The organism is Bradyrhizobium sp. HKCCYLRH1034 (assembly GCF_051168375.1).
Classification (GTDB): Bacteria; Pseudomonadota; Alphaproteobacteria; order Rhizobiales; family Xanthobacteraceae; genus Bradyrhizobium.
The window spans coordinates 501,175-557,869 of sequence record NZ_JBNPUW010000004.1; the positions used below are offsets into that span (position 1 = coordinate 501,175).

At 65.6% G+C, this 56,695-nt stretch carries 49 protein-coding genes (2 of these 49 running past the window's edge); 26 read left to right on the forward strand and 23 right to left on the reverse strand.

The features are described 5' to 3' along the window. Both ACQR0W_RS12665 and ACQR0W_RS12670 read right to left on the reverse strand, forming a co-directional pair. Window positions 1-2,597 carry the 5' portion of a glycosyltransferase gene (locus tag ACQR0W_RS12665; protein WP_316170502.1) on the reverse strand. It extends 106 nt beyond the left edge of the window, so 2,597 of the gene's 2,703 nt are visible here — the first part of the coding sequence; the start codon lies at window positions 2,595-2,597; the stop codon falls past the left edge of the window. A gap of 355 nt (window positions 2,598-2,952) precedes the next feature. Continuing rightward, window positions 2,953-3,534: a beta-1-3, beta-1-6-glucan biosynthesis protein gene (locus ACQR0W_RS12670; protein ID WP_315712028.1), complete on the reverse strand. Its 582-nt coding sequence runs from the start codon at window positions 3,532-3,534 to the stop codon at window positions 2,953-2,955. A 435-nt stretch (window positions 3,535-3,969) separates the two neighbouring features. Here ACQR0W_RS12670 and ACQR0W_RS12675 point away from each other — a divergent pair, with 435 nt between their 5' ends. Then, window positions 3,970-5,499: a beta-(1-6) glucans synthase gene (locus tag ACQR0W_RS12675; RefSeq protein WP_316170528.1), complete on the forward strand. Its 1,530-nt coding sequence runs from the start codon at window positions 3,970-3,972 to the stop codon at window positions 5,497-5,499. Here ACQR0W_RS12675 and ACQR0W_RS12680 read toward each other — a convergent pair. Continuing rightward, window positions 5,459-5,839, reverse strand: coding sequence for a hypothetical protein (locus tag ACQR0W_RS12680; protein WP_284416120.1), 381 nt, complete (start codon window positions 5,837-5,839; stop codon window positions 5,459-5,461). The two genes, ACQR0W_RS12675 and ACQR0W_RS12680, sit on opposite strands and share 41 nt — an antisense overlap. Before the next feature lie 108 nt (window positions 5,840-5,947). Then, window positions 5,948-7,300: a hypothetical protein gene (locus ACQR0W_RS12685; protein WP_316170503.1), complete on the reverse strand. Its 1,353-nt coding sequence runs from the start codon at window positions 7,298-7,300 to the stop codon at window positions 5,948-5,950. A 135-nt stretch (window positions 7,301-7,435) separates the two neighbouring features. On the opposite strand from ACQR0W_RS12685, the gene glmU reads away from it, so the two are divergent. Further along, window positions 7,436-8,782 carry a bifunctional UDP-N-acetylglucosamine diphosphorylase/glucosamine-1-phosphate N-acetyltransferase GlmU gene (gene glmU / locus ACQR0W_RS12690; RefSeq protein WP_316170504.1) on the forward strand — a complete coding sequence of 449 codons (1,347 nt, stop codon included), beginning with the start codon at window positions 7,436-7,438 and terminating at the stop codon, window positions 8,780-8,782. A 9-nt stretch (window positions 8,783-8,791) separates the two neighbouring features. Here glmU and ACQR0W_RS12695 read toward each other — a convergent pair whose 3' ends face one another. Continuing rightward, window positions 8,792-9,019, reverse strand: a complete 228-nt coding sequence (locus ACQR0W_RS12695) for a hypothetical protein (RefSeq protein ID WP_315712023.1) — start codon at window positions 9,017-9,019, stop codon at window positions 8,792-8,794. Window positions 9,020-9,248: 229 nt separating this feature from the next. On the opposite strand from ACQR0W_RS12695, the gene glmS reads away from it, so the two are divergent. From glmS to ACQR0W_RS12710, 3 genes are all read left to right on the forward strand, one after another. Then, window positions 9,249-11,075: a glutamine--fructose-6-phosphate transaminase (isomerizing) gene (gene glmS / locus ACQR0W_RS12700; protein ID WP_316170505.1), complete on the forward strand. Its 1,827-nt coding sequence runs from the start codon at window positions 9,249-9,251 to the stop codon at window positions 11,073-11,075. Window positions 11,076-11,409: 334 nt separating this feature from the next. Beyond that, window positions 11,410-12,024 carry a LysE family translocator gene (locus ACQR0W_RS12705; RefSeq protein WP_315751608.1) on the forward strand — a complete coding sequence of 205 codons (615 nt, stop codon included), beginning with the start codon at window positions 11,410-11,412 and terminating at the stop codon, window positions 12,022-12,024. Window positions 12,025-12,218: 194 nt separating this feature from the next. Continuing rightward, window positions 12,219-13,016, forward strand: coding sequence for a DUF502 domain-containing protein (locus ACQR0W_RS12710; RefSeq protein WP_316170506.1), 798 nt, complete (start codon window positions 12,219-12,221; stop codon window positions 13,014-13,016). 44 nt (window positions 13,017-13,060) lie between these two features. Here ACQR0W_RS12710 and ACQR0W_RS12715 read toward each other — a convergent pair whose 3' ends face one another. After that, entirely contained in the window at window positions 13,061-13,435 is a 375-nt protein-coding gene (locus tag ACQR0W_RS12715; RefSeq protein ID WP_316170507.1) for a VOC family protein, read from the reverse strand. A gap of 281 nt (window positions 13,436-13,716) precedes the next feature. Here ACQR0W_RS12715 and ACQR0W_RS12720 point away from each other — a divergent pair, with 281 nt between their 5' ends. After that, a complete protein-coding gene (locus tag ACQR0W_RS12720; RefSeq protein ID WP_316170508.1) occupies window positions 13,717-15,594 on the forward strand; it encodes an autotransporter domain-containing protein in 1,878 nt (625 codons plus the stop codon). Window positions 15,595-15,757: 163 nt separating this feature from the next. Then, on the forward strand, window positions 15,758-16,609 hold the full coding sequence (locus ACQR0W_RS12725; protein WP_316170509.1) for an NAD(P)-dependent oxidoreductase: 852 nt from the start codon (window positions 15,758-15,760) through the stop codon (window positions 16,607-16,609). 196 nt (window positions 16,610-16,805) lie between these two features. Here the strand turns inward: ACQR0W_RS12725 and recG are convergent, their stop codons facing one another. After that, complete coding sequence (gene recG / locus ACQR0W_RS12730) at window positions 16,806-18,908, reverse strand: ATP-dependent DNA helicase RecG (RefSeq protein WP_316170510.1); 2,103 nt, start codon at window positions 18,906-18,908, stop codon at window positions 16,806-16,808. A gap of 195 nt (window positions 18,909-19,103) precedes the next feature. Here recG and ACQR0W_RS12735 point away from each other — a divergent pair, with 195 nt between their 5' ends. Further along, window positions 19,104-19,391: a succinate dehydrogenase assembly factor 2 gene (locus ACQR0W_RS12735; protein ID WP_315751602.1), complete on the forward strand. Its 288-nt coding sequence runs from the start codon at window positions 19,104-19,106 to the stop codon at window positions 19,389-19,391. After that, window positions 19,391-22,906, forward strand: a complete 3,516-nt coding sequence (mfd, locus tag ACQR0W_RS12740) for a transcription-repair coupling factor (protein ID WP_434840686.1) — start codon at window positions 19,391-19,393, stop codon at window positions 22,904-22,906. Before ACQR0W_RS12735 ends, mfd begins: the two co-directional genes overlap by 1 nt. 12 nt (window positions 22,907-22,918) lie before the next feature. Here the strand turns inward: mfd and ACQR0W_RS12745 are convergent, their stop codons facing one another. After that, on the reverse strand, window positions 22,919-23,140 hold the full coding sequence (locus tag ACQR0W_RS12745; RefSeq protein WP_315712011.1) for a hypothetical protein: 222 nt from the start codon (window positions 23,138-23,140) through the stop codon (window positions 22,919-22,921). 275 nt (window positions 23,141-23,415) lie between these two features. Between ACQR0W_RS12745 and ACQR0W_RS12750 the strand changes: the two genes are divergently transcribed. Then, window positions 23,416-23,562 (forward strand): DUF2283 domain-containing protein, encoded by a 147-nt coding sequence (locus ACQR0W_RS12750; protein WP_410051202.1) that lies wholly within the window; start codon window positions 23,416-23,418, stop codon window positions 23,560-23,562. A gap of 86 nt (window positions 23,563-23,648) precedes the next feature. Here the strand turns inward: ACQR0W_RS12750 and ACQR0W_RS12755 are convergent, their stop codons facing one another. Next, a complete protein-coding gene (locus tag ACQR0W_RS12755; RefSeq protein WP_315712009.1) occupies window positions 23,649-23,942 on the reverse strand; it encodes a hypothetical protein in 294 nt (97 codons plus the stop codon). Window positions 23,943-24,288: 346 nt separating this feature from the next. Between ACQR0W_RS12755 and ACQR0W_RS12760 the strand changes: the two genes are divergently transcribed. Further along, on the forward strand, window positions 24,289-26,403 hold the full coding sequence (locus ACQR0W_RS12760; RefSeq protein ID WP_316170512.1) for an MASE1 domain-containing protein: 2,115 nt from the start codon (window positions 24,289-24,291) through the stop codon (window positions 26,401-26,403). Here the strand turns inward: ACQR0W_RS12760 and ACQR0W_RS12765 are convergent. Beyond that, window positions 26,398-27,060, reverse strand: coding sequence for a response regulator transcription factor (locus tag ACQR0W_RS12765; RefSeq protein ID WP_315751597.1), 663 nt, complete (start codon window positions 27,058-27,060; stop codon window positions 26,398-26,400). The two genes, ACQR0W_RS12760 and ACQR0W_RS12765, sit on opposite strands and share 6 nt — an antisense overlap. 581 nt (window positions 27,061-27,641) lie before the next feature. On the opposite strand from ACQR0W_RS12765, the gene opgC reads away from it, so the two are divergent. Both opgC and ACQR0W_RS12775 read left to right on the forward strand, forming a co-directional pair. After that, on the forward strand, window positions 27,642-29,015 hold the full coding sequence (gene opgC / locus ACQR0W_RS12770; protein ID WP_316167929.1) for an OpgC domain-containing protein: 1,374 nt from the start codon (window positions 27,642-27,644) through the stop codon (window positions 29,013-29,015). 60 nt (window positions 29,016-29,075) lie between these two features. Continuing rightward, window positions 29,076-29,309: a hypothetical protein gene (locus ACQR0W_RS12775; RefSeq protein WP_315712004.1), complete on the forward strand. Its 234-nt coding sequence runs from the start codon at window positions 29,076-29,078 to the stop codon at window positions 29,307-29,309. 299 nt (window positions 29,310-29,608) lie between these two features. Here the strand turns inward: ACQR0W_RS12775 and ACQR0W_RS12780 are convergent, their stop codons facing one another. The 3 genes from ACQR0W_RS12780 to ACQR0W_RS12790 all read right to left on the reverse strand — a co-directional run bounded on the left by ACQR0W_RS12780 (window position 29,609) and on the right by ACQR0W_RS12790 (window position 34,340). Beyond that, window positions 29,609-30,841, reverse strand: a complete 1,233-nt coding sequence (locus ACQR0W_RS12780; protein ID WP_315828484.1) for a GGDEF domain-containing protein — start codon at window positions 30,839-30,841, stop codon at window positions 29,609-29,611. Window positions 30,842-30,953: 112 nt separating this feature from the next. Next, the gene (locus tag ACQR0W_RS12785) at window positions 30,954-32,462 is read right to left on the reverse strand and encodes a class I adenylate-forming enzyme family protein (protein WP_316167932.1); all 1,509 of its coding nucleotides are present in this window, start codon (window positions 32,460-32,462) and stop codon (window positions 30,954-30,956) included. Window positions 32,463-32,513: 51 nt separating this feature from the next. Beyond that, window positions 32,514-34,340, reverse strand: coding sequence for an extracellular solute-binding protein (locus ACQR0W_RS12790; RefSeq protein WP_315751593.1), 1,827 nt, complete (start codon window positions 34,338-34,340; stop codon window positions 32,514-32,516). A gap of 261 nt (window positions 34,341-34,601) precedes the next feature. On the opposite strand from ACQR0W_RS12790, the gene ACQR0W_RS12795 reads away from it, so the two are divergent. After that, window positions 34,602-35,378 (forward strand): invasion associated locus B family protein, encoded by a 777-nt coding sequence (locus ACQR0W_RS12795; RefSeq protein WP_315751592.1) that lies wholly within the window; start codon window positions 34,602-34,604, stop codon window positions 35,376-35,378. Between the two features lie 149 nt (window positions 35,379-35,527). On the opposite strand, the gene hspQ is transcribed toward ACQR0W_RS12795, so the two are convergent. Continuing rightward, window positions 35,528-35,860 (reverse strand): heat shock protein HspQ, encoded by a 333-nt coding sequence (gene hspQ / locus ACQR0W_RS12800; protein ID WP_315711998.1) that lies wholly within the window; start codon window positions 35,858-35,860, stop codon window positions 35,528-35,530. Between the two features lie 144 nt (window positions 35,861-36,004). Here hspQ and ACQR0W_RS12805 point away from each other — a divergent pair, with 144 nt between their 5' ends. Then, window positions 36,005-36,958 (forward strand): AEC family transporter, encoded by a 954-nt coding sequence (locus ACQR0W_RS12805; RefSeq protein ID WP_316170513.1) that lies wholly within the window; start codon window positions 36,005-36,007, stop codon window positions 36,956-36,958. 6 nt (window positions 36,959-36,964) lie between these two features. On the opposite strand, the gene ACQR0W_RS12810 is transcribed toward ACQR0W_RS12805, so the two are convergent. Then, window positions 36,965-38,164 (reverse strand): UbiH/UbiF family hydroxylase, encoded by a 1,200-nt coding sequence (locus ACQR0W_RS12810; protein ID WP_315828488.1) that lies wholly within the window; start codon window positions 38,162-38,164, stop codon window positions 36,965-36,967. A 118-nt stretch (window positions 38,165-38,282) separates the two neighbouring features. Here ACQR0W_RS12810 and pcsA point away from each other — a divergent pair, with 118 nt between their 5' ends. From pcsA to ACQR0W_RS12825, 3 genes are all read left to right on the forward strand, one after another. Then, window positions 38,283-39,017 (forward strand): phosphatidylcholine synthase, encoded by a 735-nt coding sequence (gene pcsA / locus ACQR0W_RS12815; RefSeq protein ID WP_315711995.1) that lies wholly within the window; start codon window positions 38,283-38,285, stop codon window positions 39,015-39,017. Beyond that, window positions 39,014-39,742, forward strand: a complete 729-nt coding sequence (locus ACQR0W_RS12820) for a TerC family protein (protein WP_315828489.1) — start codon at window positions 39,014-39,016, stop codon at window positions 39,740-39,742. Before pcsA ends, ACQR0W_RS12820 begins: the two co-directional genes overlap by 4 nt. 184 nt (window positions 39,743-39,926) lie before the next feature. Next, window positions 39,927-40,901 carry a quinone oxidoreductase family protein gene (locus ACQR0W_RS12825; RefSeq protein ID WP_315751589.1) on the forward strand — a complete coding sequence of 325 codons (975 nt, stop codon included), beginning with the start codon at window positions 39,927-39,929 and terminating at the stop codon, window positions 40,899-40,901. On the opposite strand, the gene ACQR0W_RS12830 is transcribed toward ACQR0W_RS12825, so the two are convergent. The 3 genes from ACQR0W_RS12830 to ACQR0W_RS12840 all read right to left on the reverse strand — a co-directional run bounded on the left by ACQR0W_RS12830 (window position 40,891) and on the right by ACQR0W_RS12840 (window position 43,576). Next, window positions 40,891-41,679, reverse strand: a complete 789-nt coding sequence (locus ACQR0W_RS12830; protein ID WP_316170514.1) for a YkgJ family cysteine cluster protein — start codon at window positions 41,677-41,679, stop codon at window positions 40,891-40,893. The two genes, ACQR0W_RS12825 and ACQR0W_RS12830, sit on opposite strands and share 11 nt — an antisense overlap. Window positions 41,680-41,801: 122 nt before the next feature. Next, window positions 41,802-42,080: a hypothetical protein gene (locus ACQR0W_RS12835; RefSeq protein ID WP_315711990.1), complete on the reverse strand. Its 279-nt coding sequence runs from the start codon at window positions 42,078-42,080 to the stop codon at window positions 41,802-41,804. 299 nt (window positions 42,081-42,379) lie between these two features. Next, window positions 42,380-43,576: an acetylornithine transaminase gene (locus ACQR0W_RS12840; protein WP_316170515.1), complete on the reverse strand. Its 1,197-nt coding sequence runs from the start codon at window positions 43,574-43,576 to the stop codon at window positions 42,380-42,382. Between the two features lie 420 nt (window positions 43,577-43,996). On the opposite strand from ACQR0W_RS12840, the gene ACQR0W_RS12845 reads away from it, so the two are divergent. After that, window positions 43,997-45,118 (forward strand): DUF2336 domain-containing protein, encoded by a 1,122-nt coding sequence (locus ACQR0W_RS12845; protein ID WP_315828491.1) that lies wholly within the window; start codon window positions 43,997-43,999, stop codon window positions 45,116-45,118. Window positions 45,119-45,209: 91 nt separating this feature from the next. On the opposite strand, the gene rimO is transcribed toward ACQR0W_RS12845, so the two are convergent. Next, window positions 45,210-46,535: a 30S ribosomal protein S12 methylthiotransferase RimO gene (gene rimO / locus ACQR0W_RS12850; protein WP_316170516.1), complete on the reverse strand. Its 1,326-nt coding sequence runs from the start codon at window positions 46,533-46,535 to the stop codon at window positions 45,210-45,212. Window positions 46,536-46,648: 113 nt separating this feature from the next. On the opposite strand from rimO, the gene ACQR0W_RS12855 reads away from it, so the two are divergent. The 5 genes from ACQR0W_RS12855 (at window position 46,649) to ACQR0W_RS12875 (ending at window position 52,437) form a co-directional block, all read left to right on the forward strand. Then, window positions 46,649-47,239 (forward strand): ANTAR domain-containing response regulator, encoded by a 591-nt coding sequence (locus ACQR0W_RS12855; RefSeq protein ID WP_008965342.1) that lies wholly within the window; start codon window positions 46,649-46,651, stop codon window positions 47,237-47,239. After that, window positions 47,236-48,390, forward strand: coding sequence for a CmpA/NrtA family ABC transporter substrate-binding protein (locus ACQR0W_RS12860; protein WP_315751585.1), 1,155 nt, complete (start codon window positions 47,236-47,238; stop codon window positions 48,388-48,390). The genes ACQR0W_RS12855 and ACQR0W_RS12860 overlap by 4 nt, the downstream gene beginning before the upstream one ends. A 346-nt stretch (window positions 48,391-48,736) precedes the next feature. After that, window positions 48,737-50,518, forward strand: a complete 1,782-nt coding sequence (locus tag ACQR0W_RS12865; RefSeq protein WP_316170517.1) for a NirA family protein — start codon at window positions 48,737-48,739, stop codon at window positions 50,516-50,518. 8 nt (window positions 50,519-50,526) lie between these two features. Then, window positions 50,527-52,128, forward strand: coding sequence for a sulfite reductase subunit alpha (locus ACQR0W_RS12870; protein WP_316167947.1), 1,602 nt, complete (start codon window positions 50,527-50,529; stop codon window positions 52,126-52,128). Window positions 52,129-52,287: 159 nt separating this feature from the next. Further along, a complete protein-coding gene (locus ACQR0W_RS12875; protein ID WP_315711980.1) occupies window positions 52,288-52,437 on the forward strand; it encodes a hypothetical protein in 150 nt (49 codons plus the stop codon). A gap of 6 nt (window positions 52,438-52,443) precedes the next feature. Here ACQR0W_RS12875 and ACQR0W_RS12880 read toward each other — a convergent pair whose 3' ends face one another. From ACQR0W_RS12880 to pxpB, 3 genes are read right to left on the reverse strand one after another with little or no spacing between them, the layout of a single operon-like run. Continuing rightward, entirely contained in the window at window positions 52,444-53,211 is a 768-nt protein-coding gene (locus ACQR0W_RS12880; protein ID WP_315711978.1) for a LamB/YcsF family protein, read from the reverse strand. A gap of 50 nt (window positions 53,212-53,261) precedes the next feature. Next, window positions 53,262-54,296, reverse strand: coding sequence for a biotin-dependent carboxyltransferase family protein (locus tag ACQR0W_RS12885; protein ID WP_316170518.1), 1,035 nt, complete (start codon window positions 54,294-54,296; stop codon window positions 53,262-53,264). Beyond that, entirely contained in the window at window positions 54,293-55,024 is a 732-nt protein-coding gene (gene pxpB, locus ACQR0W_RS12890; protein WP_316170519.1) for a 5-oxoprolinase subunit PxpB, read from the reverse strand. Before pxpB ends, ACQR0W_RS12885 begins: the two co-directional genes overlap by 4 nt. Window positions 55,025-55,271: 247 nt before the next feature. On the opposite strand from pxpB, the gene ACQR0W_RS12895 reads away from it, so the two are divergent. Both ACQR0W_RS12895 and ACQR0W_RS12900 read left to right on the forward strand, forming a co-directional pair. Then, on the forward strand, window positions 55,272-55,970 hold the full coding sequence (locus ACQR0W_RS12895) for a ribonuclease activity regulator RraA (protein WP_257164758.1): 699 nt from the start codon (window positions 55,272-55,274) through the stop codon (window positions 55,968-55,970). 48 nt (window positions 55,971-56,018) lie between these two features. Further along, entirely contained in the window at window positions 56,019-56,426 is a 408-nt protein-coding gene (locus tag ACQR0W_RS12900; protein WP_008965351.1) for a (R)-mandelonitrile lyase, read from the forward strand. A gap of 77 nt (window positions 56,427-56,503) precedes the next feature. On the opposite strand, the gene ACQR0W_RS12905 is transcribed toward ACQR0W_RS12900, so the two are convergent. Beyond that, window positions 56,504-56,695, reverse strand: partial view of a DUF2147 domain-containing protein gene (locus ACQR0W_RS12905; RefSeq protein ID WP_316170520.1) — the 3' end only. 663 nt of this gene lie beyond the right edge of the window; only the last 192 of its 855 coding nucleotides appear in the window; its start codon lies off the right edge, out of view; its stop codon occupies window positions 56,504-56,506.

The following is a 56,695-nucleotide window of genomic DNA, read 5'->3' on the forward strand; positions in this document are numbered from 1 at the left end:
GCGGTGCGGACGGTGGCGTGGCGCCAGAACTCGAAGGAGTTGATGCGGGACATCTCCAGCAGCGCGATGGCGACCGCTGAGAGGAACGGCAGGCTCTCCAGGATCAGGACGGCGGCGAAGATGTAGAGCTCGGTGATGGCAAGCGTGTTGGTCACGATCAGAATCGTGGCGCCGATCAGGAGCAGGGCGCCGATCACGGCCTCCCAGAACGCCTGGAACTCGATCGACATCCGCGACAGGCCGCCCTTGGACGTGCGGGCGAACGCCAGGTGCTCGGTGATCAGGCCCTGCGCCACGGCGCGGCTGACCGTCCACTGCACGCTCATCGCCGCGACCATCGCGCCCAGCATCTGCCACGGCTTCACCGCCACCCGCAGCCGGTAGAGAATCAGGAAGTGGGCGAGCGAGACCACGAAGGCGGCGAGGATCGGGATGGTCAGGATCTTGTCGGGAATGGCGATGCCGGCGAAGGCAACGATCGGCGTCCAGATCAGGTTGAGGATCGCCACCACGACGCCGAGGCTCTCGGCGCCGAGCCAGTTGAGCCAGCCGAGCGAGAACTCGCGCTTCTGGTCCGAGGTCAGCCGGCTGTGGCCGGGCAGGAAGCGGCGCCAGTGCTTCTTGACGATCTGGAAGCCGCCATAGGCCCAGCGATGGCGCTGCTTCTTGAACGCCTCGTAGGTGTCGGGCAGGAGGCCCTGGCCGTAGCGGGTGTTGGTGTAGTGGGTCTGCCAGCCGAGCTCCTGGATCGCGAGGCCGAGATCGGTGTCCTCGCAGATCGTGTCGCTCGACCAGCCGCCGGCCATGTCCATCGCCGCGCGCCGGATCAGGCACATCGTGCCGTGCACGATGATCGCGTTCTCCTCGTTGCGCTGAACCATGCCGATGTCGAAGAAGCCGGCGTACTCGCCGTTCATGATGTAGTGCATCAGCGACAGGTGCTCGTCGCGATGCTCCTGCGGCGCCTGCACCAGGCCGACGGCGGGGTCGGCGAAGGCCGGCACGAGGTCGGAGAGCCAGTCCGGCGTCACGACATAGTCGGCGTCGATGATGCCGATGATCTCGGCATCGACAGCGGTGCGCTCCATCGCGATGCGCAGCGCGCCGGCCTTGAAGCCCTTGACCTTCTCGGCGTTGATGAACTTGAAGCGCTCGCCGAGCATGCGGCAGTGATCCTGGATCGGCTGCCAGAACGCCGGGTCGGGCGTGTTATTGATGATGCAGACGACCTCGTAGTTCGGGTAGTCGAGGCGGGCCAGCGCATCGAGCGTCTGCTTCATCATGTCGACCGGCTCGAAATAGGCCGGCACGTGGATCGACACCTTGGGGCAGTAGTCCGGCGCGGCGGCGCGGTCACGCGCGGCCTTGTCGCGGGTCAAGAGGCGCCGCGGCTCGCGGCCGAAGGCGATCGCGGCGATCTCCTCGATGCGGGCCATCGCGATGAGGATCAGGGGAACCAGGAGGATCAGGCCCAGCGTCAGCGCGAAGGTCGAGCCCCAGACGAAATAGTGCACGTTCCAATAGGCGAAGACGTTGGAGACCCAGGCACCGACGCCATGTGCCGTGATGGCGAGCATCATGGCCTGCAGCACGGTCGGCTGGCGCAGCCGCACGATCGGCAGCGACAAGAGCACGCCGACCAGCAGCGCGATGGTTGCGAGCTGCCAATAGTCGGGATTCACGATCGGGCCGGTCCAGGCGAATTTCGCCTCGCGCGCGGCGTTGAGGACGCCCCAGTACGGGCCGACGCCGCCTTCGAAATATTTCCAGGGCTGATCGATCGCCTCGACGATGTTGTATTCCATACCGATCGAGGCGGCCTGGGCCAGAAAATTGCGCAACACCTTCGCCTGCCGGAGCGGGCCCGGCACGGCGGGGCCGCGGCCGTCGCCGCTGCGGCTGTAGCCCTGGCTCGGCCAGCCGAACTCGGCGATCATGATGCGCTTGCCGGGGAACTGCTTCTTCAGGAGCTGATAGCGATCCACCGCCTGATCGACGGCCTGGTCGTCGGTGAAGAATTCCCAATAGGGCAGGACGTGCGCGGCGATGAAGTCGACATTGGCCGCGAGCTCGGGGTTGTCGCGCCAGGTGTTCCAGACGTCGCCGGTGGTGACGGGCACGTTGACCGACTTCTTCACGCGCTTGATCTTCTCGATCAGCTCATCGACCTTCTGGGTCGCCGTGAGGATGGTCTCGTTGCCGACCACGATGCCGATGACGTTGCTGTTGCGGCGGGCGAGGGTGATGGCCGACTGGATCTCGCGCTCGTTGCGGTCCGGATCCTTGTCGATCCAGGCGCCGAGCATCACCTTCAGCCCCGCCTCCGCCGCCAGCGGCGGCACGATCTCGAGGCCGCCGGTAGACGAGTAGAGCCGGATGGCCCGCGTCATCGTGGCGAGCTTCTTCATGTCGGCGCGGATGCGTTCCGGCGAGGCCACGGTGTTGGCGCCGGGAGCCCCGGTTCCTTCATGCGGATCGTAGGAGACGCTCTGCAGCAGGCCGGTGAAACTGGGGGCCTCCTGTTTGTCCTGCAGCAGTCCCCAGAGGGCGGCGTGCACAGCGGTGACGAGGAGCAGGACGGCGACAACGGCACGCATTGGAGGGGCAACCATTCCTAGGATCAAGTCAGCGGTGAAGCGGAGCGGTCGATCGCCGTTCCATCTCGGGTATCCGATGCTACCGGGATCACGTTCGCGGGCGACGTCCGACGACGAGCGGCGAAGGCGATCATTCTCACGCCGTCACAGCCGAAGGCCGCGACATCATATGTCATCCCAACAGAGCCCAATCCTGCTGAACGGTGCCTGAACCGGGGCGAGGCTCAGGCGCGCGTCGACGACCTCGATCGTATCTCGGCCGTATCCTGCCACGTGATCGGAGCGCTGTCATGCCGCAGCCGCGCATGGCGCCTCGTCGTCGGGATCGTGCGTCCTGCCCGCCTTCAGGCGCCGGTCACTTCGCCGGAGGCTGCGCGGGCGAGGGCGAGGCCTGGGGAGCGGGCTGCTGCGTCGGTGCTGGCGAAGCCTGCGCGGCCGGGGTCGAGGCCGGGCCTGGCGCAGGCGCCGCAGCCACCTGCGGCTTGGCGTCCGGATTGATCCAGCAGCCGTGGACGTGGTTGTTCAGCGAGTTCGGCACCTTCGGATCGATCTGCGGGATGAAACGCGTCAGGCAGCGGAAAGCGGCCTGAACGTGGCCGCCGGGGCAACCGAACCGGTCGTAGAGATCGAGGTGGCGGAAGGCGGTATCGAGGTCGTCGTTGTACATCAACTGGACGACGCGGCGGCCGAGCCAGACGCATTCGGGATTGCCGGCCGGGCCGCCACTGAGCGCCTGGGACGCTTCGGTGAATTCGTCGGCCTTGCGCTGGTTCTCCTTCGACACGTCGGCCGGATTGGCCGCCTGCGGCTTTTGGTCCTGGGGATGGTCGCTGCCGCTCTGGGCGAGCGCGCCGGGCGCGCCGATGAGGAGCACGAGGCCCAGAGCCGCCGACAGGCGCGAAACCGAAAACTTGGAGTGGAGCACGCGTCGACCCATAAATTCCCCGATTGTTGCCTTCGTGCCGTCCCCTGACGGACGCAGTGTTGATGCCGATCAAATCAGCCCCGATTGCGGCGGGAGATTGATTCCGACTGTCGCAGAGCGTTCCTAACGGGCGCTTGCGCAGGGGCCCAATCTGGGTTGCGACGTTGCGACGGCCGGGGCCAACCGGGATTCCCAATGACCGGAATCTCGGATTTTGTCCAGCAACGTACCAACTTTCTCGCGTCATCGTAAAAGGGCGATGTGGAGCGGGTACGCCGGGAGCGCCGGAGGGCCCGATCGCCTACTTGGCAGATCGCCGCCGACCGGGTAATCGACACCACCCTGCCTGGAGACACGGAACTGAAATCCCTTCCTACGCCGCTGGCGCTTCTGCTCATATCCTTGGGTGTCATCGCCGCCGCGTGGTGGTGGCTGGCCCAGCCGATCATGCTCGCGCGCGCGCCGATCGAACCAGCTTCGAAGCTGCAGTGCGTGTCCTATGCGCCGTTCCGCGGCCAGCAGAGCCCGCTGGATCCGACCACCCATATCGACGCCGAGCAGATCGAGCAGGATCTGGTGCAGCTCGCCAAGATCTCCGAATGCGTGCGCACCTATTCGATCGAGAACGGTCTCGACCAGGTGCCGGGAATCGCCGCCCGCGTCGGCATCAAGGTGATCCAGGGCATCTGGCTCGGCTCCAACAAGCTGAAGAACCAGCAGCAGATTGGCATCGCGGTCGACCTGATCAAGCGCTACCCGAAGGTGATCACGGCCGTGGTGGTCGGCAACGAGGTGCTGCTGCGCGGCGAGATGACATCAGCCGATCTGGCCGCGACCATCCGCAGCGTCAAGGCGCAGGTCACGATTCCCGTCACCTATGCCGACGTCTGGGAGTTCTGGCTGCGCAACCGCGAGCTCTACGACATCGTCGACTTCGTCACGGTTCATATCCTGCCGTATTGGGAGGACATCCCGGTGCGCGCGAAATTCGCCGCCTCCCATGTCGACGCCATCCGCCAGCAGGTCGGCGTCGCCTTTCCGGGGAAGGAGATCCTGATCGGCGAGACCGGCTGGCCGAGCGAGGGGCGCATGCGCGAGGGCGCGCTGCCGTCGCGGGCCAACCAGGCCCGCGTGGTGTCCGAGATCCTCAGCCTCGCCAAGCGCGAGAACTTCCGCGTCAACCTGATCGAGGCCTATGACCAGCCGTGGAAGCGCAAGCTCGAAGGCACGGTCGGCGGCTATTGGGGCCTGATCAGCGACGATACGCGGGCGCTGAAATATCCGCCGGGCGAGCCGGTCAGCAACTATCCGCTGTGGAAGCTGCAGATGGGCGGCGGCATGATCCTGTCTTTCGTGGTGTTCCTGGCCGGCTGGCTGACGGTGCGGCGCCGGCCCTGGCCGCCGCACCTCTCGGCCTGGGTCGGGGTCGGGATCTCCGCGACGACGGCGGGCGGGCTGTTCGGCATGGCCGCGGACAAGATGTTCTATGAGAGTCTCGGTGCCGGCGGCTGGCTGCATTGGGGGGCGCTGCTCGCGGCCGGCGTCCTGGCGCCGATCCTCAGCGCCAATGCGACGATGGCCGGGCGGCCGTTGCCGACCTTCCTCGACCTGCTCGGACCGAATGACGGCCGCAAGCAGTTGAAGATCACCTACCTGCTGGGCCTGGTCCTCGTCGTGACGGTGCTGATTGCGGCCGAGACGGCGCTCGGCTTCGTGTTCGACCCGCGCTACCGCGATTTCCCGTTCGCCAGCCTGACCATGGCGGTGGTGCCGTTCGCGATGCTGCTCGGCAATCGTCCGGCGCAGGGTCCCCGGCCGATCGCCGAGGCCAGCTTCGCCGGCCTGCTCGCGATCTCCTCGGTCTACGTGATCTACAACGAGGGCCGCGACAACTGGCAGGCGATGTGGACCTGCGCGATGTATCTGCTGCTGGCGTTTACGCTGTGGCGGGCGCGGGCCGCGCAAAGCCGAGGATGAGCAGGCCGATCGCCAGCCCCGACAGCACGATGTTGTAGAGCACGATGCCGAGGCCAGCGGCGATCAGCCCGCCGGTCAGCAGCACGATCGACGGCCGCATCACGTGCAGCACTGCGATCACCAGCGCCGTGGCGCCGAACACCGAATTCTTGAACAGCGTGGTCGCAACCGCCCGGCTCTTGCAGGCCAGCGTCTGCAGGCCGGCGTCGCAGGCGAGCGCGACGCTCGACAGCTCGATCGCCAGATAGCGCAGATAGAGGGCATAGCCGACGGTGACGAAGCCTATGATCAGGAGCCATTGCACCTGATAGGGCGAGAGGCGGAACGGGGTCTTTTTCATGCGCGGGACTATGCTGCGGAAAGGACGTGCGGACAAGCCGCAAAGCCGGTTCGCGGACTGCTTTCACAATCCGTCCCAACCGGCTTTGGCCGCACGTCGATTCGAGCCTCAGGAGCGGCGGAAGAACGACGACAGCGCCGACGGCTGTTCGGGCTTGGGCGCCTCTGCCGGCGGCGGTGCCGGCGCGGCCGCGGCCGGCGGCTCCTCGCGCTTGCCGTGACGCTGCTGCTGGGCCTGTGGCTGATACGTGCGCCGGCGCTGCACCGGCTTCTGGGCGGCAGCCGCGGGCGCGGCCGGCTTGGCCGCCTCCGGCTCCTCGCGGACCGCGAGGCGCTGGCCGTCATAGACGGTGGTCTCGCAAGCGCGCTGGCTCTCGGCGAGGACCGCGCAGATCTTCGCCGCCGTCGCCGCGTCGCCCAATGGGCCGGCGCCGAGCCGCAGTTGCATACCTGGACCGCCCCGGCCTTCCTTCAGGATGATGATCGGCCTGAGCAGGGCGAGATCGGCATGGGTCTTCACGAGATCCCGCCACAGCGCCCGCAGGCCGCCGAGCGAGTTGGCTCCGCCGAGATCGACGGCGAATTCGGTCTTCTGGACCGCCGTGACCGCGGCGTCGGTGCTGTCGCTGCCCTTGGCGCCGGCGGCCTCTGCGGGTTCGGCTTTTGCGAGCCTGTCGGTCTCGGCCGGCTTGCCGGCCGGGTCCGAGGCACCACCCGGCGGCTTGGATCCGGTCGCAGCCGGCGATGCGGACGAGGCTGACGGTGTCGGCGACGGGGCGGAAGAGACGGGCGATGACGAAGCCCCCGATAGCCCGGCCGACATCGGCTTGGCCTGCTCCTGTTTCGTCTTGTCGGCGCTCGCGGCAGCCGGCGGGGTACTCGGCTGAGCCGGACTGGTTCCGGCCGCCCCGTTGGGAACCGGCATGAACGGCGACGCGTTCGCGTATGCGGGCAAGGGGCCGGGTGGCGGGGAACCCGACGGGGCCGCCACCGGGGCCTGGGACTCGACGGCAGCGATCTGTGGCGCGGGGGGCGCCTTGCTGCCGGGGGCGGGATTCGCGGTCGCCTGGGCGCTCTGCTTGGCCAGCGCGCCGGTCACCGAGTCCAATCCCTGCTCGAGCACCGTCACGCGCGCGTACAGCCGGTCGCGATCGGTGTTGAGCGTCTCGATGGCCGCGCCGAGCTGGCGCGCCTCGCCCTGGGTCTCACGGGCCAGCGACTGCAGCAGTTGCGCCTGGCGCGACAGATCGGCCGCGGAAACACGGTCCTGCCGCCATCCCTGTGCGGCCTGATTGGTGAAAACGGCCAGGCCGACGGCGCCGACGGCGCCAGCCCCCCACCAGCCGAGCCGCCACAGCGCGCGGCGATCGAACTCGTTCTCGTCAGCAAACAGTCCGGACAGAGTCGCGCCCGTCTTCTCAGCTCCATTCGTGCCGGCGGATTTGCGGGAGTCCCTAGCCATGAACCTGCCTTAATCGAATCACGAAGCGAACATTAACAGGAAAACCACCAGGGGCTTGAGCCGGTGCGGCTTGCCCCGCGCAGAAAACGCATTATGACAGCGCGACCTATGCGCTCCCTTCATCCCAGGTGTTTCATGACCGCTCGATCCAGTCTGACCATCGTGCTTGCGGCAGGCGAGGGCACCCGGATGCGCACGAGCGTGCCCAAGGTGTTGCATCCCATCGCCGGCGAATCACTGCTCGCGCACGTCCTGGCGGCGGCGCCGCACGGGGATGGCGCCAGCATCGCGGTGGTGGTGGGGCCGGGGCACGACGCGGTCGAGAAGGAAGCCAGGCGCCTGCGCCCGGATGCGGATATCTTCGTCCAGCGCGACCGGCTGGGGACGGCGCATGCGGTGCTGGCGGCGCGGCAGGCGATCGCGCGCGGCGCAGACGATCTGCTGGTCGCATTCGGCGACACGCCGCTGATCACGGCCGAGACGTTCGCGCGGCTGCGGGCGGCGCTGGCGCAGGGCGCAGCGCTCGCCGTGCTCGGCTTTCGCGCCGCCGATCCGACCGGCTACGGACGCCTGCTGCTCGACGGATCGAAGCTGGTCGCGATCCGCGAACAGGCCGATGCGAGCGAAGCGGAGCGGGCGATCACGCTGTGCAACGCCGGCGTGATGGCGATGGACGGTCGTCGCGCGCTCGCGATCCTCGACCGGATCGGCAACGCCAACAGCAAGGGCGAGTATTATCTCGTTGACGCGGTGGCGATCGCGCGCGAGCAGGGGCTCGACGCGGTCGTGATCGAGACGTCTGAAGACGAAGTGCGCGGCATCAACACCAAGGCGCAGCTCGCCGAGGCCGAGGCCGTGATGCAGACCCGGTTGCGCCGCGCGGCGATGGATGCGGGCGTGACGCTGATCGCGCCGGAGACCGTCTATCTCGCCGCGGATACGACGTTCGGCAAGGACGTGACTATCGAGCCGTTCGTCGTGATCGGCCCCGGCGTGTCGATCGGCGACGGCGCCGTGGTGCATTCGTTCTCGCACATCGTGCAATCCAAGCTCGGCCGCAACAGCCTGCTCGGGCCGTTCGCGCGGCTGCGGCCCGGTACGTCGCTCGGCGACGGCGCCAAGATCGGCAATTTCGTCGAGGCCAAGGCCGCAGTGCTGGAGGCGGGCGTGAAGGTCAATCACCTGTCCTATATCGGCGACGCCCATGTCGGCGCCAATTCCAACATCGGTGCCGGCACCATCACCTGCAACTATGACGGCTTCAACAAGCACAAGACGAACATCGGCGAGGGCGCCTTCATCGGCACCAACACCTCGCTGGTGGCGCCGATCAACATCGGCGCCCGCGCCTATATCGGCTCAGGCTCGGTGATCACGCGCGACGTGCCCGACGATGCGCTGGCGCTGGAGCGCAGTCCTCAGACGACGCGCGAAGGCGCCGCGGCGCGCTTTCGGAATGCCAAGCAACGCCACAAGAAGTGAGCTGAAACATCAGCTTTCGTCGTCCTGGAACTCGGCGAACATCGCACGTGTCAAACGCCAGCCGCGGCGGGTGGCGTGCTTGACCGGCTCGTTGGTACGGTGCTTGATAGGCATCGGCTTGAGCTCGTTGCTCAAGGTCGGCGGCGGCCAGTGCGCCAGATGGCTCCCGGACGTCGGATGCGACAGGCTCAGCGGGCTGGTGCCCTTGGGATCAGTTGGGCGGCGGCTATAGGTCATGGCGTCCTCTCCGACGCGACAGTCTCTGCGCAAAAGCGTTGACCTGGCGTTAAGTGCGCTCCGAACTGGACCTCCGCATCGAACCGGAGTTGCCTGCAGGCCCTCGGTTAGGGCTCCCACTTAACCCTGTCGCAATCCGCAATAATTATTGAATCCTGAAAGCGCGCCGTTTTCGTTAAGACAATGCCACGCTTTTGAATCTCTCTCGACGATTTGGGGACTGGCGCTGATGTGCGGAATCATCGGGATCCTGGGACGCGGGCCGGTTGCCGAGCATCTCGTCGATTCCCTGAAACGTCTCGAATATCGCGGCTACGATTCCGCGGGCGTCGCCACGCTCGAGGGCGATCATCTGGACCGGCGGCGCGCCGAGGGCAAGCTGAAGAACCTCGAGAAGCGGCTCGGGCAGCAGCCGCTGAAGGGACACGCCGGCATCGGTCACACCCGCTGGGCCACCCACGGCAAACCGACCGAGAGCAACGCGCATCCGCATGCGACTGACAACGTTGCCGTGGTGCATAACGGCATCATCGAGAATTTTCGCGAACTACGGGCCGAGCTCGAAAAGCAGGGCGCCAAATTCGCATCCGAGACCGACACCGAGACCGTCGTCCATCTGGTCAATTCCTATCTGCTGAAGGGCCACACCCCGCAACAGGCCGTGGCTGCGTCGCTGCCGCAGTTGAAGGGCGCGTTCGCGCTGGCGTTCCTGTTCAAGGGCCACGGCAATCTCCTGATCGGCGCCCGCAAGGGCTCGCCGCTGGCGATGGGCTATGGCGACGGCGAGATGTTCCTGGGCTCGGACGCGATCGCGCTGGCGCCGTTCACCGATACGATCAGCTATCTCGATGACGGCGACTGGGTCGAGATCACCCGCGACGCCGGCATCATCCACGATGCAACGGGCGCGGTGGTGAAGCGCGAGGTGCTGAAATCCGGCGCGTCGTCGTTCCTGGTCGACAAGGCCAACTATCGCCATTTCATGGCCAAGGAAATCCACGAGCAGCCGGAGGTCGTCGGCCACACCTTGGCACGCTACGTCGACATGGGCACCGAGCGCGTGATGCTGCCGGCGCGGCTGCCGTTCGACTTCAAAGATATCCAGCGCATCTCGATCACCGCCTGCGGCACCGCAAGCTACGCCGGCTTCGTCGCCAAATACTGGTTCGAGCGCTTCGCGCGGGTGCCGGTCGAGCTCGACGTCGCCTCGGAGTTCCGCTACCGCGAGGCGCCGCTCCGCCAGGGCGATCTCGCCATCTTCATCTCGCAATCCGGCGAGACCGCCGACACCCTGGCGGCGCTGCGCTACGCCAAGTCGCAAGGCGTGCATACGCTCTCCGTCGTCAACGTGCCGACCTCGACGATCGCGCGCGAGAGCGAGATCGTGATGCCGACGCTTGCGGGCCCCGAGATCGGCGTCGCCTCGACCAAGGCCTTCACCTGCCAGCTGATGGTGCTGGCGGCGCTGGCGATTGCCGCCGGCCGCGGCCGCGGCGAGCTCTCTGAGGCCGACGAGGCCAAGCTGGTGCACGGCCTCGTCGAGGTGCCGCGGCTGATTGCGGCGGCGCTGACGGTCGAGCCGCAGATCGAGAAGCTCGCGCGCGAGATCGCCAAGTCGAAGGACGTGCTGTATCTCGGCCGCGGCACCTCCTATCCGCTGGCGCTGGAAGGCGCGCTGAAGCTGAAGGAGATCTCCTACATCCATGCCGAGGGCTATGCCGCCGGTGAGCTCAAGCATGGCCCGATCGCGCTGATCGACGAGACCATGCCGGTCGTCGTCATTGCGCCCTATGATCGCGTGTTCGAGAAGACGGTGTCGAACATGCAGGAGGTCGCCGCGCGCGGCGGCAAGATCATCCTGATGACCGATGCCAAGGGCGCCGAGGAGGCGACCGTGGACTCGCTGGTCACGATCATCATGCCGGACATGGCCGCGACGTTCACGCCGATCGTCTACGCCATCCCGGTCCAGCTCCTGGCCTATCACACCGCCGTGGTGATGGGGACGGACGTCGACCAGCCGCGCAATCTCGCCAAGTCGGTCACGGTGGAGTAGGCGGCGACGTCGCCTGGGATGCTTCGCTGCTGGAGCCAGCACCTTGTGGGCTCATGCCTCGCTCTCGTCACATCGTCATGGCCGGGCTTGTCCCGGCCATCCAGGTTCTCCGGCGCGCTGAGCACGACGTGGAGGACGGGGCCGTCGCCGCGCCGAAGCGGCTTCGGCCGCGCAGGCGGGACGAGCCGGGGCATGGCCCGGAGGTAATTGCCGGATTTGGCGCAGCCCTGATTTTACCGACGACGCGCTTGTCATCGGATCCACAATCCGACATCAGCATGTCGCGACGACCCCGGCAGCGGATCGGCCGGTCCGCTTCCGGATAGGGATCCCGATGGCCCTCAACACCTGGCTGCTGTTCTTCGTCACGTCGGTGGGCATCTCCCTGACGCCCGGGCCGAACGGTCTGCTCGCCTTGACCCACGGGGCGCTGCATGGCGGCCGCAGGACATTATTCACGATCGCGGGCGGCCTGATCGGCTTCATCCTCGTCATCGCGCTGTGCATGTTCGGCATCGGTGCGCTGGTGCAATCGTCGATCACCTGGCTTGTGGTCCTGAAGTGGGTTGGCGGACTCTATCTCGCCTGGCTCGGGATCAAGCTATGGTTCGCGCCGCCGGTGGGCGTCGATCTGGCCGGCCAGATCGTGGCGGCCCGCTCGCACGTGCTGTTCCGCCAGGGCTTCCTGACCGCGGCGACCAACCCGAAATGCCTGCTGTTCTTCAGCGCCCTGCTGCCACAGTTCATCGACCCCGATCGCAGCCTGGCGGTGCAGTTCGCCGTCGTGGCCGTCACCTATACGGTGACCGAGTTTGTCACCGAATGCGCCATTGCCAGCGCGGCGGCCCAGGTTCGTCCATGGCTCGCCCGGGTCGGGCGGCGCTTCAACCAGGTCTGCGGCGGCATCTTCGTGGCGGTCGGCCTGGCCCTGCCGCTGCGTAGCGCCTAGGGCAGCGCGTTTGCCCTTTTGAGTGGCTCCTCGCCGCAGCAGGGATTGAAATCGACGCCTTGCGCGTTGACTTGGTGCCCGGCTGCCGGGCCACAGGTCAGCGGCAAAGCGCGCATGTGTCGGAAAGAGGGCCTTCGCCCTTCAAAAATCTGCTAAGACCCCTAGGTGAGATTTGATCCGACCCGGAAGTTCGCATGAGTTCCCGCGACGACCTGCCGCCTGAGACCGATCCCTTGGCCGATGCTCCGGCCGAGACGCCCCATCATGGGCTGATGTTCCGGTTTCGCAACTATTTCCTGACCGGCCTCGTCGTCGCCGGTCCCGTCGCCATCACGCTCTACATCACCTGGTGGTTCGTGACCTGGGTGGACGGGCTGGTCCGGCCGTTCGTGCCGCTGGTCTATCGTCCGGAGACCTATCTGCCGTTCGGCGTGCCCGGCTCCGGCCTGATCGTAGCCGTGATCGGGCTGACGCTGCTCGGCTTCCTGACGGCCAACCTGATCGGCCGCACCCTGGTCGACCTCGGCGAGCGGCTGCTCGGCCGCATCCCGGCGGTGCGGGCGATCTATCGCGGCCTCAAGCAGGTGTTCGAGACGCTGTTCTCGGGCAAGGGCTCGAGCCTGCGCCGTGTCGGCCTGGTCGAGTTTCCCTCGCCCGGCATGTGGTCGATCGTCCTGATCTCGCAGCCGCCGAGCGCGGAGATTTCGAGCCGGCTGCCCGGTGACGACGAGCAGATCTCGGTGTTCTTGCCGTGCGCACCGAACCCCACCACCGGCTTCTTCTTCTATCTGCCGCGGAGCAAGATCATCGAGGTCGACATGAGCGCCGAGGACGCGGCGACGCTGATCATGTCCTGCGGCGTGGTGCAGCCGGGATCGGACCAGCAGAAAAAAGTCGCGGCGCTGGCCAACATGGCCAACGCCGCGCGCCTCGCCAACGCACCCGCGCAGCCAGCGCCGCACCGCGAGCCCGAGCCGGCCAAGGCGGACTAGGCTGAAAGGCCGACTGGCGCGAAAGGCCAGCCACTGCGGAAGAGCTAGGCCGCATCCTGCGGAACGAACACGCGCAGGCGATGCCCGTCCGGATCGAGCGCGACGAACGTGGTTCCGAAATCCATCCGTGTCGGCGCCTGCGCGATCGAAAGTCCGCGCGCCTTCCAGTCGTCGTGCAGCCGCTGGACCTCGCCGGCATCGCCGACCGCGAACGCGACCTCGCCGAAGCCTGCGGCGCCCGTCGCTGGCGGCTCGACCGTGTGCCGCGACCACAAGCCCAGCATGACGCCCTCGCGCAGCGGCAGCATGGCAAACGTCGGCGATTGTTCGATCGCGGGCCGGCCGAGCAGATCCGCATAGAAGGCCGCGCTCCTCGGCGGATTGTCGACATAGAGGATCAGGAAATTGAAGTCGGGCATCGTCATCTCTCCGGTGGCGGCGCCGGCTGCGGCGCTTCAGCCACACGACTAGCCGAGCCCTCTGCCAGATTCTGTCAGCAGCCTTCGTGAGCATGGTCGGTGGCGGTCCGGTCCGCCCAGCGGGCGAACGTGCGCATCGCGGCGCTTTGCACTGCATGATGATGCGGGGAAAGCACAGCCACGGATGTCATCGTTCCTACAACCAATGGGCGGTGGTGTTTCGAATGGTCACCATGGAAACATCGGGCAAACAAAAGTAGGGCGTTGGGGAGGCGCGTAGGATGCCTGTGAGTAGGACGACATTGTTGTGCGCGGTCGCGCTGTCTGCGGCGTCCCTGCAACTGACCGCGCCGGCAGCAGCCCAGACCACCTATACGCGCATTCAGGCTTTTGGCGACAGCTACGCCGACACGGGCAATCTCTGGACCTTCACCGGCGGCGCCGGCAAGCTGCCGCTCTATCCCACCGGTCGCTTCAGCGGCGGCACGAATTTCGTCGACACGACCTCGGCGCTGCTCGGCATTCCCCAGCTCAACTACGCGATCGGCGGCGCCATGGCGGGCGATACCAACGTGGTGGCGCCGGGCATTCCCGGCTTCTTCCAGGAATGGAGCGGACTGACGGGCTTCTCCAGCAGGATCTCGTCGACAGACCTGGTCGAGATCTCGGTCGGCGGCAACGATGCGCGGGCCTATTACCGCGCCGGCGGCTCGCTCGCTGGCGCGCCGACGGCCGCGGCCGTCACGGCCCAGCAGGCCATGGCCGGCATCAACGCGCTGGTCGGGGACGGCGCGCGCAGTATCGTGTTCACGGCCGGCGATGTCAGCACCTTGCCGGAGGCCGTTGGCAACGCCAATGCCCCGGCCGGCAAGGCCTACAGCACGACCTATAACAGCCTGATGCAGCAGTCGCTCGCTGGCGTCGCGCGTTCGGGCGTGCGTGTCGAGTACGTCGACACCGGACTGATCGGCACGCTGATCCAGGCCAATCCGTCGCGCTATGGCTTCACCAATGTCGGCGCCTGTCCGATCGCCTGCATCGGCAATCCTGCGCTGCAGAACCAGTATCTGTTCTACGTCGATGGCGTGCACCTGACGTCACACGGCTTCGAGGTGCTGGGGCAGTACATCGTCAACCGCCTCAACGCGCCGCTGACCTTCGCGCCGCAAGGCGAGGTGGGGTCGATCACCGCGATGGGCTTCGCCTCGACCCTGTTCGGCAAGCTCGACATGTTCCGCGAGACCGCGGGCTTTGCTCCGTCGACGATGAACGCCTATGGGGCAATGGGCCGCCCGCCCTACACCAAGGCGCCGCCGCTCGCGCCGGTCAGTCCATGGTCGTTCTACATGCAGGGCAATGGTGGCGTCAGCGACCGCCAGGGCAGCGCCGCCTCGAACGGCTTCAATCTCGACAGCATCGGCGGCACCATTGGCGTCGAGTACCGGCTGTCGGCGAACACCATGATCGGTACCGCCTTCGACTATTCCAATCCAAAGGCGAGGCTGTTCAACAGCGCCGGCACCACGGATGCTAACTCCTATCAGTTCGGCCTCTACGGGGCCTGGGCCAGCAGCAGCCTGTTTGCCGAGGGCCTGGCGACGATCGGCCATCAGGACTATCGCAACACGCGGCCGGGCGTGGTCGACACCATCACCTCCAACCCCGGCGGCACCACCTTCGTCGCGGCCGGCAAAGCCGGTTACCTGTTCGATGCAGGCACGGCGAAGCTCGGCCCGATCGGCGGGCTGACCTATGCTCGCGCCCGTGTCGACGGCTTCACTGAGACCGGCGATCCTGCGCTCACGCTCGCGGTCGGCTCGCAGACCGCCGAGACCCTGATCGGCAGCGTCGGCGTGCAGCTGCGCACCCCGTTCCAGGTGCAGGGCAACGTCATCAATCCGTACCTGAACCTGACGCTCGATGACGACATCATCGGCAACGGCCGCCTGATTCAGTACAGCGCGACCTCGGCGCCCGTCATCGTCAACAACTGGACGGTTCCGAACGGCACCTCGCACAACGTCTACGGCCGGGTGAGCGCCGGCGTCGTGGCGCCGTTCTGGAGCAATGTGGCGCTGACGGTGAACGTGTCGCGCACCATCGGACGCACGGGTGGCGACGATTTCTTCGGCAGCGGGGGATTGAAGATCGCGTTCTGAGGTCTGCCGCGGCGGTCAGCGTTCTCGGGGGCTCTGAGGGGAGCGTTGACGTTGCGGCCAAGGCGAGGGCAGCCCGGAAGGGCTGCCCTTCGTTTTCGTGCCTTCAATTTTGTCATGGGGTGCGCATAGTCTTCGAGACCATCGTTGGAATCGGAGCGTCATCATGCCTCCCAGCATTGCCGTCATCGCGCCCGGCGCCATGGGCAGCGCCATCGCCGCCCGTCTCGTGGAGCACGGCTGCAAGGTTCTGACGTCGCTCGAGGAACGCAGCGCGGCGACGCGGGCGAGGGCGGCCGCATCCGGCATGGTCGGCGCCAGCGACGCCGAGATCGCCAATGCCGACATCATCCTGTCGATCGTGCCGCCGGGCGAGGCTGTGGCGCTGGCGGAGCAGCTCGCGACGGTCATCAACCGGAATTCGAAGAAGCCCATCATCGTCGACTGCAACGCCGTCAACGTCGAGACCATCCGGACCATCGAGGACATCGTGCTGTCGTCGGGCGCGCGCCTGGTCGACGCCGCCATCATCGGCCTGCCGCCGAAGCCCGGCACGAAGGGACCGGCCTTCTATGTGAGCGGCGAGGCGGCAGCCGATGTCGCCGCGTTGGGCGTACTCGGGCTCGATCTGCGCCGGATCGAAGGGCCGATCGGCGCGGCTTCGGCGCTGAAGATGTCCTATGCCGGCATCAACAAGGGACTGACGGGGCTCGGCGCCGCGATGGTGCTGGCCGCCACCCGCGCCGGCGCCGCCGACGCGCTGCGCGACGAGCTGGCGCTGAGCCTGCCGCACGTCCAGGCCCGTCTCGCCAACGCACTGCCGGACATGCTGCCGAAGGCCTATCGCTGGGTCGCCGAAATGCGCGAGATCGCGGGCTTCCTGGGGCCGGATCATCCGGCTGCCCTGATCTACGAGGGCTTTGCGCGGTTGTTCGAGCACATTGCGGCGGACGTGCAGGGCGAGGGCACCGACGCGGCGCAGCTGGTGGCGTTCGCCGAGAGTTGCAAAACGAAGTAGACGATTTCAGCTCGTCGTCCCGTGCGAGCCACGACGCGCGATAGCCCATCGTGGCGCAGACCCGGACCCATACTCCGCGGCGGTTGTGAGGTGCGAAAAAGCCAATCGCCACCCTGCCTCAAACTGATCCCTGGGGTTAAGGGTCCCGGCTCAGGGCCGGGACGACAGGGGAGTTTGTTGATGCACCTTCTGCTGATCAACCCGCCGTCAGCAGCGGGATCGCCTCGTCGCGTTCGTAGAGATACAGCAGGCAGCGCAGCGCATCGCTGCGCGGGCCCTTCAGCTTCGGGTCTTCCTTGAGTATCCGCAGCGCCTCGTCGCGGGCCTGGGTGATCAGTTGGGCATGCACCTCGGGCCGCGCGATGCGGTAGCCGGGCAGGCCGCTCTGGCGGATGCCGAGCACGTCGCCTTCGCCACGCAGCTTGAGATCCTCCTCGGCGATGCGAAACCCGTCTGTGGTCTCTCGGATCACGGCGAGGCGGGCCTTCGACATCGGCCCGAGCGGTTCGTGATAGAGCAGGATGCAGGTCGAGGCTTCCGAGCCGCGGCCGATCCGGCCGCGCAGCTGGTGCAACTGCGCCAGGCCGAAGCGCTCGGCGTTCTCGATCACCATGATGCTGGCGGCCGGCACGTCGACGCCGACCTCGACCACGGTGGTCGCAACCAGCAGGCGCAGCTCATGGGCCGCGAACCGCCCCATGACCTCGTCCTTCTCGCTGCCCTTCATCTTGCCGTGGACGAGGCCGACCTTGTCGCCGAAGCGCTCGCGCAGGCTCTCGTAGCGGTCGGTCGCGTTGGTGAGATGATCGATGCCCTCGGCCTCGGATTCCTCGACCAGCGGGCAGATCCAGTAGACCAGCTTGCCGGCATCGAGCGCGCGGCCGACGGCGTCGACGACCTCGCCGAGTCTGGTGTCGGCCACCGCGCGGGTGTCGATCGGCTGCCGGCCGGCTGGCTTCTCGCGCAGCTCGGAAATGTCCATGTCGCCGAAATAGGTCAGCACCAGGGTGCGCGGGATCGGCGTCGCCGACAGCACCAGCACGTCGACGGCCTCGCCCTTCGAGGTCAGCGCCAGCCGCTCGCGCACTCCGAAGCGATGCTGCTCGTCGACGATGGCGAGCGCCAGCGACTTGAAGACCACGTCGTCCTGGATCAGCGCGTGGGTGCCGATGAGGATGTCGATCTCACCGGCTTCGAGCCGGGCGAGGATGTCGCGGCGTTCCTTGCCCTTCTCGCGTCCGGTCAGGATGACCACGTTCATGCCGGCGCGCGCGGCGAGCGGCGCGATGGTCTTGGCATGCTGGCGCGCCAGAATCTCGGTCGGCGCCATCAGCGCGGCCTGCTTGCCGGCCTCGGCCACGGCGGCCGCCGCCAGCAGCGCTACCACCGTCTTGCCGGAGCCGACGTCGCCCTGCAGCAGCCGCAGCATGCGCACCGGCTTTTCGAGGTCCACTGCGATCGCCGCGATCGCCTGACCTTGCGAGTTCGTGAGCGCATAGGGCAGGGCGTCGATGATCTTGCGGCGCAGGCGGCCGTCGCCGGCATGACGGTTGCCCGCGGGCCGGCGCAGTTGCGCCCGCACCAGGGCCAGTGCCAATTGGCCGGCGAGCAGCTCATCGAAGGCCAGCCGCGACCAGAACGGGTTCTCCGGCAGGATGTCGGTCAGCTCCTGCGGGACGTGCACCCGCGTCAGCGCCTCCTTCAGCGAGGGGAAGTTGCAGCGTCGGAGCACCTCCGGACTGATCCATTCCGGCAGCTCAGGCAGCTTGGTCAGCGCCACAGCGATCGCCCGCCGCAGCGAGCCGAGCGCCAAGCCTTCGGTCAGCGGATAGACCGGATCGATGCCCGAGAGCTTGGCGAAGCCGGCCTCGTCCAGGATGCGGTCGGGATGCACGATCTGCGGCACGCCGTCATACATCTGCACGGTGCCGGAGACGTAGCGCTTGGCGCCGACCGGAAGCATCTTCTCGATGTAGTCGCCCTTGGGCCGGAAGAACGTCAGCACGACGTCACCGGTCTCGTCGCTGGCGTAAACGAGGTATGGCGCGCGCGCGTTGCGCGAGGGACGGTGGCGGTCGACCGTGACTTCGAGCGTCACCACGGTTCCGACCTCGACGTCGCGGACCTTCGGCCGGTTGCGGCGGTCGATCACGCTGGCCGGCAGATGCAGCAGCAGGTCGACCAGCCGCGGCGTCTCGGTGCAGCCGAGCAGGTAGCGCAGCAGCTTGTCCTGCTTCGGTCCGACCCCCGACAGGGTCGTGACCGGCGCAAACAGAGGATTGAGGATGCTGGGGCGCATGGAGCGAACACTTAAAGCCGTTTGGGAGCCGGAATAGCCGCGAATGCCGAGACATCCACGTCTTTTTCTCAGGTTCGAGGTGCCGGGCATGCCGGTTCTGCAGCCCGGGAGGGGCTGACAGGGGCGCTGTGCACCGCTATATCAACCGCGCCCGGCACCGTCCGGGCTTTTGGCGTTGAACAGCAGGATGTCGCGATGACCGGAACGACCCGATCGAGCCAAGGCCTTGACGACCGCCGCAAGCGGCTCCTGTTCCGCTGCTGGCATCGCGGCACCCGCGAGATGGATCTGATCCTCGGCCGCTTTGCCGACGCCGAGATCGGCGCCCTCAGCGAAGGCGAGCTGGCCGAGCTTGAGCAACTGCTCGAAGTCCCCGACCCGGACTTCTATGCCGCGGTCACCGGCGCCCGGCCGCTGCCGCCGGAGCAGACTCCGGCGCTGTTCGAGCGCATCAAGGCGTTCCGCGCGGTGGGCGCCGATTGATGAAGAGCCCGGTCAAGTCGCCCGCCGAGCACCTCGCGCCGGGGCGCGCGCTCACGCTCGCCAACGTCGCGGAAGGCGCCGAAAGCCTCGTCGTCTCCGACCTCGCGCGCGCCACCGCGGCCAAGCCGAAGCCGCCGGCGGTGAGCCTCGCCGTGGTCTGCCGCGACGGCAACCGGATGCAGCAGCTGGCGCGAGCGCTCGACTTCTTCGCGCCGGATCTGCCGGTGATGCAGTTCCCGGCCTGGGACTGCCAGCCCTATGACCGCGTCTCGCCACATGGCGGCATCCTCGCCCAGCGCGTGACCACGCTCGCACGGCTGTCGCGCCTCGCCGGCAGCGACAAGCCGCTGATCGTGCTGACCACCGTCAACGCCATCGTGCAGCGCGTCCCCTCGCGCGACACCATGGCGGGGCAGGCGCTGTCGGTCGCTCCGGGCCATGTCGTGCCGATGGATTCGGTGATCGCCTGGCTTGAGCACAATGGCTACCACCGCTCGTCGACCGTCCGCGAAAGCGGCGAATATGCCGTGCGTGGCGGCATCCTCGACCTGTTCCCGGCCGGCCTCGACCAGCCCGTGCGCTTCGACTTTTTCGGCGATAGCCTGGAATCGATCCGCACCTTCGACGCCGAGACCCAGCGCACCCTGCTCGACATGCGCTCGCTCGACCTCGTGCCCGTTTCCGAATTCCAGCTCGTCACCGACACCATCCGCCGCTTCCGCATGGGCTATGTCGCCGAGTTCGGCGCGCCGGAGCGCGACGATGCGCTGTACGAGGCCGTCAGCGAAGGCCGCCGCTATCCGGGCATGGAGCACTGGCTGCCGCTGTTCCACGACAAGATGGAGACCTTGTTCGACTATCTGCCGAACACACCCATCGTGATCGAGCCGCAGGGCGAGGATGCCGCGCGCGAGCGCTTCAAGCAGATCATCGATTATTACGACGCGCGCCGCGAGGCGATGGAGCATCCCGGCGGCGGGGCGATCTACAAGCCGCTGACGGTCGACCGCCTCTATCTGACGTCCTCCGAATGGGCCGAGCGGCTCGCCGCCGTCCCGCTGGCGCGTGTCACTCCGTTCGCGGTGCCGGAGAGCGCCAACGTCGTCGACATCGGCGCGCGACAGGGCCGCAACTTCGCGCCCGAGCGCAACGATTCCGCCGTCAACGTATTCGAGGCCGTGGTGGCGCACGTGCAAGCGCTGCAATCGGTGCGCAAGAAGGTCGTGATCGCGCTGTGGAGCGAAGGCTCGCGCGACCGCATGGCGAGCATGCTGAAGGATCACAAGCTGATCCATGTCACCAGCGTCAACACCTGGCGCGTGGTGCAGGCGACGCCGCGCAACGAGACCATGCTCGCGGTGCTCGGTCTCGAGACCGGCTTCGAGACCGATCAGATCGCGGTCATCTCCGAGCAGGACATTCTCGGCGACCGCCTGGTGCGGCCGCGCCGGGCGAGCCGCAAGCTCGACAATTTCATCTCGGAGGTGACGAGCCTCGCGATCGGCGACATCGTCGTTCATGTCGATCACGGCATCGGCCGCTTCGTCGGGCTGCAGACGCTCGAGGTCGCCGGCGCGCCGCATGACTGTCTCGAGCTGCGCTACGCCGGCGAAACGAAGCTGTATCTGCCGGTCGAGAACATCGAGCTGTTGTCGCGCTACGGTTCCGACCAGACCAATGTCGAGCTCGACAAGCTCGGCGGCTCCGGCTGGCAAACACGCAAGGCCAAGCTCAAGAACCGAATCCGCGAGATGGCCGGCGAGCTGATCAAGATCGCCGCCGAACGCATGCTGCACGAGGCGCCGAAGCTGCCGGTGCAGGCCGGCCTCTATGACGAGTTCTGCGCGCGCTTCCCCTATGACGAGACCGAGGATCAGCTCGCTGCGATCCAGGCGACGCTCGCCGATCTCGAAGCGGGACGTCCGATGGACCGGCTGGTCTGCGGCGACGTCGGTTTCGGCAAGACCGAGGTGGCGTTGCGGGCCGCGTTCGCGGTCGCGCTCGACGGCAAGCAGGTCGCCGTCGTCGTGCCGACCACGCTGCTCGCGCGCCAGCATGCAAAGACTTTCGCTGAGCGCTTCAAGGGCTTTCCGGTCAACGTCGCACAGGCGTCGCGGCTGGTCAGCACCAAGGAGCTCAATCAGGTCAAGAAGGGCCTCGCCGACGGCTCGGTCGACATCGTCGTCGGCACCCATGCGCTGCTCGGCAAGGCGATCAAGTTCCGCGATCTCGGCCTCGTCATCGTCGACGAGGAGCAGCATTTCGGCGTCAGCCACAAGGAGCGGCTCAAGCAGCTGCGCGCCGAGGTGCATGTGCTGACCCTGTCGGCAACGCCGATCCCGCGCACCTTGCAGCTCGCTCTCACCGGTGTGCGCGAGTTGTCGATCATCGCCTCGCCGCCAGTCGATCGTCTCGCCGTTCGCACCTTCGTCGCGCCGCATGATCCCGTGATGATCCGCGAGGCGCTCTTACGCGAGCGCTATCGCGGTGGCCAGGCGTTCTACGTGGTGCCGCGCATCGACGATCTCGCCGAGGTCAAGGAGTTCCTCGACAAGACCGTGCCGGAGATGAAGGTCGCGGTCGCGCACGGCCAGATGGCGCCGACCGTGATCGAGGACATCATCGGCGCATTCTACGACGGCAAGTTCGACATCCTGCTGTCGACCACGATCGTCGAATCCGGCCTCGACATTCCCCGCGCCAACACGCTGATCGTGCACCGTGCCGACATGTTCGGCCTTGCCCAGCTCTATCAGCTGCGCGGCCGCGTCGGCCGCTCCAAGCTGCGCGCTTATGCGCTGTTCACCCTGCCGTCGACGCACAAGATCAGCCCACTGGCCGAAAAGCGCCTGGGCGTGCTGCAGTCGCTGGAGACGCTGGGGGCCGGCTTCCAGCTCGCCAGCCACGACCTCGACATCCGCGGCGCCGGCAATCTGCTGGGCGACGAACAGTCCGGCCACATCAGGGAGGTCGGCTTCGAGCTCTATCAGTCGATGCTGGAGGAGGCGATCGAGAACCTCAAGGCCGGCATCACCGAGCCGACGGTCGACCGCTGGTCGCCGCAGATCACGATCGGCATGCCCGTGCTGATCCCCGAGGACTACGTCTCCGACCTCTCCGTGCGGCTGTCGCTGTACCGCCGGCTCGCCGATCTCGAGACCGACGACGAGATCGAGAACTTCGCCGCCGAATTGCGCGATCGCTTCGGCAAGCTGCCGGACGAGACGCGCTATCTGTTCAAGGTCGCCGCGATCAAGAACTACTGCCGCCGCGCCAATGTCGAGAAGGTCGATGCCGGCCCGAAGGGCGCCGTCATCGCCTTCCGCGACAACAGTTTTGCCTATCCGGACCGCCTCGTCGCCTTCATCAAGCGTCACGGCCAGGCCGCCAAGGTCCGCCCGGACATGAAGGTCGTGTTCCTGCAGGTCTGGGAGACGCTGGAAGAGCGGCTGGCCGGGACCACGGATATTCTGAAGGACCTGGCGGAGCTCGCGGAGAAGAAGAAGGCGGCGTAGCGCAATGGAGCGTTAGCGAAGCATCCAGCCGAAATGCAACGCAAGGCTGGCGATCGTGAAGACTGAGACGATCGCGATCACGCTGATCCAGTCGGTCTCATCGCGAGATTGTCGGTTTTGCATCGCGCCATCCTTCGCTTCGTCAGACGCCCCCGAACTAAGGGTGATAGCATCAGACGAGTGGGGCAAATGCGCGATCTGAAGATGCCAGTGTTCGGTTGAGATCGTGGCCAAGCCGATGAGATCTGACGACCGAAGTCAGGATATGCGAGCCACGCGCACACGCCGTGTCTTGGACTTGCTGGAAGCGATCCCTTACAATTTATGGTACGCTCGGCTAATTTCTTGCGATGGCGGGCACGGCGCCGTCTTGCGCTCACATATGGCGAGATCGTGCATGCGCGTGTACCCACCTTACGGACGTTGATGCGCCTGCTTGGGAGATGTCGATGACGCAACGTAACATCGCACTTCGCATCAGTGCAGACGATCCGAACGTGGCGTATCTGATGTTGCCTGAGCATCCCGGGTCAGGAACAAAGGGGTGCTCTGCCAGGCAAGTACCATTGTCTGACCTTCTTTCATACGTTGGCGCCGACATAATCCTGGATCTCGATGCGGATGGGCGGCTCATCGGAATTGAAGTGCTTGCCTGAGGCAGGCTTACTAGTGGGCTTCACGACGCCGCGCGCTGCGGCTCGCCATAGACCCGGGCCAGCAGCGTGCGTGCGGTGTCGCCCTGCTACAGCGCGGCGACGGTCACCGCCGTCTCCATGCGCGCGTTGCGCTTGCCATGCGAGGTATGGCGCATCACGGCTCGACAGCCGCCGCACGATCGCATGGCCGAACGCAGATCGGTCTCGGCGAACACGACCACGACCGAGCCGTTGTCCTCGTGGGTCCCGAAATCCATCCGGCGCATCAGCCGGCTGATGATGCGCGCGCCGTCATATTGGGCGCGGGGGTTGACGTGATCGAAGGCGAAGCGCGCGACGGCAAGGCCGCCGCCATTCTTCAGCCGCCAACCTCCCCGCAACGGGCGAACGGCTGCGCAACCCCGACCAGCTCCGCCAATCGCCCGTTGCTGCACCCGCGCCACTCGGCGTCAAACCCAACAGGACTCTAAATCCTACCGGATGAAACTTCGGTGGCAGGTCAGTTGCAGAACAGGGCGGGCCTGCGATGCTCGCCGGTATCGGCATCATGCGAGCGCTAGCTAAGTCCGGCTCGAACGCGTGTGCAACCTTGAGATGGTCGCACGAGTCCCTAAAGAGGATTAATGTTTCACAGATTTTTATCAACGAGATCAGTTTCGCAGATCTTCAAGAAGATCAAAGGTCAGTTGTGGGGGGTGATCCAACTGCCTAGTTCAGGCATCGACGATGTCCGATCCACGATCACTATCGCCGGAGATAAATTTCCGCCGAGGCATTAGCTATGCCGGCGGTCTGGTCGCAATTGGACTGATCTATTTCGCCCTGGCAAAAGGTGGCCTTGCTCTCGCCTCTATTCATCCCAGTGCAACGCCAATTTGGCCACCGACAGGTGTCGCGCTGGCGGCGGTGCTGTTGTGGGGATATCGGACTTGGCCCGCAATTTTCACGGCGGCGGTGATCGCCAATGCGACGACCGCCGGCTCGGTTGCCACCGCGATTGCGATTGCGACCGGTAACTCTCTTGAAGCGGTTGTTGGCGCTTACCTAATCAATCGATGGTCGAGCGGATGTAATACGTTTTCGACGCCATATTCTGTCGCGAAGTTTACCTTGATTTGCCTCGTGATCGCGACACCGATCAGCGCCAGCATTGGACTGTCCAGCCTGGCAACCGCCGGGTACATCGAACGGACGAATTTCGCAAACGCCTGGGTCACATGGTGGCTGGGAGATGTGACCGGCGCGCTGGTCATTGCCCCCGTTATCGTGCTTTGGGCATCAAGCCCCTACCATGCTTTCAACCGCAAGGAATTTTTGGAGACGGTCGGCGTCCTCGCAACAGCGGCGGCTGTTGGACTCATTGCTTTCAGCCCCCTGATCGAGCAAACGCCGAGCCGAAATCCATTGGGTTTTCTCGCGATCCTGCCAATGTTGTGGGCGGCGCTGCGCCGCGGTCCACGTGACACCGCAACGGTTGCGCTGGTGCTTGCGGGGATCACGATTTGGGGGACGCTCACGGGCGGCGGCCCCTTCACGACCGTGGATCTCAACGTTTCATTCCTGCTGGTATTGATGTTTTTGATCAGTATTGCCGTTCCAAGCTTGCTACTGAGCGCCGACGTCGAGGTGCGCAAGAAAGCGGAGGAAAGTCTGCGCCACGCGCAGATGGAACTCGAACGGAAGGTCGCTGAGCGTACGCAAGAGCTGGAGCTCGCCAATGCAGCAAAATCGCGCTTTCTTGCCATGGCAAGCCATGATTTGCGGCAGCCATTACATGCACTAGGCCTGTTCGTTGCACAGCTGCGCACGCCGCTCAAATCGGGGGAAAGGACAAAGACGATCGAGCGGATCGATGCAACGCGCAAAGAAATGGATGAAATGTTCAACTCGCTCCTGGATATTTCCAGGCTCGATGCTGGAATCCTTACACCCAAAATTACCGAATTCCCGATCGCGCGCCTGTTGCAAACAATTGAGACTACGTTTGATCAGGCAACGCGAGAAAAAGGCTTGCGTCTACGCGTTCGGCGAAGTGACGCCTGGGTGCGGAGCGACGCCATGCTGCTCGAACGCATACTGCTCAATCTGGTATCCAATGCTGTGCGCTATACGTCACGGGGCGGGATCATCGTCGGATGTCGTCGGCGCGGTGAAATGTTGCGTATCGAAGTATGGGATAGCGGTCCCGGCATTCCTGAGGATCAGAAGCAGAATATCTTTGGCGAGTTTTTTCAACTACCCGGCCCAGAACGGAACCGGTACGGCGGCCTGGGGCTCGGCCTGGCTATTGTCGACAGGCTTCGCGTACTTCTCAACCATCAAGTCGACTTAGCTTCGACTGTGGGCCGAGGTTCGCGATTCTCAATCCTGATTCCGATGGCCGATAAATGCGTCAGGTCCACTGAGCCCGTCGACTCACCTCGCCCCGCAGCGGTCGAAGGTAAGGTAATTCTTGTTATTGCCGATGCTCCAATTGTGCGAGAGGAGACGGGCGGATTGCTTGGCAAATGGGGATACTCCGTCCTTACCGCCGGATCCGACGAAGCTGCGCTCATCCGACTGGCTGAGCGCCAACAACGCCTCGATCTTATAATCTCGGACTATCATCTTGCCAGCGGAAAGACCGGTATCCGAGCAATTGAACAAATTAGTGCGGCGTTTGGCTCGTCAATTCCAGCTATCCTCACCAGCGGCGATACGGCACCCGAACCATTACGTGACGCTAAGGACAGAGGGTACATTTTGCTGCACAAACCTGTCGACCCAATGCGGCTCCGCGCTGTCATGCACGAGTTCTTGAGGGATCAAGGCGATAGGAGAGACACCGGGGCGGCGTTATGAATCAGATTTCGGCGACAAGTCCCAGCCCATTTTTCCTACTTCTATTACTGCCTCGGTGCGACTCGTTACATTGAGTGCCTTGAGAACGACCGTGATGTGGTTCTTCACGGTCGGCACGGCCATATCGAGGGTCTTGGCAATGATCTTGTTGCTTTTTCCCTTCATCAGGAGCGCAAGCACTTCAATCTGCCGATCGGTCAACCCGAGACCCTTGGGAGAGTCCCGCGTCGCTAGCTTATTTGCAGGCCGCGGAGACGTTGGTTCCTCAAGTATCTCCGAGGGAATGTAAATGCCGCCAGAGAACACTAACTTGATGGCGTTGAGCATGACCTCACGTTCGGTAGTTTTCGGGATGAAACCCAGAGCGCCAAGTTTGAAGGCACGCTTGACTGTATCTTGATCATCCGAGGACGAGAGAATGACGATAGCAATGGTCGCATAGCGGTCACGCAGTTCGCGGAGGACAGAGAAGCCATCTCGATCAGGCAAATTGATATCAAGCAAAATGAGGCTGATGTCAGGATGTTCCTCGACTATGTGCACTGCCTCACGGCCGTTCGAAGCTTCAAAAATGACGGAGTCTCGCTTCAGTTGTTTCACGACAGCGTGCAACGCCTCGCGGATTAATGCATGGTCGTCGACAATAAGAACTTTCATAAAAGCTCTCCGTCATCCCATTGCACGGAGATCCAACTCAAAAAACATACACCCACCTTCGGGTCTTTGGCGAGGAAGAAGCTGGCGGAAGACTGGCTCTCGATACCGTCTATCCACCATCATCCTTGGCCCAACCAGCGGTTCGCCGCCGGGCACTCAAGGTAGGAGCCGAATGCCGTTGTGTGGTGTAATTGTAGTCACCGCACGGTAGGAGCGCGAGTACGGACCACGAAAGTCGTGGGACTCAGGGTCTCCTTCGCCTGTAGGCAAAGGTGATTGATGCCGAGATCTGTACGGTACCTTGATCATAGGACCTAGGAACCTCTCTCTGTGGACCTTCGGCTGATTTACGCGCTCTGCCGTTTGAACGATGATCGTCAAACGGACAGCCTCACGCGCCAGCAGGTTCTACCAAGCGCCGCCAGCCGCCATATGATCATTATCGTAATAGCTTTGGTGGCCGGGGTCGGCGTGAAGCAAATCTAGATTGCGGCGTTGTCACGATCCGGCAGCGCGGCGGTGACTTTCTGTCAAATTCGGTCCCTCTTGAAGCGTGCTCGTACGCCGGACGGGGCAATCAGATGCATGATCGAACTGCCGACCTGAAGCCATCGGTAGGCGCGTTGCCGGAGCTGAAAGGCTACGGCCGCGATTTGCGCATTGATGCCTGCCGCGGCATCGCGCTCTGGTGCATCTTTCTTGATCATGTCCCCAACAACATCGGGAGCTGGCTGACACTGCGGAACTACGGCTTCAGCGATGCCGCGGAAGTGTTCATGTTCGTGTCGGGCGTAACCTGCGCGTTGGCCTACGGCAAGGCATGGCGCTGCGGGGGGTGGACCGGCGTGATCGGCCGGACGCTGTGGCGAAGCTGGGATATTTATGTCGCATTTCTGCTGCTCACGCTCGCCTGCGCCATCATGGTTCACCTCGCAGGCGGCGGCCATCTTGCCGACGAGAGCAATACGCGCATTCTGTTGGAACAGCCGGGCGTGACGCTCGCGCACGCGGCGATCCTGCAATACTGCCCCGTCAACACCGACGTCTTGCCGCTCTTCGTGCTTTATCACCTTTTGTTCGCGCCGCTGCTGTGGCTGCTGCTGCGAGCGCCGAACGCAACGCTCGGCGCGTCGCTGTTGCTTTACGCACTGGTGCACGTCTTCGGATGGACCATCCCGGCATGGCCGAACGGCCACTGGGCCTTCAATCCGCTGGCTTGGCAGCTGCTGGTCGTGCTTGGCGTGTGGTGGATGATCGAAGACAAGAGAGCCCGGCCATGGGTGACCTCACGCACCGCGCTTGTGGCTGCCGCTCTCTATCTGGTGTTCAGCCTCATCATCGCATTGAGCTGGAGCATCAAACCGCTGGAAGCGCTGGTCCCGCAGGCGCTGCTGACGCTGCTTTACCCGATGGACAAATCTAATCTCGATCCGTTGCGACTGCTGCATTTCTTGGCCCTTGCGGTTTTGGTGGTATGGTTAGTGCCTCGCAATTGGCGAGGGCTGACGACGCCGGTGATGCGCGGCGCCATTCTCTGTGGCCAGAACTCGCTGCCAATCTACTGCCTCGGCGTTCTGCTGACGTTCGCCAGCCGCCTGGCGCTGCTCGGCATCTCGGAGGGGCTGACGATGCAGATCGCGCTCAGTGTTGGTGGCGTCCTGGTGATGATCGTGGCGGCGACGCTGCTGAACTTGATCAAGATCAAGCCGAGGCAGCAGCCGGACGCGAAGCCCGTCGAGCAGACAACCAGGTTTGAGCTGGTCGTCAATCTCAAGACAGCCAAGGCGCTCGGCGTTGACATTCCGTCCACGCCGCCCGCCTCGGGCCGACGAGGTGGCCGAACAAAGATTCTGTTTGCTCCGGCGCGCGAGTCCGGCTGCGGCGCTGATCCAGCGCCAGCAATCGCGCACGCCTTCGGGCCACCAGCGAAAACTGTGGGTCAGGTCGTGAATTAGTTCACAAGGACTGTGGAGCCTGCCCTTTATTCTTCCGGCCATCGTACAGGAGCCAAGGCCATGATTTCCCACCCAAGGACCCACAAGGGAGCGGTGCTGATCGCGGCGTGCGTGATGTTTGCCAGCGTAGCGGCATTATTGTCGGTCAACGTGACGTCACCCACTAGCGCCGCGCTCGGCGCTGACTGGCAGTGCAGCCGGCTTGCGCTCGTTATCACGATCTGCACCCATGTGCGTGCACACGAGACCGTTTCAACTGGCGTGCGCAAGCGGACCTGGTACCCGGAATCATAGCTCGGTGATACGGCGGTCTTTGAAGCGGCGTTGCCGGGCCTTTTTCTTGGTCCAGACGAAGGGCTCAGATCTGACGTTATATGCTTTGCTGTAGTGACCTGCCCCTAGGAGTTTGCGGCCTATGCGGCCAACCGCACCGTAACGGGCGATCGGCTGCGCACCCCCCACCAGCTCCGCCATTCGCCCGTTGCGGCACCCGCGCCACTCGGCGTAAAGCCCAACAGGACTCTAAATGCTACTGGATGAAACTTCGGTGGCAGGTCACTCGCAATGACGCCCGTGACGCAGGCAACATCGTTCTATGAAGCCGCGCGTTGCGCCTCGCCGTAGACGCGGGCCAGCAAGGTGCGCGCGGTGTCGCCCGGCTGCAGCGCGGCGACGGTGACCGAAGGCTCCGTGCGCGTGTCGCGTTTGCCGTGCGAGGTGTGGCGCATCACGCTGGAGAGGCGGCGGGCGATGGCGTGGGCCGAGCGCAGATCCGTCTCGGCGAACACGACGACGACGGAGCCGTTGTCCTCGTGGGTGCCGAAATCCATCCGCCGCATCAGGCGGCTGATGATGCGGGCGCCGTCATACTGGGCGCGCGGATTGACCGGATCGAAGGCGAAGCGGGCCACCGCCAGGCTGCCGCCGCTCTTCTGGGTCTGGCTGACGGCGGTGGCAAAGTCGCGCGCAAAGGCGTTCCGGGTGAGCAGGCCGGTCTGCGGGTCGAGCATGCCGCCGGCTTCGATGGCGCGCAGCGTGCGGTTGAGGCGGGCTTCGAAGGCGTGCTGGCGGATCAAGGGCAGCGCGCTGGCCGCGATGTGCGCGGGAGCGCCGGCGATGATCTCGAGATTGGCGAGTTCCTGCAGCGGCGCCGGCTGGTTGGCAGTGACGACGACGGCAAGGTTGCGGAAGCGGGTGTCCTCGGCGAGCACCGCGAGGAACGCATCGACCACGCGCGGCGAAAACCCTTCGCCGAGCACGATGCCGTCGATGTCGCGGCTCGACAGATGTTTGGCGGCGGCTTCGATGCTCAGCGCGCCGACGACCGCCATGCGTTCGCCGAGCGCGACCGACAGGCCGGGCAGGGAGCTGCCGCGGCCGAGCAGCAGCACGGTCGCGTCATCGAGCGGATCTGTTTCCGGCAATGTGGCGTCGGGTGCTTTCTTCTCATCGAGACGGCGCAGCACGGTGGTGTGCAGCGTGCGGACGCGCAACGCCGCGCGCAGCCGCGCCAGCAGCCGCTCGTGATTGTCGCTGCCATGCAAGGGAATGGCGTGGTCGGGCAGGACAGCGCCACCGGGTGCGATTGCGATCAGCGGCACGTACGGCTTGCGCGCGCCGACATGACGCGAGAACGCCGCAAGCTCGGTTGCATCAACATCCTCGACGACGGCAACGACCGCCGCCGGCTGAACCTTGGACATCATGCTGATCGCATCAGCCCAGCGCGTCTCGACGGAGGGGAGAATTTGCGCCACCGCGAGGGCCGCACTCAGCGAAGGCCGCGTGGACGAGGAGACGATGAGAAGCGGGCCTTGTGGGGACATCCAGGGAACTCAGGATACGCTGACGTTACATCGCGATCCTAGGTCCCTCCCGTTAACGCAGCGTCAACACTATTCCAAACATGACGGTTCCGTAGCTGTCCGGACGGCAGGATCAGCCGCCCGAGCCGGCGCGGTCGCGGAAGGCCTCGACCATCAGCGGATTGAGTCCCAGCTCGGCGAGCGCTTCCCGCGCGCGCGCATTGTCCATCGCGCGGCCCGCGAGGCGGTGACCGCTGAGACGGTCGGGCAGAGCGGTGAGCAGCGCGCCCTGGCCCAGCCGCCTCGACCATTCGTGCAGATCCTGGGCGAGGAAGCGGTAGCCGCCAACGGCCATCACGCCGGCCGGCGGCGCCGTGATCGAGATCGTGTCCTGGGCGCGGTCGAGGCGCACGGCGTATTCGGTGTCGACGTAGTCGCGCGGCGCTGCCGGCATCAGCGAGTCGCTCGGCGGTTGCGGCGGCGCGTAGGCGGCCAACACGACCATGGGCCCACGCAGCCCGAGCGTGCCCTTCGGCGTCACCAGGATCTCGCCGGCGATCGACGAGCCCGGCTGTTCGCGCGGCGCGCCCTGGCGGCCCGGCTTGACCGGCCCGGGACTGCCATCGGCCGCGGTGCGGCGCACGGCGAACAGTCCGGCTTCACCGAACAGATAGACGTCGGTCATCTCGATGTCGCGCGTTCTCCACGATGCGCTCGACGCCACCTGCTCGGGCGCGCGCCACAGGCCGAGCACATAGCGCAGGTTCGGCAGCCGCGCGGCCAGATTGCCCTCGTCGAGACGCAAGGCGAGTTGAGCCGGGGCGACCAGCGTATCGCAGGCCAGCTCCGCGAGCTGCTGTTCCAGCGCGTCGGCGTCGAACGGGTGGTGCAGCGCAAGGGTGCCGCCGGACAACAGCCAGGTCACGACCGAGGCGGCGAGGCCGGCGAATGACGACGGCAGGAAGGCCGACATCATGTTCACGCCCTGCGGCAGATCGCTCTCGAGCGAGACGGCGAGCCCACCGGCGATCAGGCTCAAATGGGTGCGCGGCACGGCGCGGAAGCCGTCGGCGGTCACGTCGAAGGAGACGATCGCGGCCTTGCGGCCGTCCGGCATGAGCCCGCGCGTCGAGCGCGAGGGTTTTGCGATCGACTGGTCCAGCGAATACATCCCCTCGGGCAGATCGGAGCCGAAGCCGCAGACGTGGCGGATCGAGAACGCCTCCGCCGCCGCATTCATCGCGAGATCGGAGTGAATCACGCCGTCGATCTTCGACATCGTGACGATGGCGCGCGCGCTGGTGCGGTTCAGCGCCGCCACGAGCTCCGACTGACGCCACAGCAGCGGGAATACGGCGACCACGAGGCCGGCGCGATGCGCGGCCAGCACCGTCAGCACGAACTCGATCGTGTTGGGCAGTTGGACCGCGATCACCGAATGAGCCGGCAGGCCGGCGTCGACGAAGTGCGCGGCCAGCGCCGAGATCACGCGATCGGCTTCGGCATAGGTCAGGCGCATCGGCGGTCGCCCGGTGACGCGCTGCTTGTTGATCGGATCGACCAGCGCAACCGCATCCGGCTTGCGCGCCAGGATGCGTTGAAACAACGCGTCGAGCGTCGGCGACGTATTGGCCTGATTCACCTGTTGCCCCGTACTTTCACGGACCCGGCCACGACCAATTGCCCCGATTGGTCACTTCCGTGCCGGCTCCGGCCGCTGCCACCAGCTCTCCGGGAGCGCTCCCGTCAAAGCTGTCCTCTCTGGCCGTTCTATACGATTCCACCGCGCGATCCATTCCTCGGCGGCATTGAGCACTGGAATAGCGTAGAACCCCGCCATCAGGGTACGGTCCAATGCGCGAACCGTCGAGATAAATTCCGGCCTGTCGCGGGCGCGCAACAGCGCCGCGATCATGGCGTCGATCGCCGGGTCCTTGGCGCCCATGTAGTTGCGGGTTCCGGTGCGGTCGGCGGCCTCGCTGCCCCAATAGAACGCCTGCTCGTTGCCGGGAGACAGCGACTGGTCCCAGCGGTTCTGGATCATGTCGAACTCGAAGCTCAGGCGGCGCTGGTCGAACTGCACGGGATCGACGACCCTGACGGACGCATTGATGCCGGCCCGCTTGAGACTGCCGGCGTAAGCCAGCGCAATACGCTCCTGGTCGCGCGTCGTGACCAGGATCTCGAAGGCGAGGGGGGCCCGCGTCGTCCGATACCGCAAGACCGTCCCGTCGAAGCCATAGCCGGCCTCGCCAAGCAGATCGAGCGCCGCCTTCAGCGTTGCGCGGTCGCGGCCGGACCCGTCGGTGATCGGCAGGCGGTAGCTGCCGTCCATGATATCGGGGGGGATCTGCGCGGCGTACGGCTTCAACAGATCGAGCTCGGCCGCATCGGCTGGACGTCCATAGGCCGAAAGCTCGGATCCGGCGAAATAGCCACCGCTGCGGCGGTACAGCCCGAAGAAGTAGTTGCGGTTGATCCATTCGAAATCGAACAGCAGCGTCAGCGCACGGCGCACCTTCACGTCGGCGAACACCGGCCGCCGCGTGTTGAACACCAGGAACTGCGAGGGCTGCGGCATCCCCGAGGTGAAGCTGTCGCGGATGACCTCGCCATTGCGCGCGGCCGGGAAGTCGTAGCCGTCGTGCCAGCGCAGCGGTTCGGTCTCGACGCGGAAGTCGTACAGCCCGCGCTTGAAGGCTTCGAACTGTCCATTGGACTCGCGGTAGTAATCGAGCCGGACCTCGTCGAAGTTCCACAATCCGCGGTTGACCGGCAGGTCGCGTCCCCAATAGTCCGGATTGCGGGTGAGGGTGACACTGGATCCCGGCTGCACCGCGGTGACACGATACGGGCCCGACCCGAGCGGCGCGGTCATCGTCGTGTCCTCGAAGCTCGCCAGGTCGGTCGCGTGCTTCGCCAGAATCGGCATCAGGCCGAGGATCAGCGGCAACTCGCGGTCTTCGGCGCCGCCGAAATCGAACCGGATGGTCAGCGGATCAAGCACGTCGACCCTGGCGACCTTGCCGTAGTATTGCCGGTGGTTGGGGCGGCCGTGATCACGCAGCAGCGCAAAGGAGAACGCCACGTCCTCGGCGCGCACCCGGCTGCCGTCGGCGAAGCGGGCGCGCGGGTCGAGCCGGAAGGTGACATAGGTCCTGTTCTCGTCGGTCTCGACGGTTTTCGCCAGCAGGCCATACAGCGTGAACGGCTCGTCATTGCCGCGGGTGAGCAGGCTCTCGACCACATAGCTGCGGATTTGCTGCACTGCGATACCGCGGACGATGAACGGGTTCAGGCTATCGAAGGTGCCGAGCAGTCCCCAGACCAGACGACCGCCCTTGGGCGCGTCGGGATTCGCGTACGCCATGTGGTCGAAGTCGGCGGGCAAGGCCGGGTGACCATGCATGGCGATCGCCGCAGTTTCTGCCGCTTTCGCCATGGGAGTGTAGACCTCGGGCAACAATGCCAGGGTGACGGCGACACATCGCACGGCCGCGCTGAACATGCGCTGCAGCATCAGGATCGGGGCGCAAGCATTTGATTCGGAACAGGTCACAAGGGGCTTTTACCACACGCTCGCCAGCGCTAGACCGCGGCTTCGACATGGTCTCGCGGCATTGATTCTTCCGCGCACCGCGTTAAGAAGGCGGGCGATTGAGTTACGGCGGTAACGCCTGTCACTCAACCGCCTCATTTCCTGAGGAGACAGCCGCTTCAACGGCTTGGTGTGGCGCCTTTGGCGGTCTCGGGCGCTGCCGTTCAGAAAGGGTTTTCCGCAATGAATTTCCGTGACTTGGCCTCGTCGGTTGGGCCGCGTGGGCGGCTTGTCGCGCTGCTCGCGGTCACCGCGCTGGCCGTTTCCTTCGCTCCTTCGGTTGCGCAGGCTCAAGCGCCGAAGGCGAAGGCTCCGGCTGCCGCTCCCAAGGCTCCCGCTCCGGCCGCCCAGGCCCCTGCCACTCCTCCCGCCGGCGGCCAGCCTCAGGCCCAGGCTCAGCAGGAGATGCCGCAGCTGATCTATGCGCCGTGGACCAAGTTCTGCCTGAAGGGGCAGGATGCCAACGCCAAGCAGGTCTGCTTCATTGGCAAGGACGGCCGCATCGAATCCGGTCAGCCTGTGGTTGCAGCGGTCATCATCGAGCCCGAAGGCGAGCCGAAGAAGATCCTGCGTGTGACCCTGCCGCTCGGCATGCAGTTGCAGCCCGGAACCCGCATCGTCATCGACAACAACCAGTTCATGGAAGGCAAATACGTCATCTGCTTCCAGAACGGCTGCATGTCGGACTACGAAGCAACGCCCGAATTCGTGAACAGCCTCAAGAAGGGCCAGACCCTCTACGTCCAGGCGATCAACTCGAACGGCACCGCGCTGACGCTGCCGCTGCCGCTGCAGGAAGGCAACAGCAGCTTCGCCAAGGCCTATGATGGTCCGCCGACCGACCCGAAGCAGTTCGAAGAAACCCAGAAGAAGCTGCAGGAAGAGCTGCAGAAGCGCGCCGAGGAGCAGCGCAAGAAGCTCGAGCAGACCCAGCCGGGCCAGCCGCAGGCGAAGCAGTAACGCCGGTCGGGTCCATTCCGCAAAATCAAGGGCGCTCCATTCGGAGCGCCTTTTTCGTTCTGCGGACGGATGTGAGGGGAACTTGCGCGCCGGGACCAAAGATCAAGCCTGCGCCGCCGGCGCTGGGTTGAAGCCCTCCGGTCGACAGGTCAGTTCATCAGCGGATTGCGCGGACGATAGCCGCCGGACTTGTCCTTGATGAAGATCTCCGCAACCTGGGAATGGCGGATCGGCTCGCCGGACTCGTCGGGAACCAGGTTCTGCTCGGAGACATAGGCGACGTATTCGGATTCCGCGTTCTCGGCCAGCAGGTGATAGAATGGCTGGTCCTTGTGCGGACGGACCTCCTCGGGAATCGACAACCACCATTCCTCGGTGTTGTTGAACTCCGGATCGATGTCGAAAATCACGCCCCGGAACGAGAACACCCGATGCCGGACGATCTGGCCGATCTGAAACTTGGCAGTTCGCGCTTTGATCATCCCAGTCGAATAGACCAGGATGGGGAGCGATGCTAGTGCCCCGCGGGCGGATTTGATCTAGACCGATCCGATTCGCGTCAAGCCGCGACGCCCCCGCATTCCAGGCCCTTCCCAGGCCCCCTCAGGGGGTCATCTTCCGAGCCCATGTTCGACATTCTCAATCTGGCCCTGCCTTATTTCGGCGTCGTTTTCATAGGCTTCGCCTGCGGTAAGTGGAGGAGGCTGCCCGAAGCCGGGCTCGCCTGGATGAACTTCTTCCTGCTCTACGTCTCGCTGCCCGCTTTGATGTTCAACCTCATCGCGCGCACGCCGTTCACGGAGCTGAGCAACCCTCCCTTCCTGGTTGCAACGACGCTCGCTACCATGCTCACCTTCGCCCTGGCGCTCGTGCTCGGCAAGGCCATCGGGCGGCTGTCGCTACGCGAGGCGACCATGGCCGGGCTCGCGGGCGGCTACGGCAACATCGGCTATATGGGGCCTGGGCTGGCGCTGGCCGTGCTCGGGACCAAGGCGGCGGCGCCGACCGCGCTGATCTTCTGCTGCGACAGCATCTTCCTGTTCTCGATCGTGCCGCTGCTCGTCGAGCTGACCGAGCGCGACCACGCCTCGGTGGTGCATGCGCTGCGCACGGTGCTGCGCCAGATCCTGCAGAACCCGCTGATCATGGCGACGGCAGCCGGCATGCTGGCGGCGGCGTTTCAGCTGCATCCGCCGACCGTGCTCGACCGCACCCTGCAGTTCCTGCAAAACGCCGCTGCGCCGACGGCGCTGTTCGCGCTCGGCGTGACCGTGGCGCTGCGCCCGTTCGAGCGGCTGCCCTGGGAGGTGCCGGTCCTGACCGTGGTGAAGCTCGTCGTCCACCCGCTGCTGTCGTTCGGGCTGATGCTGCTGTTCGGGCCGTTCGCGCAGCCTTGGGCGGCGACTGCGGTGCTGATGGCGGCGCTGCCGCCGGCGCTCAATGTGTTCGTGATCGCGCGCCAGAATGACAGCTGGATCGAGCCGGCCTCATCGGCGGTGCTGATCGGCACCTTCGCCTCGGTGATCACCCTGACCAGCGTGATGTGGCTGATCCAGACTGGCCGGCTGGTGTTTCCCTGACGGTGCTCAACCGGCCTTGCGCGTGGCTCTCCATGACGGCGCCAGGCCCTCGCGCATCGCGAGCCGCCGCAGCGGACCGATGCCGCTCATCAGGTGCATGCCGACGGCGCGCAGCGACTGCATCGGCAGGAGATCGCTGAGCAGCGAGCGGTTGGCGACGTCGATGGCGAAGGTGCGGCTCAGGATGTCGGCGCGGCGCGCGGCACCGTAGCGCGCGAGCACCTGCGGGGCACCGATATCCTCGCCGGCCGCATTGGCCTTGCGCACGACATCGGCGATGTCGATGCCGTCGCGCAGGCCGAGGTTCAGTCCCTGCGCACCGATCGGCGGCACCACATGCGCGGCCTCGCCGACCAGGGCGATGCGGTTTTGCGCGTAGCGCAGGGGCCGCTCGATCGCGAGCGGAAACACATGGCGGCCCGGCTCGACGCGAACGCGTCCGAAGATCGAATGCGACTGCCGCTCGGCGGCGTCGGACAGGGCGTCGTCGTCGAGCGCGAACAGCCGGTCGGCCTCCTTCGGGGCTGCGACCCAGACGACGCTGGAGCGGTCGCCCGGCAGCGGCACGAACACGCAGGGGCCCTGCGGCGTGTGGAATTCCGTCGACACGTTGTGATGCGGCCGCGCATGGGTGATGTTGAAGGTCAGCGCAGACTGCTGCAGCGTGCGCCGGCTCACGCCGATGCCGGCGGCCTCGCGGCACAGCGAATGCCGGCCATCGGCGCCGACCACGAGCCGCGCCGTCAGCACGCGGCCCGATGCGCTGGTGACGGTCACCGCATCGGCATCGCTGCGCACGCTTTCCGCATCCTCGGCGATCCGCACCAGGCCGTCGATTTCGCTGGCGCGTTGTTCCAGCGCCTCGACCAGGATGGCATTGGCGATGTTGTAGCCGAACACGTCGAGACCGATCTCGTCGGCGACGAAGCGCACCTCCGGGGCTCGGAACAGCCGGCCGGTATCGTCGACCAGCCGCATCGCCTTCAGGCCGGCGGCGCGGTCACGACACGATGACCAGACGCCGATCTCGTCGAGGAAATCGACCGAGCCGCCGAGCAGGGCGGTGGTGCGGTTGTCGGCATATGGAGCCTTGCGGGCCACGAGCGCCGTCCGCGCCCCGGTCTGCGACAATGCAATCGCGGCGGCGAGCCCGGCGGGTCCGCCGCCGACGACGATGACATCAAAGCTGGCGTCTGTGTTGCTCATGCGGGAACATTTGACGTTCCTGCAGGGCTTTTTCAAGGGTATTGCGTGAGCCTGCGCGGCGCATGGCCGCAACGGCGGATATGCAATTGGCTCCGATTCCTGATAGCACTGGCGTCGCATGGATCAGTTGAGACCAGAGAGCAGGGTGGCCGCAACGCCCGCGCATCGTGCCGCGGCGTTCTCGGTGCACGTCTTCACCGCGCTCGGTGCGGGCGTCGCGCTGCTCGCGATGCTCGAGGCCGTGCGCGAGCATTGGACTGCGATGTTCTGGTGGCTCGGCGGCGCGCTCATCATCGACGGCATCGACGGGCCGCTGGCGCGCCGGCTCGACGTCGTCCATGTGCAGCCGGACTGGTCGGGCGACGTGCTCGATCTGGTGGTGGATTTCACGACCTATGTGTTCGTGCCGGCCTACGCCATCACCGCCAGCGGGATGCTGCTGCCGCTCGCCGCGCCGGTCATCGGCGTCGGCATCGCCGTCACCGGCGCACTGTATTTCGCCGATCGCCGCATGAAGAGCGACGACAATCATTTTCGCGGGTTTCCGGGACTCTGGAACATCGCGGCATTCTACCTGTTCCTGCTGCATCCCTCGCCATCGTTGGCGACCTTGGGTCTCGCGGTCCTGATCGCGCTGACCTTCGTCCCATTCCATGTCATCCACCCGGTGCGCGTCGAGCGGCTGCGCTGGCTGACGCTGCCGCTGGTCGCGCTCTGGGGCGTCCTGGTCATCGACGCGCTGGGAAACAACTTCGCCGTGGGCCCGATTGTAACGACGCTGTTGTGCGCGATCGCCCTCTACATCGTCGCGAGCGACTCCGCGATCCGCCTGTTGAGATCCTTGAAAGCATGATCGACCTTCTGACCAGTCCCGAAGCGTGGGCCGCGCTGCTCACCCTGACCGCCCTCGAGATCGTTCTCGGCATCGACAACGTCATCTTCCTGTCGGTGATCACCTCGCGCATCCCGCAGCCGCAGGCGACACGCGCCCGCCAGATCGGGCTGGCGTTGGCCTTGATCTTCCGCATCCTGCTGCTCAGCGTGCTGGTCTGGCTGATCGGGCTGACGCAGCCGGTGTTCACGATCGGTGGCCTCGGCTTCTCCTGGCGCGACATCATCCTGATCGCCGGCGGCCTGTTCCTGATCGCCAAGGCCACGCACGAGATCCATGCCGAGGTCGAGGCGCGTGAGGGGGAGGAGGGGTCGCAGGGCGGCGGCGCCAACAAGTTCTTCTGGGTGATTCTGCAGATCATCGTCATCGATCTCGTGTTCTCGCTGGACTCGATCATCACCGCGATCGGCATGGCCCAGGATCTCGAGATCATGATCGCCGCCGTCATCATCGCGGTCGTCATCATGTACGTGTCCTCGGGACCCGTCGCGCGTTTCGTGGCAAACCATCCGACCACCAAGATGCTGGCGCTGGCCTTCCTGGTGCTGATCGGCGTCGCGCTGGTCGCCGACGGCTTCGAGTTCCACATCCCGCGCGGCTACATCTACTTCGCGATCGTCTTTGCGCTGGCAGTCGAAGCCTTCAACGTGATGGCCTCGCGCAACCGCAGGAAGCGCAACGCCTGACAGGCGCCGAGTTGACAAGGCCGTCGTGATCGCCTTCGCTTTTGCCGCCGGCAGCGCCGGATGCGCGGCCGGAGGTCGGCTCCTTCAACGGAGCCGGATGTCGATGAGAATCAGGTAAGTGTCGAAGGTTCTTTCGCCGGATTCCCGGAGGCGGCGATGGAGAGTCCGAAGGGGAGATGGCGGGATGGTCAAGGCGGTGCGCGTGCACAAGGTGGGAGGCCCCGAAGCGCTCGTCTATGAGCCGGTTGATCTCGTCGCGCCCGGCCCCGGCGAGGTCCGCATCCGCCAGCACGCGATCGGCCTCAACTTCATCGACGTGTACTATCGCACCGGACTGTACAAGGCGCCCGGCCTGCCGTTCATCGCCGGCAACGAAGCGGCCGGCGAGGTGATCGCCGTGGGGCCGGGCGTCACGCATTTCCATCCCGGCGATCGCGTCGCGTATTATGAGAACCTCGGCGGCTATGCCACCGAGCGCAACATCGGCTGGCAGCGGCTGGTCAAGCTGCCCGACCACATCACCTATGAGCAGGGCGCGGTGCTGATGCTCAAGGGGCTGACGGTCTGGTACCTGCTGCACAAGACCTTCAAGGTCGAGCCGCACCATCGCGTCCTGATCCACGCCGCCGCGGGCGGCATCGGCCTGCTGGCCTGCCAGTGGGCGCGCGCGCTCGGCGCGCACGTCATCGGCACCGTCGGCTCCACGGCGAAGGCGGATCTGGCGCTGGCCAATGGCTGCGACCACGTCATCCTCTACAACGAGGAGGACTTCGTCGCGCGGGTCAAGCAGATCAGCCGCGGCGAATTGTGCGACGTGGTCTATGACGGCGTCGGCAAGTCGACCTTCCCCGGCTCCTTGTCCTGCCTGAAGCCGCGCGGTCTGTTCGTTAGCTTCGGCAATGCCTCGGGTCCGGTGCCGCCATTCTCGATCGCCGAGCTCAACAGTCACGGCTCTCTATTCGCGACCCGGCCGAAGCTCAACGACTACATCGGCAAACGATCCGAGCTGCTGGAGGGCGCCGACACGCTGTTCTCGGCGGTGATCAGCGGCAAGCTGCACGTGCAGATCAATCACGCCTATGCGCTCAAGGATGCGGGCCGGGCGCACGCCGATCTCGAAAGCCGCGTCACGACCGGGGCCTCGATCCTCAAGCCATAGGAGATTGGCGACCTGGCTCTGCGGCTGCAACCTCGTCCCGGATCGAAGCGTCACCCGCCGCCCGGCTCCAGGGCCCCGCGTCCGTCAGCGCTGCCGTCGTCGACGCCTCGATCCGCGCCGGCGCCAGGCTGTCTTGTCCGTCGCGCCAGGCGCGCTCGCGCTCGGGGGCGTCGAGCGCCAGAACGAGACCCTGGTTGAGCTCATAGAGGCCAGAGGCGAGCCCCGCAGCACCGAGCGCTTCCCTGAGCGAATCCTGCACCAGGGCGCGCAGCGCGACGTGTGGCGCCGAGACCGGCACGTCCACCTCGCGACCGGCCATGGCCTGCGCGCAGGCGCGCCGGTCGAACGAGGCATGGCCGCGGCAGGCGAGCGGACGCGCGGGATGGATGATGCAGCCACCGCGCACGACGAATGGGCAAGGCTGGCGCAGCTTCATTCGCTCGGTCTCGCTCAAGCCACGCGTCGCGCGGTTGGCGAGCTTGATCCGACGTGACAGCGAGCCGAGCGCGGTCGCCGGCATGCGCTGATCGATCTGCCGGGCGTAGCGCGCGAGCAGGAAGATCTCCGGTGCCGTCGCGGTCACGCGCAGCGCGCAACAGGAGGGGCAGCCCTTGGCGCAGGCGAGGGTGGGCAGATGCGCCGTCTGGGCATCGATGTTGGCTTCGAACAGATCGAAGGCGCGGTCGGCGAGCATGTCTGCCAGGTTCTGCGAGGCCAGCCCGGACGCCAGCAGCGCGTTGAAGACCCGTCGCAGTCCGTTGAAAGCCGCTTCGCTCAATGTTGTCCTCCGACGCGCGCACGGACCAAAACGCCAGCGACCGCGGCGCACCCGGCGCACCGCGGTCGACAGGGATGAGGCAGAGAGGACGCTCGCGGCCTCATCCGGAGAGAGAGCCGACGTCAGGCAGCAACGCCCTTCAGGATCGCCTCGAAACAGGGGCGGGGGATGCGGAAGAAGCCGCGGCCGCCGGCGAAGGTCTGATAATGCGGACGCGCCATGTCGAGCAGGCGCTCATACCATTCATTGGCGGTCAGGCTGGCGGGCTTCTCGCCGATCGAGTTGATGTCCGAGTTCGGGAAGAAGCGAACGTGGATCAGCACCTCTTCGGTCGCGGCCAGGGCGATTTGGCTGCCGCTGTCTTCGACCGGCAACGCCCGAGCCAGATTGTCTCTCGCCATTCTTACATCTCCTCTATCGTGCCGACCTCGTTGTCGGCGGATGATCATCAGCTTGGTCCCGGCAAGCCTCTTTCCTCCGAGCTGATCACATCCCGTACAACGCTATATCAGTAGAGATATAACGTAAGTCATCGGATCGCAGGTGTTTGGCGCGATCAGGATCGTTGTTCAGAGGGACGGCTGTCCTTGATCCAGGTCAAATGGCGGCGAGCCCGACCTCGATGTTTGTGCCTCATCTGTAGGCAGCGGGACGCAGGCTTCGCGTATGGCACGGAGCCTGCGTCCCGAACGGCATTCGATCAGGCGACGCAGCGCGCGGCGCCGACCTTGGTCAGGATTCCGTCCAGCGTGTCGATCATCGCCGCGATGTCATCGCGAGTCACATTGAGGGCCGGCATGAAGCGCAGCGCATCCGGACGCGGCGCGTTCAGCAGCAGGCCGAGCTCGAAGGCATGCGCGACGATCGCCGGCGCGATCGGCCTGATCACGTCGAGCGCAAGCAACAGACCACGGCCGCGCACTTCGCCCAGGCCGTGCCTTGCCGAGATGCGCTGCAACTCGCTCTCCAGATAGATCCCGTTGTCCGTGACAGCCTTCAGAAACTCCGGCTTCTCGATGACGTCGAGCACGGCGAGTCCCGCCGCACACATCAGCGGATTGCCGTTGAAGGTACCGCCCTGATCGCCATGCTCGAAGCAAGACGCCGCTTCGGTCGCCAGCAGGGCGGCGAGCGGAACGCCGCCGCCGATGCCCTTGCCCAAGGTCATGATGTCCGGGAGGACGTCGGCGTGCTCATAGCCGAACAGCTTTCCGGTGCGGCCCATGCCGGTCTGGATCTCGTCGACGATCAGCAGCAGCCCGTGCCTGGTGGTCAGCGCCCGCAACTGCTGCAGGAAACTGTCCGTCGCGGGCCATACGCCGGCCTCGCCCTGGATCGGCTCGAGCATGATCGCCACCGTCTTGTCGGAGATCAGGGCCTCGACCGAGGCGATGTCGTTCAGGCGTGCCTTTGGAAAGCCCGGGACCTTGGGCTCGAACAGCGGCTCGAACGCCTTCTTGCCAGAAGCCGACATCGTCGCCAGCGTGCGGCCGTGGAAGCCGCCCTCGAAGGTGATGATCTCATACGCGCCGTTCTTGCGCAGAGCGCCGTATTTGCGCGCGAGCTTGATGGCGCCTTCATTGGCTTCGGCGCCCGAATTGGTGAAGAACACCTGGTCGAAGCACGAGCGGTCGACGAGTGCCTTGGCGAACTGCAGGCTGGTGTCGTTGAAATACGCTGGGCTCGGCGTGATCAGGCGCGCCGCCTGGCTGGCGAGCGCGCTGGCCAGCTCCGGCGGCGCATGGCCGAGCGAGTTCACGGCCCAGCCCTGGATGAAGTCCAGATAGCGCTTGCCGTAGTCGTCCCATAGCCAGGAGCCCTTGCCCTGAACGAAGACGGTGCGCGGACGCGCCGTGATCTCCATCAGAGCGTCGTAGGGATGGGAGGCGGTCAGCATGTGCAATCTCCTGTGCTCAGGGGGGAAACGGTGGGCCAAAAAGCGAGAAGGCCGCTCCTTTGCGGGAGCGGCCTTCTCGAAAACCTGGAGCTGATGAGCTAGCTGATCAGCAACGTCTTCGGACATGGCGCGCCCCGGCATCGTCACGGCGGTGACGACGGCAAACGGCGGCGCGGCGGTTGGTCCGGTTGAAGATCATGCGGCGGCCATACAGGCAAATCGCAACCGGTGTCAAGATGCCGGCCTGCAGGGTGCAATACGGGCCGCCGCTCCGGGAAGCGGCGAGGGAAGCGCCGGCCGGCGCGAAGGCCGCACGATCCAATCTCGGGTCTCGCGCTTTAGTGACAACTTTACCAAACATTTAGCGGCTGCGTTTACTTTGCCGGCCAGCTTGAAAATGCAAGCTGCTCAGGATGAGCGATGTCGAACCCCCATCTCACGATCGCCGAAGAAGTGCAGGCGGCCATAGCCACCGGCTCAGCCGACCGCTGCTCCGGCGTGGCCGAGCGAGTCGCCTCCCTGTTCGTCGCCTCCGCCGGCAGCCTGGATATCGAGCAGCACGCGCTGTTTGCCGACGTCTTCGAGCGTCTCGTCAACACCATCGAGCTGCGCGCGCTGGCCGACGTCGGTGCCCGGATCGCACTCGCCGAACTCAGCGCCCAGCTTGCCCCGATCCCGCAGGCGCCGGCTGGCGTGATCCGGCGGCTGGCTCATCATGACGACATCGCCGTCGCGGGGCCGGTGCTTTCGGAATCGCCGCGGCTGAGCAGCGAGGATCTGATCGAGATCGCGCAGACGCGCAGCGAGAAGCACCTGGTGGCGATCGCCGGGCGCTGGTGGCTGCAGGAGATCGTCACCGATGCGCTGCTCGCGCGACGCTATCCGAGCGTGAGCCGGCAACTGATGAAGAATCCCGGTGCGCGGGTGTCTCCCGCCGGATTTGCCGCCATCGTGGCGCAAGCGGCTGGAGATGCGGAGCTCACGGTCGCGGCCGGCATCCGCGCCGATCTGCCGGCAGCCTTGCGCAGGACCCTGTTGCAGCGCGCGACGGAGGCGGTGAGGGTGCGCCTGCTCGCCTCGGCGCCGCCGCATCTCTACGAGGAAATCCGCAGCGCCATTTCAGCGGCCACGCTCGACGCCGAGCGCGAGTTGTCACGAAACCGCGACGGCGGCAGCGCCAAGGCGGCGATCGGCCAACTCAAACAGGGCGGAAAGCTCACCGAGGCCGAGTTGCTCGAATTTGCCCGCCAGCGGCGCTACGGCGAGACGATCGCGGCCATCGCGGAGCTCGCGAAATGCAGTATCGAGCTGGTACGGCCGCTGATGCAGAGCCTGCGCAGCGACGGCATTCTCGTGCCGTGCAAGGCCGCTGGACTGAGCTGGGTCACGGTTGCCGCGATCCTCGATAGCCGGTTCGTTTCAGGTGCAACGCCTCCCGACGAGCTGACCAAGCTCAAGAACAAATATCTCGAACTGAAGCAGGACGAGGCGCTTCGCCTGCTGAATCTCTGGTCGGTTCGCACCACGGGCTCCTCGCACTGAGGGGCGGTCCGCAGGTCCAGGACTCATCTACACGCCCGTCTGCGATTCCCCCGAGTTCCCGGCGGGTGGCCCGAGACGCGACAGAGCCGCGCTAGAACCCAGCGACCGTGCCGTGCAGGTCGTATTCGTCGGCACGCTCGATCTTGACCGTGACGATCTCGCCGACACGCAACGGCCGCCGGCTGGACAGATAAACGGCGCCATCGATGTCGGGGGCATCAGCCTTGGTGCGGCCCTTGGCGACGCTTGGCCCGACCTCGTCGATGATCACCTGCTGACGCGTTCCAACCTTGCGCTTGAGCCGGCGTGCCGAGATCTTCTGCTGGCGAGCCATCAGGGCGTCCCAGCGCTCCTGCTTGACCGCGTCCGGGACCTGGTCGGGCAGGGCGTTGGAGGTCGCGCCGGCCACAGGCTCGTATTTGAAGCATCCGAGCCGATCGATCTCGGCCTCATCCAGCCAGTCCAGCAGATAGGCGAAATCGGCGTCCGTCTCTCCGGGGAAGCCGACGATGAAGGTCGAGCGCAGCGCGAGGTCGGGGCAGGTGGTCCGCCACGCCTTGATCCGGTCCAGCGTCTTGTCCTGCGCCGCCGGGCGGCGCATCGCCTTCAGGACGTTCGGGCTGGCATGCTGGAACGGGATGTCGAGATAAGGCAATATTTTACCGTTAGCCATGAGGCCGATCACCTCGTCGACATGCGGGTAGGGGTAGACGTAATGCAGCCGGACCCAGGCGCCGAGCTCGCCGAGCTCGCGCGCCAGATCGAGGAAGCGAGCCCGGACGCTGCGGTCCTTCCAGGCGCTTTCGGCATATTTCAGGTCCAGCCCATAGGCCGAGGTGTCCTGCGAAATGACCAGGAGCTCCTTGACCCCGGCTGCGACCAGCCGCTCGGCCTCCCGCAGCACGTCGGCTGCGGGGCGCGACACCAGATCGCCACGCAGCTTCGGGATGATGCAGAAGGTGCAGCGGTTGTTGCAACCTTCGGAGATCTTCAGATAGGCGTAGTGCCGGGGCGTGAGCTTGATGCCCTGCGGAGGAACCAGATCGAGGTGAGGGTAGTGCGCAGGCGGCGATGCGCGGTGGACCGCGTCCAGCACACTCTCGTACTGCTGCGGGCCGGTGATCGACAGCACGCCGGGATAGGCCTGCTCGATCTGCTCCGGCTCGGCGCCCATGCAGCCGGTCACGATGACCTTGCCGTTCTCGGCCATGGCCGAGCCGATCGCCGACAGGGATTCCTGCTTGGCGCTGTCGAGGAACCCGCAGGTGTTGACGATGACGACGTCGGCGCCGTCATGCTTCCGGGCAAGCTCGTAGCCCTCGGCGCGAAGGCGCGTGATGATGCGCTCGGAATCGACCAAGGCCTTGGGACATCCGAGCGAAACAAAGCTGATCTTGGGCGCCGAACCCTGCTGCATCTTGGAACTGCCTGATGAGATAGGCGTCAGCTAGTCCGAATTGCCCAGAAAGACAAGGCTTTGACGCGGCCACGTCCATGCTATGGGTGAGGGCCCGGACAACCTGGTGATCGATGAGCGCCGAGCAATCGCCTAAAATCGTGATCGTCGACGAAAGCCCGATCCGCGCGGCCATCCTCGAGGAAGGCTTGCGGGAAGCGGGCTTTACCGGCGTCGTGCATGTCAGCGAGATGCAGGGTCTCCTGGCGCGCATCTATGCCCTGGATCCGGACGTCATCGTCATCGACCTGGAGAACCCGAGCCGCGACGTGCTGGAGCAGATGTTCCAGGTCAGTCGCGCCGTCCGCCGGCCGATCGCGATGTTCGTGGACCAGAGCGACGCGGCTTCGATCCAGGCCTCGGTGGAGGCGGGCGTCTCCGCCTACATCGTCGACGGCCTGAAGAAGGAGCGGATCAAGCCGATCCTCGATCTCTGCATCTCCCGCTTCAATGCGTTCTCCAAGCTTCAGGACGAGCTCGAGCGCACCAAGTCCGCGCTCGAAGACCGCAAGGTGATCGACCGCGCCAAGGGCATTCTGATGAAGATGAAGGGCTTCACCGAAGAGGAAGCCTATGTGCTGTTGCGCTCCACGGCGATGCGCGAAAAGAAGAAGATCGGCGAGATCGCGCAATCGATCCTGACCGCCTCGGAGATGCTGAAATGACCGGCCCGCTTCGCATTGGCTTCATCCCGCTGGTCGATGCCGCCGCGCTGATCGTCGCCGTCGACAACGGATTCACCGCGGCTGAAGGTCTCGATGTCACGCTGGTCCGCGAAGTGTCATGGTCGAACGTGCGCGACAAGCTCAACATCGGCCTGTTCCACGCGGCGCATCTGCTGGCTCCCGTCGCCATTGCGTCCAGCCTGGGCATCGGCCATGTCAAGGTGCCGATCGTGGCTCCCTTCAATCTCGGAGTGAATGGCAACGCGATCACCGTGACGCCAGCGCTGCATGCGGCGATCATGGCCCACCTCGAGGGGGATCGTTTCGACCCGATGGCGACGGCGCTGGCGCTGGCGCGCGTCGTCGCTGAACGGCGCAAGGCCGGCGCCGAGCCGCTGACGTTCGGCATGACGTTTCCGTTCTCGACCCACAACTATCAGTTGCGGTTCTGGATGGCCGCAGGCGGTGTCGACCCCGATGAGGACGTCCGTCTCGTGGTGCTGCCGCCGCCCTACATGGTGGAGAGCATCGCCAACGGTCACGTCGACGCGTTCTGCGTCGGAGCACCGTGGAACTCGATCGCGGTCGATCTCGGCATCGGCCATATTCTCCACTTCGTGTCTGACGTGCTGGTGCGCGCGGCCGAAAAGGTGCTGGCGGTCAGGCAGAGCTGGGCTGACAAGAATCCCGACGCCCTCGCCGGCCTGGTCCGCGCCTGCGCCAAGGCCGCCGAATTCATCGAGCAGAACCACGCAGAAGCCGCGCGTATCCTAGCCCAGCCGGAGCGGATCGGCGTCGATGCGGAGGTGCTCCAGCGCACGCTGGACGGCCGCCTCAAAATCTCGCCGGACGGCACCTTCCGCGAAAGCTCGCGCTATCTGCTGGTGGGCCGGGAAGAGGCGGGACGGCCCGAGAAGATCCAGGCGGCCTGGCTCTATGCCCAGATGGTGCGGTGGGGCCAGACTCCCCTCAGCACTGAAGCCCTGGGCACCGCCATGGGCGTGTTCCGGCCGGACATCTACGACGCGGCGATGGGCACGGCCGCGGTCGGCACGGATGGCGCCATCGGCGCCTTCGCCGGTCCGCCTTTCGCGGCGGACGACGTGATCGGCCATCTCAAGGCCTTCAAGATCGGCCGCTGGACGGCCTGAGGTCTTCCACTCAGCACCCAATTTGGGCAACTCGCTCCGCCGATCAAATTTTGGGCGAAGTGCCCGCATTTGAGGGCTTGAGCCTGCCAGTGCGGGTTCGCCGATTTGAGCAGCCCTCTGAATTCTCTTACATTTCCTGCTTGTCCCGGCTGGCACGCAATTTGAATATTGCAGTGCGGTCAGCCGCCACAGATGCCGCTGACTGCAGTCCATTACCGGATTTCCGCAGCAACGAAGCTGGTCGGATCGCTCATTTGAACCGCCCCCCATCGGCCGTTCGACGACGCGATCCTCGTCCCATCCGCAAACGCCATTCGTCCTGGCCGCTGGAGCTTCGTCCGCCATCATGAAAATCGAACCCTTGTCAGTCGACTTCAACGACGAGCAGAAGCGCTACCTTGAGGGGTTGGCCGCCGGCCTCAAGGTCACGCTGGCCGGCCGCGGGCAGGCTGCTGCCGCGACGACGATTGCCGAGCCGACCGGGCCCGACGCCATTCACATCAAGGCGCAGGACAAGGTCATCGCATCCGGGCGCAAGCTCGCCGACCAGGAGAAGGTCAAGCGCGAGCTGCACCCGTTCGATGCCTATGAGCGGCTGAAGGAGCAGGCCCGCAGCAATGCTGCGCCGTCCGCGGCGGACAATTTCCGCTGGCGCTATTACGGCCTGTTTCATGTCGCGCCGGCGCAGGACTCCTACATGTGCCGCCTGCGCATTCCCAACGGCGTAATGAAGCATTGGCAGCTCGCGGGGCTTGCCGACCTCGCCGACCGGCTCTGCGGTCCCTATAGCCACGTCACGACGCGCGCCAATCTGCAGCTACGCGAGATCCCGCCCAAGCATGCCGTGATGCTGCTGGAAGGTCTGTCGGATCTCGGCCTGACGGCGCGCGGCTCCGGCGCCGACAACATCCGCAACGTGACGGGAACGCCGACCGCCGGCATCGATCCGCAGGAGCTGCTGGACACGCGTCCTTTCGCGCGCGAATGGCACTTCCACATCCTCAACGACCGCTCGCTCTACGGCCTGCCGCGCAAGTTCAATGTCGCCTTCGACGGCGCCGGTCGGATCGCGGCGTTGGAGGACACCAACGACATCGCGTTCTCGGCGGTCGAGGTGAAGGACGGATTCGGCGTTGCGCCGGGCGTGTGGTTCAAGCTCGGCCTCGGCGGCATCACCGGACACAAGGATTTCGCCAAGCCGACAGGAATCATCGTCGAGCCGGAGCGGGCGACCGAGGTGGCCGACGCCATCGTGCGGCTGTTCATCGAGACCGGCGACCGCACCAATCGCCTCAAGGCGCGGCTCAAATACGTGCTCGACAGCATGGGCCACGACAAGTTCATGGAAGCCGTTGAAACAAGGCTCGGCCGCAAGCTGGCGCGCGTCCCCGACGAGGCGCTCGAGCCGCGGCCCGACTCCGACCGCATGGCCCATGTCGGCGTGCACCAGCAGAAGCAGCAAGGGTTGAACTGGATCGGCGTCGTGCTGCCGCTGGGCAAGCTGACCACGGATCAGATGCGCGCGCTCGCCAAGATCGCTGCGGATCTCGGCGACGGCGAGATCCGGCTCACGGTGTGGCAGAACCTGCTGTTATCGGGCGTCCGCGACGACAAGGTCGCGCTGGCCTGCGCCGCGGTCGAGCAGATCGGACTTTCGGTCAAGGCCTCGCACATCCGCGCCGGACTGATCGCCTGCACCGGCAACGCCGGCTGCAAGTTCGCAGCATCCAACACCAAGAAACATGCGGCCGAGATCGGCGACTGGTGCGAGACGAGGGTGGATGTCGACACGCCTCTCAACATCCATCTGACCGGCTGTCATCACTCCTGCGCCCAGCACTACATCAGCGACATCGGCATGATCGGCGCGAAGGTGCCGGTCGGCGATGGCGACGACACCGTCGAGGGCTATCATTTGTTCGCCGGCGGCGGCTTCGGCCCGCAGGCCGATATCGGCCGCGAGGTCTATCGCGATCTCAAGGCCGAGGATGCGCCCCGCACCGTCGAGAAGCTGCTCAAGGCCTATCTCGCGCACCGCACCTCACCCGACGAGACCTTCCTGTCGTTCGCACGTCGTCACGACGGCGAAACGCTGCGCAATCTCGCCGAAGCCCAGATTTCGTCGTAGGTCTCAGCATGAACCAGATCACGCCCATGTCCAAGATCGAGATCATTCCTCCGACGGCGCCATTTTCCGAGGCGCAGCGCTCGTGGCTCAACGGCTTCCTGGCCGGAGCGCTCGGTCTCGACGGCGCGACGGCATTGTCGCCGGCGCAGAACGGCGCCGTGCTCGCGCCCGCGGGCGACGGTGATGACGGCGAGGCGCCATGGCACGATCAGACCATGCCGATCGGCGAGCGCATGAAGCTCGCCGAGGGCCGTCCGCTGCGCCGGCGCATGATGGCGGCCATGGCACAGCAGGACTGCGGCCAATGCGGCTACAATTGCAGCGACTATTCGGATGCGATTGCCGATCGCAGCGAGGCGCGGCTCAACCTGTGCGTCCCCGGCGGCAAGGAAACCGCGCGGATGCTCAAGGCGCTCTACGAGGAGATCGACAAGGCTCCGGCCGCGGCCAAGCCCGCTGCGGCTGCGCCGGCCACCGTCTCCGTCGTCGTCAGCGAGCCCGGTCGCTCGCGCGACAATCCGGTCGAGGCGACGTTCCTGTCGCGGCGTCTGCTCAACAAGCCGGGCTCGGAGAAGGAGACCTGGCACATCGAGTTCGATCTCGGAGAGAGCGGGCTCGACTACGTCGTCGGCGATTCCTTCGGCATCTTCGCCAAGAATGATCTCGGCCTGGTCGATCAGATCATCGCATTGCTCGGCGCCTCGCACATGACCGAGGTGAACGGCAAGCCGCTGCGGCAGTGCCTGCTCGAGGACGTCTCGCTGGCGCCGGCGCCGGATTCGCTGTTCGAGCTGATCTCCTTCATCACCGGCGGCGCGACCCGCGAGAAGGCGCGGCAGCTGGCGCAGGGCGAGGATCCCGATGGCGACGCGGCGACGCTCGATGTGATGGCGGTGCTGCAGAAGTTCTCCGGCGTCCGGCCGCATCCCGAGGCCTTCGTCGAGGCGCTGGAGCCGCTGCAGCCGCGGCTCTACTCGATCTCGTCGTCGCACAATGCCACGCCCGGCAAGCTGTCGCTGACGGTCGACTGCGTCCGCTACGTCGTTGGCAAGCGCAAGCGGCTGGGACTTGCCTCGACCTTCCTGGCCGAGCGGATCAATCCCGGCGACAAGCTGCGCGTCTATGTGCAGAAGGCGCATGGCTTCGCGTTGCCGGCCGATCCGAAGACGCCGATCATCATGGTCGGCCCCGGCACCGGCGTTGCGCCGTTCCGCGCCTTCCTGCACGACCGCAGGGCGACCGGAGCGCCGGGCAAAAACTGGCTGTTCTTCGGCCATCAGCGCAGCGACTGCGACTTCTTCTACGCCGACGAGCTCAACGCCATGAAGACCGCCGGCCTCTTGACGCGGCTGTCGCTGGCGTGGTCGCGCGACGGCGACAAGAAATTCTACGTCCAGGACCGCATGCGCGAGGTCGGCCGCGAGGTGTGGACCTGGCTCGCCGACGGCGCCCATCTCTACATCTGCGGCGACGCCAAGCGCATGGCCAAGGACGTCGAGCGCGCCCTGGTCGACATCGTCGCCCAGTTCGGCGCGCGTTCGACGGACGAGGCGGTGAGTTTCGTCGCGGACCTCAAGAAGAAGGGCCGGTTCCAGCTCGACGTCTACTGAGCTGGAACCCGGCGGAGAATATTCTCGGTCGCAACATCGGCCGAGAATTTTTTGGTTCCAAGCGGACCCGAAACAGGGGGCTTGTCGTTATTTCGCCGGTTGCCTTGCACCCGGCCGCGGGAACGCTTTTCTCATGGCCGGAACTTCAGGAGACCGGCCATGCGCACGATATCCACGCCCCTGCGACAGATGCCCCAGGCCCGCGCCATTCGCGAACGCGGCGCAACCGTCGCGCTGGTTGCCTTCTACAGCGCGATGGCGCTGATTGCCGCGATCACCCTGGGCACGTCTTTCACGCATCCATTCTGATTCTCATCACCTCTTGAACGGCGCGACCGTGATGGCGGCCGCGTCGAGCGCCTTGCGGACCTCCCGCGCAATCTCGACCGCGCCGGCGGTGTCGCCATGGATGCAGACGGTGTCGGTCCGCATCTTCATCACCTTGCCAGTCACCGAAATCACCGCGCCGTCCTGAACCATGCGCACCACACGATCGGCGATGACCTTGGGATCGTGCAGCACGGCGCCGGGCTTGCTGCGCGACACCAGGAGTCCATCGTCGCCATAGGCGCGATCGGCAAACACCTCGTGAGCCATCCTCAGATTGGCCTTCTCGCCAGCGGTCACCAGCTTGGAGTTGGCGAGCACGACGAAGATCAGGCTCGGATCGACGGCCTTGATCGCCTTGGCGATGGCGTTCGCCGTCATGTCGTCCTCGCAGGCGACATTGGACAGCGCGCCGTGTGCCTTCACATGCGTAACCTTGTGACCGGCCGCGGTGGCGATCGCCTGCAGGGCGCCGATCTGATAGGCAACGAGGTTCTCGATCTCCGATGATTTCAGCCCCGGCATCGGACGCCGACCGAAACCATGCAGATCGCGATAGCCGGGATGCGCGCCGACGCTGACGCCTTTGGCCTTCGCCATCTCGACCGTTCGCCGCATGATGTCAGCGTCACCGGCATGAAAGCCGCAGGCGACGTTGACCGATGTCGCCAGCTCGATCATGGCGGCGTCATTGCCCATTTCCCACGGGCCAAAACTCTCTCCGAGGTCGCAGTTCAGATCGACGGTGCTGGTCATGTCAGGGTCCGCTCGTTGATGGGTCCGAAGCAACGTGAGATGTGATCAAACTAATCGGGAGTGACTCCGGGCCAGGTGGTGGCGTCGGTTGCGCTGACGGCATGACCGGCCACATTGGCCGTGAACAGCGCATCGACGTTGAAGTCGCTGCTCGCAAGCTCGGTGACGCGGCCGGGCAAGCTGCGCAGCAGATCCTTGTAACGACGCAGTTCGGCCTGCGCCTCGGCCATGCTCACGGCCTTGAAGCGGAATGGCGTGCCGGCCGGCGTCTGCGCCAGGCGGCCGAAATCGGCCGTGATGACGGTCGCGATCTTCGGATAGCCGCCGCTGGTGCCGCGGTCCGACATCAGCACGATCGGCGAACCGTTGCCGGGCACCTGGATGCTGCCGTCCACGGTGCCGTCCGAGACGATGTTGTGACCGTGCAGGTGGCGCATCTGCGGCCCCTCGAGGCGATAGCCCATGCGGTCGCTGGTCGCCGAGACCATCCAGTCGCTGCCGAGGAATAGCGCTTTCATCTCGTCGCTGAACTCGTCGTCCTGCGGTCCCATGACGACGCGAATCGCGCCGCCGGCTTTCGGCAGATCGATCCGCAGTTCCGGCGCATCGCCGGCGGGGGCGACTTCGAACACGTCGCCGGCCTGAAGCGGGCGGGGGTAGGGGCTGCCGAGCCCGGCGCGCGCATTCACCGAGAGACTGTTGAACATCGGTTCGCCGGCGATGCCACCGGCGATGGCGAGATAGGTGAACGAGCCGCCGCGCGCAAAGCCGAGCGTGAGCTGCTCTCCGTCGTTCAGCGTCACCGACGTGTTGATCTCGACCTGCCGCTTGGCGACATCCGCCAGCCGTTGCGCGCCGGCGAGCGCCATGCGCACCGCGCCGCCCTTCGCCGCGAACGTCGCGCCGAACGGGCCGATCTCGATCGCAGCCGCCATCAGCGCATTGCCGACGAGGCTGTTGGCTGCCGCCAGCGCCAGCTTGTCCATCGCGCCGGACGGCGTCAGCCCGTAGCGCTGCGCGCCGAAACGCCCGCCATCCTGGACCGAGCTTGCCGGGCCGATCTGTGAGACGACCAGCGTGCTCATGCGGCGATCCGCTCGGCGATGAGCTCGCCGCCCTCGGCGGCGCGCTCCTGCTCCGCGAAGGTCTTGACGTCAACGGCATAGAAGCTGACCTCGTCGCCGGGCTCGAGCAGAAAGGTCGGCTCGCGATGCAGTTGAAATGTCCGCATCGCGGTGCGGCCAAGCAGGTGCCAGCCGCACGGCCCGGCAAGGCATTGGATGCCGGTCTGGATGCCGCCGATGGCGATGATGCCGGCCGGTGTCCAGAGCCGCGGATTCTGGCGGCGCGACATCTGCAGCGTGGGATCGAGACCGGACAAATAGGACCAGCCCGGCGTGAAGCCGATCATTGCGACGCGATAAGTGCTGGCGATATGGCGTGCGACGACTTCGTCCGGCGTGAGGCTCAACGCCTTGGCGACATCCTCGAGGTCGATGCCATTCTCTCCGCCATAGCAGACGGGAACCCGCCAGCGCCTGACCTCACTTTCCGGCGCGAGCGACCCGGCCGACAGCGCCAACAGCTTTGCTCCAAGGGTGTCGTGGTCGATCACACCTGCATCATAGTGCACCAGCAGCGAGCGATAGGTCGGCACCGTCTCCGTGATGCCCTCGATCCCGGCCACTGCCACCGCATGGTCGAGCGCCAGGACGCGGCGGTTGGCGGTCTCGTCGATCGTCCGGCTGAACTCGACGGTGACGGCGCTGTCGCCGCTGGGCAGCAGGCGAGGAGGTGGAAAAGGGTCGGCCATGAGTCCGAAGTGATCCGCGTTGGTGTTCCTCATCTAGCTGTTTTCATGCGCCAGTGGAATTGGGTCCAAGGCAAAAAGTCTCGAAAATTCAATAAATTAATCGGATGTCTCGCGATAAGGAGGCCTTATCGGGTGCACGCAAGCCCCGCATGCGCCGGACGCACCGCGCATGCCCTTGACGCCGCCTTCGTCGCTCGCAAGATGCGCCTGCTTTTTCAGCCAGCCCGTTTGGAGCACCAGTCTCAAGATGTCCCTCACTCCCGAAGCCATCGCCACCCTGTCTCAAGTCACCACCGCGACCATCACCACGGTCCTGCTGAAGAAGGGGTTGCGCAATGTCTGGCTGCGCGGCGCCAAGCCGCTGCGCCCGGGACAGAAGCGGCTGGTCGGTCCCGCTTTCACGCTGCGCTTCGTGCCGGCGCGCGAGGATCTGGCGACCCCGGAATCCTGGTCGTCGCCGATCTCCACCCGCACCGCGATCGAGGCCATGCCCGAAGGCTGCATCGCCGTGGTCGATGCGATGGGCGTCAAGGACGCCGGCATCTTCGGCGACATTCTGTGCGCCCGCATGGTCAAGCGCGGCGTCACCGCGCTGATCACCGACGGAGTCGTGCGCGACCTCGAAGGCGTGCTCGGCACCGGCCTTCCCGTATGGTGTGATGGCTACGCCGCGCCGCCGTCGGTCGCAGGGCTCACCTTCGTCGGCTGGGGCGAGGCGATCGGCTGCGGCGGTGTTGCCGTGTTTCCGAACGACGTCATCGTCGCCGACCAGGATGGCGCCGTGCTGATCCCGCAGGCGATGCTCGATCACGTGCTCGCGGAAGGTCCCGAGCAGGAGCGCATGGAAGCCTGGATCGTTGACGAGGTGAACAAGGGCGCGGTGCTGCCGGGTCTCTATCCGATGAACGCCGAGACCAAGGCGCGCTACGCCGCGTCGAAGAAGTAGTTCACGGCGCCGATTGATCAACGACACAGCTTCAGGAAAGGCAGAACAATGGTCGACGTTTATCTCGCGGGCTCGCGCCCCACGCGCCGCGCAGCCGCGGAAAGCTTTACGGGCACGGTCTGGCAGGACCCGATCATCACGCCGCAGGCTCCAGCCCGCGTCGCCTCGGCGCGCGTCGCGTTCGAGCCGGGCGCGCGCACGGCCTGGCATACTCATCCGCTCGGACAGACGCTCTATGTCATCCAGGGCGTCGGCCGGGTGCAGGCCAAGGGCGGGCCAGTGCGCGAAATCAAGGCCGGCGACGTCGTCTGGATCCCGCCGGGCGAGAAGCATTGGCATGGCGCCGCGCCGACCACCGGCATGGTCCACGTCGCGATGCATGAATCGCTCAATGGCGAGCACGTGACCTGGATGGAGCACGTCACCGACGAGGAATACGCCACCCCGGTCGGCTGATACATCACTGAGAACGGTGCGAGCGCGCGGTCGCAGGGCCGCGCGCTTTGCGTTTGGAGGCGCGTCGCGCGCCGGGCTCAGTTCACCCGCGTCCAGGTCTGGCCGCCGCAGAACATGCCGCCGAAGGCGCAGCCCTGCACGCGCAGACTGTCCGACCCCTTCAGCGCGATCGTCGAATCGTAGGTGCTGCCGCTGTTCGGATCGAAGATGCGGCCGGTCCACTTCTTCTCCTGGGCCTTGTCGCTCGGCCGCATGTTGATCAGGATCTG

Bases quoted from the DNA above. Each gene is read 5' to 3' on its own strand.
- ACQR0W_RS12670 (WP_315712028.1), bottom strand. From the start codon at position 3,534: ATGGGTCGACGCGTGCTCCACTCCAAGTTTTCGGTTTCGCGCCTGTCG.
- ACQR0W_RS12675 (WP_316170528.1), top strand. From the start codon at position 3,970: ATGCTCGCGCGCGCGCCGATCGAACCAGCTTCGAAGCTGCAGTGCGTG.
- ACQR0W_RS12680 (WP_284416120.1), bottom strand. From the start codon at position 5,839: ATGAAAAAGACCCCGTTCCGCCTCTCGCCCTATCAGGTGCAATGGCTC.
- ACQR0W_RS12685 (WP_316170503.1), bottom strand. From the start codon at position 7,300: ATGGCTAGGGACTCCCGCAAATCCGCCGGCACGAATGGAGCTGAGAAG.
- glmU (WP_316170504.1), top strand. From the start codon at position 7,436: ATGACCGCTCGATCCAGTCTGACCATCGTGCTTGCGGCAGGCGAGGGC.
- ACQR0W_RS12695 (WP_315712023.1), bottom strand. From the start codon at position 9,019: ATGACCTATAGCCGCCGCCCAACTGATCCCAAGGGCACCAGCCCGCTG.
- glmS (WP_316170505.1), top strand. From the start codon at position 9,249: ATGTGCGGAATCATCGGGATCCTGGGACGCGGGCCGGTTGCCGAGCAT.
- ACQR0W_RS12705 (WP_315751608.1), top strand. From the start codon at position 11,410: ATGGCCCTCAACACCTGGCTGCTGTTCTTCGTCACGTCGGTGGGCATC.
- ACQR0W_RS12710 (WP_316170506.1), top strand. From the start codon at position 12,219: ATGAGTTCCCGCGACGACCTGCCGCCTGAGACCGATCCCTTGGCCGAT.
- ACQR0W_RS12715 (WP_316170507.1), bottom strand. From the start codon at position 13,435: ATGCCCGACTTCAATTTCCTGATCCTCTATGTCGACAATCCGCCGAGG.
- ACQR0W_RS12720 (WP_316170508.1), top strand. From the start codon at position 13,717: ATGCCTGTGAGTAGGACGACATTGTTGTGCGCGGTCGCGCTGTCTGCG.
- ACQR0W_RS12725 (WP_316170509.1), top strand. From the start codon at position 15,758: ATGCCTCCCAGCATTGCCGTCATCGCGCCCGGCGCCATGGGCAGCGCC.
- recG (WP_316170510.1), bottom strand. From the start codon at position 18,908: ATGCGCCCCAGCATCCTCAATCCTCTGTTTGCGCCGGTCACGACCCTG.
- ACQR0W_RS12735 (WP_315751602.1), top strand. From the start codon at position 19,104: ATGACCGGAACGACCCGATCGAGCCAAGGCCTTGACGACCGCCGCAAG.
- mfd (WP_434840686.1), top strand. From the start codon at position 19,391: ATGAAGAGCCCGGTCAAGTCGCCCGCCGAGCACCTCGCGCCGGGGCGC.
- ACQR0W_RS12750 (WP_410051202.1), top strand. From the start codon at position 23,416: ATGTTGCCTGAGCATCCCGGGTCAGGAACAAAGGGGTGCTCTGCCAGG.
- ACQR0W_RS12760 (WP_316170512.1), top strand. From the start codon at position 24,289: ATGTCCGATCCACGATCACTATCGCCGGAGATAAATTTCCGCCGAGGC.
- ACQR0W_RS12765 (WP_315751597.1), bottom strand. From the start codon at position 27,060: ATGAAAGTTCTTATTGTCGACGACCATGCATTAATCCGCGAGGCGTTG.
- opgC (WP_316167929.1), top strand. From the start codon at position 27,642: ATGCATGATCGAACTGCCGACCTGAAGCCATCGGTAGGCGCGTTGCCG.
- ACQR0W_RS12775 (WP_315712004.1), top strand. From the start codon at position 29,076: ATGATTTCCCACCCAAGGACCCACAAGGGAGCGGTGCTGATCGCGGCG.
- ACQR0W_RS12780 (WP_315828484.1), bottom strand. From the start codon at position 30,841: ATGTCCCCACAAGGCCCGCTTCTCATCGTCTCCTCGTCCACGCGGCCT.
- ACQR0W_RS12790 (WP_315751593.1), bottom strand. From the start codon at position 34,340: ATGCTGCAGCGCATGTTCAGCGCGGCCGTGCGATGTGTCGCCGTCACC.
- ACQR0W_RS12795 (WP_315751592.1), top strand. From the start codon at position 34,602: ATGAATTTCCGTGACTTGGCCTCGTCGGTTGGGCCGCGTGGGCGGCTT.
- hspQ (WP_315711998.1), bottom strand. From the start codon at position 35,860: ATGATCAAAGCGCGAACTGCCAAGTTTCAGATCGGCCAGATCGTCCGG.
- ACQR0W_RS12805 (WP_316170513.1), top strand. From the start codon at position 36,005: ATGTTCGACATTCTCAATCTGGCCCTGCCTTATTTCGGCGTCGTTTTC.
- ACQR0W_RS12810 (WP_315828488.1), bottom strand. From the start codon at position 38,164: ATGAGCAACACAGACGCCAGCTTTGATGTCATCGTCGTCGGCGGCGGA.
- pcsA (WP_315711995.1), top strand. From the start codon at position 38,283: ATGGATCAGTTGAGACCAGAGAGCAGGGTGGCCGCAACGCCCGCGCAT.
- ACQR0W_RS12820 (WP_315828489.1), top strand. From the start codon at position 39,014: ATGATCGACCTTCTGACCAGTCCCGAAGCGTGGGCCGCGCTGCTCACC.
- ACQR0W_RS12825 (WP_315751589.1), top strand. From the start codon at position 39,927: ATGGTCAAGGCGGTGCGCGTGCACAAGGTGGGAGGCCCCGAAGCGCTC.
- ACQR0W_RS12835 (WP_315711990.1), bottom strand. From the start codon at position 42,080: ATGGCGAGAGACAATCTGGCTCGGGCGTTGCCGGTCGAAGACAGCGGC.
- ACQR0W_RS12840 (WP_316170515.1), bottom strand. From the start codon at position 43,576: ATGCTGACCGCCTCCCATCCCTACGACGCTCTGATGGAGATCACGGCG.
- ACQR0W_RS12845 (WP_315828491.1), top strand. From the start codon at position 43,997: ATGTCGAACCCCCATCTCACGATCGCCGAAGAAGTGCAGGCGGCCATA.
- rimO (WP_316170516.1), bottom strand. From the start codon at position 46,535: ATGCAGCAGGGTTCGGCGCCCAAGATCAGCTTTGTTTCGCTCGGATGT.
- ACQR0W_RS12855 (WP_008965342.1), top strand. From the start codon at position 46,649: ATGAGCGCCGAGCAATCGCCTAAAATCGTGATCGTCGACGAAAGCCCG.
- ACQR0W_RS12860 (WP_315751585.1), top strand. From the start codon at position 47,236: ATGACCGGCCCGCTTCGCATTGGCTTCATCCCGCTGGTCGATGCCGCC.
- ACQR0W_RS12865 (WP_316170517.1), top strand. From the start codon at position 48,737: ATGAAAATCGAACCCTTGTCAGTCGACTTCAACGACGAGCAGAAGCGC.
- ACQR0W_RS12870 (WP_316167947.1), top strand. From the start codon at position 50,527: ATGAACCAGATCACGCCCATGTCCAAGATCGAGATCATTCCTCCGACG.
- ACQR0W_RS12875 (WP_315711980.1), top strand. From the start codon at position 52,288: ATGCGCACGATATCCACGCCCCTGCGACAGATGCCCCAGGCCCGCGCC.
- ACQR0W_RS12880 (WP_315711978.1), bottom strand. From the start codon at position 53,211: ATGACCAGCACCGTCGATCTGAACTGCGACCTCGGAGAGAGTTTTGGC.
- ACQR0W_RS12885 (WP_316170518.1), bottom strand. From the start codon at position 54,296: ATGAGCACGCTGGTCGTCTCACAGATCGGCCCGGCAAGCTCGGTCCAG.
- pxpB (WP_316170519.1), bottom strand. From the start codon at position 55,024: ATGGCCGACCCTTTTCCACCTCCTCGCCTGCTGCCCAGCGGCGACAGC.
- ACQR0W_RS12895 (WP_257164758.1), top strand. From the start codon at position 55,272: ATGTCCCTCACTCCCGAAGCCATCGCCACCCTGTCTCAAGTCACCACC.
- ACQR0W_RS12900 (WP_008965351.1), top strand. From the start codon at position 56,019: ATGGTCGACGTTTATCTCGCGGGCTCGCGCCCCACGCGCCGCGCAGCC.